This is a genomic window from Cupriavidus sp. 05T313, assembly GCF_056396665.1.
This window is the reverse complement of the sequence record NZ_JBFTLX010000116.1, coordinates 1-40,880: the sequence shown is the minus strand read 5'-3', so window position 1 is coordinate 40,880 and position 40,880 is coordinate 1. Positions and strand designations below refer to the sequence as shown.

General features: G+C 65.5%; 35 protein-coding genes and 1 pseudogene. 16 read left to right on the top strand and 20 right to left on the bottom strand.

What is annotated here, in order from left to right:
- Positions 1–220, bottom strand: a 220-nt coding sequence (locus AC1DKD_RS23370; protein ID WP_477143764.1) for an acyl-CoA thioesterase, incomplete at its 3' end; no start/stop codon positions are given.
- A gap of 191 nt (positions 221–411) precedes the next feature.
- The gene (locus AC1DKD_RS23365; protein WP_017226623.1) at positions 412–693 is read right to left on the bottom strand and encodes an HU family DNA-binding protein; all 282 of its coding nucleotides are present in this window, start codon (positions 691–693) and stop codon (positions 412–414) included.
- Between the two features lie 599 nt (positions 694–1,292).
- On the opposite strand from AC1DKD_RS23365, the gene AC1DKD_RS23360 reads away from it, so the two are divergent.
- Both AC1DKD_RS23360 and AC1DKD_RS23355 read left to right on the top strand, forming a co-directional pair.
- Positions 1,293–2,495, top strand: coding sequence for an ammonium transporter (locus AC1DKD_RS23360; RefSeq protein ID WP_477143763.1), 1,203 nt, complete (start codon positions 1,293–1,295; stop codon positions 2,493–2,495).
- A 232-nt stretch (positions 2,496–2,727) separates the two neighbouring features.
- A complete protein-coding gene (locus tag AC1DKD_RS23355) occupies positions 2,728–3,558 on the top strand; it encodes a mechanosensitive ion channel family protein (RefSeq protein ID WP_441627749.1) in 831 nt (276 codons plus the stop codon).
- A gap of 67 nt (positions 3,559–3,625) precedes the next feature.
- Here the strand turns inward: AC1DKD_RS23355 and AC1DKD_RS23350 are convergent, their stop codons facing one another.
- Entirely contained in the window at positions 3,626–4,846 is a 1,221-nt protein-coding gene (locus AC1DKD_RS23350) for a Bcr/CflA family multidrug efflux MFS transporter (RefSeq protein WP_441627751.1), read from the bottom strand.
- 179 nt (positions 4,847–5,025) lie between these two features.
- Between AC1DKD_RS23350 and AC1DKD_RS23345 the strand changes: the two genes are divergently transcribed.
- Complete coding sequence (locus AC1DKD_RS23345; protein ID WP_477143762.1) at positions 5,026–5,592, top strand: hypothetical protein; 567 nt, start codon at positions 5,026–5,028, stop codon at positions 5,590–5,592.
- 83 nt (positions 5,593–5,675) lie between these two features.
- Here AC1DKD_RS23345 and mdoH read toward each other — a convergent pair whose 3' ends face one another.
- From mdoH to AC1DKD_RS23315, 6 genes are all read right to left on the bottom strand, one after another.
- Complete coding sequence (gene mdoH, locus AC1DKD_RS23340) at positions 5,676–8,225, bottom strand: glucans biosynthesis glucosyltransferase MdoH (RefSeq protein WP_441627753.1); 2,550 nt, start codon at positions 8,223–8,225, stop codon at positions 5,676–5,678.
- Positions 8,198–9,781, bottom strand: a complete 1,584-nt coding sequence (locus tag AC1DKD_RS23335) for a glucan biosynthesis protein G (RefSeq protein ID WP_477143761.1) — start codon at positions 9,779–9,781, stop codon at positions 8,198–8,200. Before AC1DKD_RS23335 ends, mdoH begins: the two co-directional genes overlap by 28 nt.
- Positions 9,782–10,695: 914 nt before the next feature.
- Positions 10,696–10,881, bottom strand: coding sequence for a hypothetical protein (locus tag AC1DKD_RS23330; RefSeq protein WP_441627757.1), 186 nt, complete (start codon positions 10,879–10,881; stop codon positions 10,696–10,698).
- Between the two features lie 173 nt (positions 10,882–11,054).
- A complete protein-coding gene (locus AC1DKD_RS23325; protein ID WP_441627759.1) occupies positions 11,055–11,606 on the bottom strand; it encodes a surface-adhesin E family protein in 552 nt (183 codons plus the stop codon).
- Between the two features lie 308 nt (positions 11,607–11,914).
- Positions 11,915–12,826 (bottom strand): helix-turn-helix domain-containing protein, encoded by a 912-nt coding sequence (locus AC1DKD_RS23320; protein WP_035861378.1) that lies wholly within the window; start codon positions 12,824–12,826, stop codon positions 11,915–11,917.
- A 58-nt stretch (positions 12,827–12,884) separates the two neighbouring features.
- Positions 12,885–13,610, bottom strand: a complete 726-nt coding sequence (locus AC1DKD_RS23315; protein ID WP_441627761.1) for a GntR family transcriptional regulator — start codon at positions 13,608–13,610, stop codon at positions 12,885–12,887.
- A gap of 208 nt (positions 13,611–13,818) precedes the next feature.
- Here AC1DKD_RS23315 and AC1DKD_RS23310 point away from each other — a divergent pair, with 208 nt between their 5' ends.
- Together AC1DKD_RS23310 and AC1DKD_RS23305 are read left to right on the top strand one after the other, a co-directional pair.
- Entirely contained in the window at positions 13,819–15,513 is a 1,695-nt protein-coding gene (locus tag AC1DKD_RS23310) for a thiamine pyrophosphate-binding protein (RefSeq protein WP_441627763.1), read from the top strand.
- A gap of 97 nt (positions 15,514–15,610) precedes the next feature.
- Complete coding sequence (locus AC1DKD_RS23305; RefSeq protein WP_441627765.1) at positions 15,611–16,609, top strand: tripartite tricarboxylate transporter substrate binding protein; 999 nt, start codon at positions 15,611–15,613, stop codon at positions 16,607–16,609.
- A gap of 29 nt (positions 16,610–16,638) precedes the next feature.
- Here the strand turns inward: AC1DKD_RS23305 and AC1DKD_RS23300 are convergent, their stop codons facing one another.
- The 4 genes and pseudogenes from AC1DKD_RS23300 to AC1DKD_RS23285 all read right to left on the bottom strand — a co-directional run bounded on the left by AC1DKD_RS23300 (position 16,639) and on the right by AC1DKD_RS23285 (position 23,930).
- Entirely contained in the window at positions 16,639–18,660 is a 2,022-nt protein-coding gene (locus AC1DKD_RS23300; protein WP_441627767.1) for a sigma-54-dependent Fis family transcriptional regulator, read from the bottom strand.
- Positions 18,661–19,027: 367 nt separating this feature from the next.
- A complete protein-coding gene (locus AC1DKD_RS23295) occupies positions 19,028–19,534 on the bottom strand; it encodes an acetone carboxylase subunit gamma (RefSeq protein WP_441627769.1) in 507 nt (168 codons plus the stop codon).
- A 60-nt stretch (positions 19,535–19,594) separates the two neighbouring features.
- A pseudogene (locus tag AC1DKD_RS23290) lies at positions 19,595–21,774 on the bottom strand (hydantoinase B/oxoprolinase family protein).
- Positions 21,775–21,785: 11 nt separating this feature from the next.
- Positions 21,786–23,930 carry a hydantoinase/oxoprolinase family protein gene (locus tag AC1DKD_RS23285; RefSeq protein WP_477143760.1) on the bottom strand — a complete coding sequence of 715 codons (2,145 nt, stop codon included), beginning with the start codon at positions 23,928–23,930 and terminating at the stop codon, positions 21,786–21,788.
- 392 nt (positions 23,931–24,322) lie between these two features.
- Between AC1DKD_RS23285 and AC1DKD_RS23280 the strand changes: the two genes are divergently transcribed.
- The 3 genes from AC1DKD_RS23280 to AC1DKD_RS23270 all read left to right on the top strand — a co-directional run bounded on the left by AC1DKD_RS23280 (position 24,323) and on the right by AC1DKD_RS23270 (position 27,504).
- The gene (locus AC1DKD_RS23280; protein ID WP_441627775.1) at positions 24,323–25,636 is read left to right on the top strand and encodes a hemolysin family protein; all 1,314 of its coding nucleotides are present in this window, start codon (positions 24,323–24,325) and stop codon (positions 25,634–25,636) included.
- A gap of 250 nt (positions 25,637–25,886) precedes the next feature.
- On the top strand, positions 25,887–27,215 hold the full coding sequence (locus tag AC1DKD_RS23275; RefSeq protein WP_477143759.1) for an EAL domain-containing protein: 1,329 nt from the start codon (positions 25,887–25,889) through the stop codon (positions 27,213–27,215).
- 157 nt (positions 27,216–27,372) lie between these two features.
- Positions 27,373–27,504 (top strand): entericidin A/B family lipoprotein, encoded by a 132-nt coding sequence (locus AC1DKD_RS23270; protein WP_035861400.1) that lies wholly within the window; start codon positions 27,373–27,375, stop codon positions 27,502–27,504.
- A gap of 113 nt (positions 27,505–27,617) precedes the next feature.
- On the opposite strand, the gene AC1DKD_RS23265 is transcribed toward AC1DKD_RS23270, so the two are convergent.
- From AC1DKD_RS23265 to AC1DKD_RS23250, 4 genes are all read right to left on the bottom strand, one after another.
- Positions 27,618–29,276, bottom strand: coding sequence for a phospholipase D family protein (locus tag AC1DKD_RS23265; protein ID WP_441627779.1), 1,659 nt, complete (start codon positions 29,274–29,276; stop codon positions 27,618–27,620).
- 86 nt (positions 29,277–29,362) lie between these two features.
- Positions 29,363–30,007, bottom strand: coding sequence for a bifunctional 4-hydroxy-2-oxoglutarate aldolase/2-dehydro-3-deoxy-phosphogluconate aldolase (eda, locus tag AC1DKD_RS23260; RefSeq protein ID WP_441627781.1), 645 nt, complete (start codon positions 30,005–30,007; stop codon positions 29,363–29,365).
- Positions 30,008–30,109: 102 nt separating this feature from the next.
- The gene (locus tag AC1DKD_RS23255; protein WP_441627783.1) at positions 30,110–31,045 is read right to left on the bottom strand and encodes a sugar kinase; all 936 of its coding nucleotides are present in this window, start codon (positions 31,043–31,045) and stop codon (positions 30,110–30,112) included.
- A gap of 72 nt (positions 31,046–31,117) precedes the next feature.
- A complete protein-coding gene (locus AC1DKD_RS23250) occupies positions 31,118–32,386 on the bottom strand; it encodes an amino acid deaminase (RefSeq protein WP_441627785.1) in 1,269 nt (422 codons plus the stop codon).
- A 149-nt stretch (positions 32,387–32,535) separates the two neighbouring features.
- On the opposite strand from AC1DKD_RS23250, the gene AC1DKD_RS23245 reads away from it, so the two are divergent.
- From AC1DKD_RS23245 to AC1DKD_RS23210, 8 genes are all read left to right on the top strand, one after another.
- On the top strand, positions 32,536–33,441 hold the full coding sequence (locus AC1DKD_RS23245; protein WP_441627878.1) for a MurR/RpiR family transcriptional regulator: 906 nt from the start codon (positions 32,536–32,538) through the stop codon (positions 33,439–33,441).
- A gap of 2 nt (positions 33,442–33,443) precedes the next feature.
- Complete coding sequence (locus tag AC1DKD_RS23240) at positions 33,444–34,937, top strand: N-acyl-D-amino-acid deacylase family protein (RefSeq protein ID WP_441627787.1); 1,494 nt, start codon at positions 33,444–33,446, stop codon at positions 34,935–34,937.
- Positions 34,938–35,040: 103 nt separating this feature from the next.
- The gene (locus AC1DKD_RS23235) at positions 35,041–35,433 is read left to right on the top strand and encodes a RidA family protein (protein WP_035861414.1); all 393 of its coding nucleotides are present in this window, start codon (positions 35,041–35,043) and stop codon (positions 35,431–35,433) included.
- Positions 35,434–35,550: 117 nt separating this feature from the next.
- A complete protein-coding gene (locus AC1DKD_RS23230) occupies positions 35,551–36,912 on the top strand; it encodes a GntP family permease (RefSeq protein WP_035861417.1) in 1,362 nt (453 codons plus the stop codon).
- Between the two features lie 254 nt (positions 36,913–37,166).
- Positions 37,167–37,496, top strand: coding sequence for a hypothetical protein (locus tag AC1DKD_RS23225; RefSeq protein WP_035861420.1), 330 nt, complete (start codon positions 37,167–37,169; stop codon positions 37,494–37,496).
- A 414-nt stretch (positions 37,497–37,910) separates the two neighbouring features.
- Positions 37,911–38,081: a hypothetical protein gene (locus AC1DKD_RS23220; RefSeq protein WP_441627790.1), complete on the top strand. Its 171-nt coding sequence runs from the start codon at positions 37,911–37,913 to the stop codon at positions 38,079–38,081.
- 348 nt (positions 38,082–38,429) lie between these two features.
- The gene (locus tag AC1DKD_RS23215) at positions 38,430–38,879 is read left to right on the top strand and encodes an HU family DNA-binding protein (RefSeq protein WP_441627792.1); all 450 of its coding nucleotides are present in this window, start codon (positions 38,430–38,432) and stop codon (positions 38,877–38,879) included.
- A gap of 83 nt (positions 38,880–38,962) precedes the next feature.
- The gene (locus AC1DKD_RS23210; protein WP_477143758.1) at positions 38,963–39,460 is read left to right on the top strand and encodes an SRPBCC family protein; all 498 of its coding nucleotides are present in this window, start codon (positions 38,963–38,965) and stop codon (positions 39,458–39,460) included.
- A gap of 40 nt (positions 39,461–39,500) precedes the next feature.
- Here AC1DKD_RS23210 and AC1DKD_RS23205 read toward each other — a convergent pair whose 3' ends face one another.
- The 3 genes from AC1DKD_RS23205 to AC1DKD_RS23195 all read right to left on the bottom strand — a co-directional run.
- Positions 39,501–39,938 (bottom strand): universal stress protein, encoded by a 438-nt coding sequence (locus tag AC1DKD_RS23205; protein ID WP_441627796.1) that lies wholly within the window; start codon positions 39,936–39,938, stop codon positions 39,501–39,503.
- 511 nt (positions 39,939–40,449) lie between these two features.
- Complete coding sequence (locus tag AC1DKD_RS23200; protein ID WP_441627798.1) at positions 40,450–40,653, bottom strand: hypothetical protein; 204 nt, start codon at positions 40,651–40,653, stop codon at positions 40,450–40,452.
- Positions 40,654–40,655: 2 nt separating this feature from the next.
- Positions 40,656–40,880 (bottom strand): hypothetical protein (locus AC1DKD_RS23195; RefSeq protein ID WP_477143757.1); only part of this gene is annotated, 225 nt, incomplete at its 5' end.

The following is a 40,880-nucleotide window of genomic DNA, read 5'->3' as shown; positions in this document are numbered from 1 at the left end:
CCAGGAAGGTCACCAGTTCTCCCACGTGGATGGGCTGGCGAAATACGACCTGATCGACCGACAAGGTCACGACATAGCGCCCCGCGTAGCGGCTGGCACAGGCATAAGCCACCATGTCGAGATACTTGAGGATGGTGCCGCCRTGCACATTGCCGGAGAAATTGGCCATGTCCGGCGTCATCAGCACGGTCATGGAAAGCTGGTGGGACAGGTCGTTCATGATGAAATCCGGAATCTGGAAGCGGCCGGGCGGACCCGCGAAGCGGGTCGAAAGGCTGGTGCCGACGATCGGCAGTTTAACCCGGAACGGGCCCCTTGCCTTGTGGCGGAGCACGTCCCGGCGCACCCCGGCGCCAACAAAAAAGCGGCCTTTCGGGCCGCCTTCTTATCAGCGCTCAAGGCGCGGACTGCTTACTTCTTCTTGTTCACAGCGTCCTTGAACCCTTGGCCGGCAGAGAACTTGACCGTCTTTGCGGCCGGAATCTTGATGGTCTCGCCGGTACGCGGATTGCGGCCGGTACGCGCGGCGCGCTTGCCGGAGCTGAAGCTGCCGAAACCCACCAGCGTTACCGAATCACCCTTGGCAACCGCCTTCTTAATATTGTCCAGAGCCGCATTCAGTGCGCGCTCTGCCGCTGCATTGCTCAATTCGGCGTCCGCGGCGATGGCAGATACCAGTTCACCTTTATTCATGGCTGATTTCCCTTGTTGGTCGTCTTGATCGGAGTGTCTGCCACGCGGCAAATTACCGATCGGCGCAGTCTAATCCGCGCTTTACGCATTGGGCAATCCCCAGTGGCACCAATGCAACGAAAAAAGCCGCAAATCCTTGAGTCAAGCGCCTTTGCGGGGAATTTACCCCCCTTTTCCGCCCTTTCAAATGCGCCCGTTGAGGCTAGGCAGAATTCGAACGCGCGTACGGGCGACGCGCATCCCTTGTGGCGCGATGCGGCTTTGCTTCGTCCGCTCGCTACCACCGCCGGTGCGATGCGCGGATCACAGGCGGCGGCATGCCCCGATTCTGGGCAAGAGCGGTGCAATCTCCCATTATGGTGCATGGGTGTGAGAGGGCTACGCCCCAAATCAATGCGGTGCATCATTTTGGCGCAGGCTTTTGCCTGTCCCCACAGGGACTGCAAGGCGATCGCCCTCGCTGCTATCAACGGGGCAGCCCCCGCAGGCGCGACAATCCGGTGCAAAAGCACCCAACACGGTGCAGATTCCCCGCCAGGATGCCCCACACTGGAATGCTTTTTGCATACCAGTGCTCCCATTTTGAGCACGAGGAATGTATGGACAATTGGAAAAGCGGCACCGACGCCCTGTTCATCCTGCTGGGGGCGATCATGGTGCTCGCTATGCACGCGGGCTTTGCGTTTCTTGAGTTAGGCACGGTGCGCAAGAAGAACCAGGTCAACGCCCTGGTCAAGATATTGGTGGATTTCGCCATTTCCACCATCGCCTATTTCTTCATCGGCTACACCGTGGCGTATGGGGTCGAATTCTTTACCAGCGCCCATGAACTGGCGCAACGAAGCGGCTATGAACTGGTGAAGTTCTTTTTCCTGGCAACTTTTGCGGCCGCCATTCCCGCCATCATTTCCGGCGGGATTGCCGAGCGCTCGCGTTTCAATCCGCAACTGGTGGCAACCTTCGTCCTGGTTGGCCTGGTGTATCCCTTCTTCGAAGGCATCGCCTGGAACAACCGGTTCGGCGTGCAAGACTGGATCACCTCCGTCGCGGGCGTGCCCTTCCACGACTTCGCCGGCTCTGTCGTGGTTCACGCCATGGGCGGCTGGATCGCGCTGCCGGCAATCCTGCTGCTGGGCGCGCGCCGCGGACGCTACCAGAAGGACGGCCGCATCAGCGCCCACCCGCCCTCCAATATCCCCTTCCTGGCGTTGGGCGCCTGGGTGCTGGCGGTGGGGTGGTTCGGCTTCAATGTCATGAGCGCGCAGACCGTCGACAAGATCAGCGGGCTGGTCGCCATCAATTCGCTGATGGCCATGGCGGGCGGTACCCTGGCCGCCTGGGCGGCGGGCCGCAACGACCCCGGCTTTGCCTACAACGGCCCGCTTGCCGGCCTAGTGGCGGTCTGCGCGGGCTCGGACCTGATGCATCCGTTGGGTGCGCTGGTGACCGGGGCCATCGCCGSCGCGCTGTTTGTTTACCTGTTTACGCTGGCCCAGAACAAATGGCATATCGACGACGTGCTGGGCGTCTGGCCGTTGCATGGGCTGTGCGGTGCCTGGGGCGGCATTGCCGCCGGTATCTTTGGCAGCCAGGCGCTGGGCGGCATCGGCGGCGTCTCCCTGGGCGCGCAGACGATCGGCACGCTGCTTGGCATCGTCATCGCCCTGGTGGGCGGCACCGTGGTCTACGGCACATTGAAGAAGCTGGTCGGCATCCGGCTCGATGCCGAATCGGAATACAACGGCGCGGACCTGTCGTTGCATCGCATCTCCGCCACGCCGGAGCGCGAAACCAACTGGTAAGCCGCGGCGCGCAGGGGGCTTGCCCCCCCGCGCCATCCGCTGCCGCGGATCCCCGGCCGTTGGCGGCCAGTGGCGCGCTGCGCTCGTGGCGGCCATTTTGTGCTTGAACTTCCGCACGCGGCGTAGCAATAATGCGTTGCCCGCACTCGTGTCTTGCCCCCGATGCGCCCGGGAATCCGCTGCACGATGTTCGTTGCCCGTGTACCTGCCGAGCCAGCAAGGGAGAACCGCGATGGATGCTACAACGCTGCAGAAGCTTCAGGACGTAGTGATTGCCTATGCGACCGAATTCGGGATCAAGATACTTGCTGCCCTCGCCTTCTGGGTGATCGGCCGGTCGCTGATTCATTTCGTGGTGCGGCTGGTGCAGGGGGCGCTGGCCAAGCAGAAGGTCGATCCGACCTTGCTGCGTTACGTCGGGTCCATCGTCACGGTCACGCTCAATGTCGTGCTGGTGATCGGCATCCTGGGCTATTTCGGCATCCAGACCACCACCTTCGCCGCGCTGATCGCCGCGGCCGGCGTTGCCATCGGCATGGCCTGGTCGGGCTTGATGTCCAACTTTGCCGCGGGGGCTTTCCTCGTGGTGCTGAGGCCATTCAAGGTCGGCGATTTCGTCACGGTGGGTGGAATCACCGGCACGGTCAGGGAGATCGGCTTGTTCTGCACCACGCTGGATACGCCCGACAATGTCCTGACCGTGGTCGGCAACAACAAGATTTTCGCGGACACCATCCAGAACTTCAGCGCCAACGCCTACCGCCGCGTTGAACTCAAGGCGCAGCTGGCCGGCAGTACCGACCACATCGCCGCCGCCGCGCTGCTCAAGGAACGCATGGCCGCACTGCCCAACGTGCTGACTGAACCGCCGCCGGACGTGGAGATTCTCGAATTCAACCTGGTCGGCCCCGTCCTTGCCGTGCGTCCATACTGCCATACCGATCATTACTGGCAGGTGTATTTCGACACCAACCGCGTGATCCGCGAGAGCTTCGGCGAGGCCGGATTCTCCGCGCCGATGCCAGCCCAGCTGGTGGTGCTGCAAAACAGCGCGGCCACGTAACCGTGCCGAGAAAGGAGGCGCCGGAAGCGTGGAACCAGGCCGCCCCGCTACGCTACGGCGGCAGCAGTCAGCCGGCGCCGTGCGCCGGTTTGCCTGAACGGCCGAAGACGCGCATCAGTACCGCACCGGTACCGCAAATACCCATGACTACCGCCAGCGGCAATGCACTGCCGTCGCGCCAGAAGCTGACCCCGGCGCCGGCCAGGGTGCCCAGCCCGAATTGCAGCGTCCCCATCAACGCGGACGCTGTGCCGGCCCGCTGGCCCTGCTCGGCCATGGCCAGGGCCGACGCGTTCGGCAGGATGCATCCAAGGCTGGCGATAAACACAAAGAATCCGGCCAGCAACACCGGCAACGGCGCCAGTCCGGCCAGCACCGCGGCGGCCAATGCCAGGCCTGCCGCGCACGGCGCAACCAGGGCGCCCCCCAGCACGTGGTCAAGCGTGCGGTTGCGCACCAGGCGCGCGTTAAGTTGCGACATGCCAATCAAGCCCAACGCGTTGGCACCGAATACGAAGCCGTAATAAGAGGGATCGATGCCATGCAACTCGATCAGCACGAACGGCGACCCCGCAATATAGGCGAACATCCCGGCTTGCGCACAGCCGGCAGACAGCGAATAGCCGACGAAGCCCCGGTCTCGCAGCAGCTCGCCGTAGTTGGCGAGTACGCGGCCAAGGCGCAGTGGCATGGCATTGACGGTGTCGAGCGATTCTTCCATGTACCGGTGGACCACCCACAAGATCAACAGGCTGCTGGCGCAAAGCAGCCAGAAGATGGCGCGCCAGCCGAAGGCCGCGAGCACGGCCCCGCCAATGATGGGTGCCAGGATCGGCGCCAGGCCCATCACCAGCATCAGCGAGGAGAAGGCGCGCGCGGATTCGTGCGCCTCCAGCCGGTCGCGGATCACGGCACGGGCCATTACCATGCCCGCACAGCCGCCCAGGGCCTGCAAGAAGCGCCACAGCATCAGCGCCTCGACGTCGCGCGCGAGCGCGCATCCGGCCGCTGCGAGCGCATAGGACAGCAGGCCAATGTACAGCGGCGGCTTGCGGCCAAAGCGGTCGCTGATCGGGCCATAGAAGGCCTGCCCCACCGCCAGTCCCACCAGAAAGGTTCCCAGCGTGAGTTGCACACGCCCGATATCGACCCCAAGATCGCCGGCCAGCGCAGGGAAGCTCGGCAGGTACATATCAATCGAAAGGGGCGCCAGCGCAGTGAGCGAAGCGCATACCAGGAGCCAAAGCGGGAAACGCGCGGACTGTGGGGCGCGGGCGGAGCGAGTCATCGAAACATCCTGAGGAACAACGGGGCGGCCGGAATGGCCACCTGCGCCAATGCGTCAGCGACGCGAGCGGCGCGGGAGCGGTAAGAAGCGTAATTGTTGCATAGCGTAACAAGCCGCGCACCCGACACGCCGCGCGGCGATGATGCAGGCGCGCATCCGCCTGGACGCGCGCAACTGTGATGACAGGCCCGACGGTGCCGGTACTTACCCTGGCCGCCGGCGCGGCCGGTTTGCCGTGGGCGCAGCAAGCGCGCGCGGCAACGCCGCCAGTCAGGGCCGCCGCCTCCGCACCCGTCGTGGTGGACGAAGCCGATGCGCTGGCGCAAATGCTCAAGGGCGCGGCCACTGGCCAGAACACCGGCGCAGCGGGCGTACCGGAATTGCTGCGCAACACCGCGCGGCCGGACAACATACTGTCGCGGGCCTGCCGACAACTCAACGATGCGCTGCCCATCGAAATCGATGGCGAGACGCGCCTGCGCCRCTGCCAGTCGGTACCGGGCAAACACATCCTCTTCCAGCTTGAGCTGACCAAGTATCGAGGCCCCATGCTGGACCTCGCCAGCTTCGAGCTCAGCTATGCCGCGCCCCTGCAGCGCAATATCTGCGCCAACCGGGATGTGGAAATCCTGACCAAGCTGGGCATCAGCATGATGTTCCGCTATATGACGCGCAACGAGCGGGGCGAGYGCCGCGTGGGCGACGTCTACATCAACGCGCCCATCTGCTCTTCGGCGCTGCGTTAAACCGTTTGATTTCCTTGCCGCGACACCCTGGAGTGCCGGGGCCGGCGGGCGCCCGTTGCGGGCACCCGCTCCCCTCGCAAGACTCAGGCAAGCCGCGGCCGCAGCGGCACCACATTGGCAGCGCGCCGGGGCAACACACGGGTTTCCTTCCATCCCGAATGCGCCAGCGGCGAACCCCAGACCAGTTCATGCAGACTGGCCAGCGCAAAGGGATCGCCCAGCAGCACGTGCTTTTCGGCGGCGCTGAGGCCATCTGGCCCGGCGGTGAGAGCCTGGTGCACCAGCGCGGCATGTTCCTGTTGCGTGGCCTGCGGCTGTACCACGCGGGGCGAGCCGGTGGCGCACATCAATGCATTGGTCACGGGATCGACCACGGCATCGATAAATGCCGGCGGTTCGCCCGCGGCCTCGACGTGCTTCTGCATGGCGGCCATTTCGCGCGGCGGCGTGGCCTCCTCCGGCGTCACGAACAGCCTGGCGCGGCGCAGCGCACGGCCAAACGAAACCCGCGACAGCCACACCGAGAGCGGAATCGAGAAGGCCAGCGAGCCGACGATCGGCAGCAGCCACCAGACAAAATTTGGATCCAGCCACAGCACCAGTCCGCCCCATGCAAGCCCTAGCAAGGTATGCATGCCATGACGGCGAAATGCTTCGCCCCAGGTCGTCTCCGCATCCTCGCGCGGAGGCGATTTCCAGGTAATCCCCCAACCGCTGTATGCCGCCGCCACGAACTTGGTGTGGAACAGCATCCGGACGGGGGCCAGCAAGGCCGACATCACCACCTCGATCAGCATCGAAGCGACCAGGCGCAGCGGCCCGCCATAGTTGCGCGAGTCTTTCATCAGCAGCAGCACGCTGGCGACCTTGGGCAGGAACAGCAGCGTGGCGGTAGCCGAGAACAAGGCCAGCGCCTTTTCCGGATGCCACTCGGGCCAGGTCGGGAACAACTGGTAAGGCTGCGTGAAATACTCCGGCGGTACCAGTGCGTGCTTGGCCAGCATGATGGTGGACAGCACCAGGAACAGGAACCACAACGGCGCCGAAAGATAAGCCATCACGCCAGTGAGGAACACGGCGCGGTGCACCGCGTGGAAGCCCTGCTTCATCCACAGGCGGAAGTTCATCAGGTTGCCCTGGCACCAGCGGCGATCGCGCTTGACCTCGTCAAGCAGGTTCGGCGGCAGTTCCTCGTAGGAACCCTCGAGATCATAGGCAATCCACACGCCCCACCCGGCCCTGCGCATCAGGGCGGCCTCGACGAAATCGTGCGATAGGATTTCCCCCGCCAGGGGCCCCTTGCCGGGCAAGGGCGCCAGCGCGCAGTGCTCCATGAAGGGCAGGATGCGGATGATGGCGTTGTGGCCCCAGTAGTGCGATTCGCCAAGCTGCCAATAGTGCAGTCCTGCGGTGAACAGCGGACCGTACACGCGCGTGGAGAACTGCTGCACCCGCGCATACATGGTCTCGCGCCCCACTGCCAGCGGTGCGGTCTGGATGATGCCGGCGCCGGGGTTGCCTTCCATCAGCTTGACCAGCGTGGTCAGGCATTCGCCGCTCATCACGCTATCGGCGTCAAGCACCACCATATAGCGGTACGCACTGCCCCAGCGGCGGCAGAAGTCGGCCACGTTGCCGGTCTTGCGCTTGACGCGGTGACGGCGCCAGCGATAGAAGATTCGGCCAAAGCCATTGACCGCGCGGCAGGTTTCCATCCACGCATCGGTCTCGGCGGTACGCAGGTCCGGGTCGCCGCTGTCGGACAGCACGAAGAAATCGAAGCGCGCCAGTTCGCCGGTGCGCTCCATCGACTCATAGGTCGCGCGCAGCCCGGCGAAGACCCGGTTCACGTCCTCGTTGCAGATCGGCATGATGACTGCCGTGCGCGCCTCTTCCGCGATGGGTCCGTCCACCGCTGCCGAACGCGAAATCAGATGGCGGTCGCCGCCCTTGGCCAGCACAAGGAAACCCATCATCGCGGTCCAGAAACCCGCGGACACCCACGAGAACAGGATAGCGAAGAGCGCCAGCACGGCGATCTCGAGCGGGTCGGTGCCGTGATAAGGCAGCACCTTTGTCATGAAGTAGGTGGCCAGTGTGGTCTGCCCGGCCACTAGGCCAAGCAGCACCCAGCGGCGATGCGCGCCCGCGGGATGCCACTTGCCCTCGGCGTCGGGACCATCGTGCAAGGTGTCCCAGGTTTCAGGCACGGGTGGGCGGCCAAGCACGCGCCGGCCCAGGTTGCGAAGGAAACCGGTGACGATGTGCGGGGGCCATGCCCGCGGCACCATCGAGCCGCGCTCGGGGGCCGGGCCGGTGTCGATATGCACGGTGCCATCGGCGCGGCGTTGCACCAGGGGCTCGCCCGCCGCTTGCGGGGCGCCGTACGCGAGATTGAGGCGACGCCCTACCGAACCGTAGGTAGCGCCCGCCGGCGACTGGCCAGCGTCTTTAGCCGCGAGTTTTTGCTGCAGCGAATGAATGGCCGATTCGGGATCCGCGTCATCGCCGCAAGCGACATTGTTGAGAAGCTCGCGGCGCAGGTCTGGAGAGACCGGCACGCGATCGAGATAGCGCTCGCATGCCGCCGGGGCCGTGCGCTGCTTTAGCCTGGGGGTAAGATGTAGCTCCACGTCTCGGATAGGGTTGTATTGCCGTTGCGAAGATAGCCGCGCAATTCGACCGGTTTGTTTTCGTCCTTGCGGCGCACGACCATCGTCATGCGCCAGCCGCCGGTTGCTTCATTGCGCTGCGTCGAAGTGTTCAGCAGCTCCCCGTTGCTGTCGGCCGAGATCACCGGATCGATCCGGGTATCCGCAGCCAGTTTCTTGAAGACTGGGCCTTCAAAATCCACCACCAGCGAAAAACTGGTGTCGTCCTGCTTGCGGCTCAGCCCCTGGCCACGCCGCGTTTGTGTCACCCACGACAGCGGCGGCTGTTTTTCGCCGTCCTTCTGCCACAGCAGGCGATATTCGAAATCGAAAGCTTGTTTGGGCTTGGGTGGGTTATCGGGCACCCAGTACGCCACGATGTTGTCGTTGRTCTCGTCCGGAGTCGGGATCTGCACCAGCTCGACCCGGCCCGAACCCCAGTTGCCCTTGGGCTCCACCCAGGCGCTCGGGCGGCGCTCGTACCACGCGCCGATTTCCTGGTAATTGCCAAAATTGCGGTCGCGCTGCATCAGGCCGAAGCCCTGCGGATTGGTCGCCGCGAACGAGGTCACCAGCAGGCGCTTGGGGTTGCTCAACGGCCGCCACAGCCATTCGCCTGTGCCGAGTTGCACCGAAAGACCGTCGGAGTCATGCACCTCGGGCCGGTAGTCCTGCACCGCCGAAGGCTGGTTCTCGCCAAACAGGTACATGCTGGTCAGCGGCGCCAGGCCAAGCTTGGTGACGTTCTCGCGCATGAACAGGCGCGACTTCACCTCCATGGCGGTTTCCGCGCCCGGCCGGATCACGATGCGATAAGCCCCGCTCATGCGGCGCGAATCCATCAGGGCATAGATGGTCAGTTGCTTGTCCGCCGGTGAAGGCCGCTCGATCCAGTATTCGACGAAACGCGGGAACTCCTCGCCCGAATTGAGCGCGGTATCCACCGCCAGGCCACGCGCCGACAGGCCATACCATTGGTCCTTGCCGAGCGCACGGAAGTAACTGGCGCCCAGGAAGGAAACGACTTCGTCCTTGCTCTTGGCGTTGTTGAGGGGATAGAGCACCCGGAAGCCGGCGAAGCCCAGCGGCTTGAGCTTGGCGGCATCGACCTTGTGCGGGCCATAGTTGAAGGCGGCCGGATCGAAACGAATCTCGCGCGCGCTGCCGCTCACCACTTCGTTGATGCGCACGGGCTGGTCGAACACCATGCCCTCATGGAAGAACGAAAGCTCGAAGGGAAGCTTGGCATTACGCCACTGGAATCGCTCGGGCTTGTACTCGATCTCGCGATATCGCTCGTAGGACAGTTCGCGAAGTTCGCGAGGCAGGTTCTGCGCAGGCGCCTTGTAAGGCGTTCCGGCCAGCTGGCGCGCGCGCGCCGCCACGGTATCGAAGTCGAACGCGTGCGCGGCCATCGCGCACACCGCCAGCATGCCGCCGCACAACCACCTGCCCAGACGCATGGCGCCCGCATTGGCGCGTGCCGCTGTATGGGGTTGGRCAGATTGGATGGTTGGCAGGGTAACGGTTTCGGACATGGATGCCAGTGACAGGCAGAGTTGGAAAATCGGGGTCGATCAGTCACCGCAGCAAAAGGCGGGCCACCATGCGGCCGCGATGACAAAAGCAACGGCGGGATGCTGGCCGCGAAGATACCGGGAAGCACGGATAAGGATCTTGCGGCGCATTGTTTTCACTTGATCAAGCGTATATCGGGCTTGTTGCAATGCGCAAAAGAACCTTAACAATTCGAGCCTGGGAAGTCACGTTTCGATCACGCAACGTTTGCAACAAATTGAAACCCCGGTCGTCCGGACGCCGCTTTCGGTGCCGATCCCGTGCTGGGGCGTCACATGGACAACATCGCTGGATCAGCGCGCGGTGCCGCACAGGGCACGTTGTGTACGCAGCCATTTCTACAGCCCCTTCCCTGGCGCTGCCGCCAGGTCTGATAGCCGGGGCGAGCATCTCGCCGTCGTCTCGCATGCCGCTGCACCCCGCTTCGCTACTTGAGGCCGACGTCCGAATCTGCAACGCTAGGACATGGATTGGACGCCGTCAATGCGCGCGGCGTGGCCCCGTACGGCACTGGAACGGCGCATGGCGCACCTGCGAAATCGTGCACTGCACCCGGATCAGGCCTGCGAACGTTTGAAGCAGACGTTCGGGAAAGTCGGACCAGCTGTCAGCTGGCGTTGTGCGACGGGAAGCCGGTGTGAATACATCCGGGCAAAAAAAGAGAGGCCGCAGCCTCTCGATCAGGTTCCGCCTCGATGCCAGTCCCCCCGGAATGGCGCATGGCGCCGCTGGACATCGGTACCGGGCACGCCGCACCGCGTGATGCAACGCGCGGTGCGGCGGACGCGGGCGGCGTGGCGAACTAGCCCGGCCAGCGCATGCGCGCGGTGGCGCAATGACGCAAGGGCTGCCTGTCGCCTTTCGCTATCGGCGCTCAGGCGCCTTTATTCATCATCTTGTCGCTATCGGGAGGTGCGTGGTTCTTTTTCGTCTTGGCGGGCTTTGTCGCCTTGCTCGAGCTTGCCGCGGCAGGCTTATCGCCGGCGGCGGGAGCCGACGCCTGCGCATATGCACCCGCGCCAAACATGGCCAGCGACAACATCACGATCCACTTCTTCATATCAGCCTCCTGGTCAGCTGTGGAAAGAAGCCTGGCCGTGGCCCTTGGCGGCCACAGGCACCCCGCTTCATCACCATCAACAACGGCACAAGGTCGGGATGGGTTGACGCATCAGCACGCCCATCGACACTGCGGCGCAGCATTGGATGCATCCAGGTGCGCCGGCAAAGGCCTCAATGGCACAACCGGCCCAGCAGTTCGCCGGCAATGGTGCCGGCGTTGGCCGGCTGCGGCATGCCGGCTTGTGGCGCGCTGATGGTGTAGAGCGATTCGCCGCGCGCGTAGCGTTTGGCATAGAGCGTCTGCTCGACCACCGCGTACATGGACGTGGCGCAGTTGAAGACCATGCGCCTGAGCGAGGAGCGGATCGGTTCGCCACTGGCGGTGCGAATCACGCCGGCCGGCGCGTTACGCATGACGGCCACGCCGACCTCGGGCCCCCGGCGGCGCACCGAACTCTTGTCAAAGTAGGAGACCACCCCGTTTGCGCCCGTCAGGGGCAGCCAGCGCTGCGGGTCGGGCGCCGAAGGATCCGGCGCGGCCACCATCGCGCAACCCTCGCGCGGCGTGGAACGGAACACCGTGCCCCCATTGGGAGCCTGGCACTCATATAAACCCGCGGCGGCGGGGCGAACCGTTGCGGTAACCGGTTCGGCATACGCGGCAAGACAAATGCTACTGCCGATCAGCACGGCGGCAGCATGGAATAAGGCGCGCAAGGACATGGACGGACCCTCGTGTAGACCAAAAAACAGCCCGCATTGTCGCATACCGTGCCGCGGCCGCCTTCCGGCAGGCAGCTAGCCCCTCGCTTCAGCCCCCCCCCCCCATCGAAGGTGCGTTGCCGCATCATGGATGCAGCGCGATAGCGGCACGCACTCTGCCCGGAGAGTTGAATCAATAATCGCTCAATCCCGATTATTAGGAAAATCCTCAAATCGAAAAAGCCATGGGATTTTGGGGAATTTCTCAATGGCAATAGACCATAGCCACTGACTTTCACCCCTTTCATGACCCTATGCCACGCGCTACCTCATGCGCTGCCAACAGCCACGCCCCGGTGGGCACTGGAGGGCGGGCTTTCGGACGTCCGCTTCGACAGCGCCTCCAGCGCGGCGCGCGAGGCATCGTCGGCCGGGAAAAAGCACTCGATGCGCATTTCCTGCAGCGTGACATCCTGCGGGATGCCCAGCGTGGTCAGCGTCGAGAACAGCGAGGCGCGGAAACCTTCGGCCGCCAGCGCCACCGGCAACATCGGCGGTGGCGTGCGTTCCGCGGCTTCGTCATCGAACAGCGGGACGCCGGCCGGGCCGACCATGTCGGGATGCCATCCGGCAATCCGGTTGAAGATTTCGCGCGCGGTCTGGTCCTGCGCCTGCGTTTGCAATTCCTGCCAGACGCGCCGCAACAGGTAACGCCCCACCTGCCGCGCGTTTTCGATGACCGGCCACAGGCCATCCGGATTGAAGACGGTGAGCATCAGGTTGATGCGCCCGCTGTTCTCCTCCAGCACGGATGGCGCGCGATCGCCCAGCAGTACCCCGATCATGCGGCGGTATGCCTGGTTGGCATCGAGCATGTTCCAGAAGCGATCCAGCACCACCGCCGGATACGGCTCTTGCTTGGACAGGATCAGCGCGACCGCCTGTTGCACCATCTGCAGCGCGGGCGCGGCCAGCCCGTGCTCGCTGTAGGCCGGCGCAAACCCGCCGGCCAGCAGCAGGCGGTTGCGCTGCCGCAGCGGCACGCCGAGCCGGTCGGCCAGCGCCAGCACCATCTCGCGGCTGGGCCGGGCGCGGCCGGATTCAAGGAAACTGATATGCCGCTGGGAGACCCCTGCCGCCAGTGACAGCGCGAGCTGGCTGTAGCCGCGTTTGCCGCGCCAGTAGCGCAGCAGGCCGGGGAAGTCGAGTGCGGTTTCGGAGCTGGGGGTCAGGGTGTCCATGGCCGTATTACAGCATGGCGATGGCCACCTGGCGACTACCTCCGAGGTAATCGCAGGTTCAACGCCCCGTGTCGGGCGACTCCGGCGAGCGTGCGTCCTCGGCGGCATCCGGCAAGTAGATCCTCGCCAGCCCTTTGGTAATGGCTTCGACGATCTGTTCGCGCCGCAACGCGATATGCGCGCTGAGATAGCGCTCGCCCGCCTCCCAGTTCTGGTCCGCCAGGGCGCGCACGATCTCGGCATGTTCGCGCTGGGTGGAATCGCGGCCGATGTTCTCCATGTCGATCCACCGGATGAAGCGGATGCGCTCGTTGAGGCTGGCGAGCATGCGCCTGAGCTCGGCATTGCCGGCCATGGCGGCAATGCGCATGTGAAAACCCTCGTCGAGCTCGACCAGTTCGCGCACCGGCGTATCCGGCGGGACCGATTTGCTCCGATCGAGATAGGCGCCAACCTCCGCGATAGCGGACGGCGTGGCACGCGCGAACGCCAGGCGCAGGCATTCCCGCTCCACCGCGACACGGGCCTCGTACAGATCCAGCATTTCCTGGATTTCGAGCGGGCGGCGCATATAGCCGCGGCTCGATTCCACCAGGAAACCATCCGTGGCCAGCCGGGTAAGCGCTTCGCGCACCGGTGTACGGCTCACGCCCAGCCGCTCGGCCAGTTCAATCTCGTTGAGGCGCTCGCCAGGCCTGAGTTCATACGAAATCGCCATCTCCCGAAGCGTGGTGAACACGTCGGAACCGCGTCTTCGCCTGACGGTGGAAATAGGCGTCTTCATGCTGTTGTCTGCTTCGCTTCGAAAGGATGGGCGCTGGATCATACCGCGTGCCCGTGGCACGTCCGGCCCGGCGCTGCAATTTTAAGTATACTTAACTGTATTCTAATGTGTATCCTTTGCGCATGCCTGCTCAACTGCAACGAAGACAGGCATGCGCCCGGCCCGCAACCAGGGCGGCGCGCGGCCCCTGGATTTGGAGATTCCCCGGATGACTAAGATGAATGGCGCCGAAGCCATGGTGCGGATGCTTCAACTCAACGGCGTGAAGCACGTCTTCGGCCTGTGCGGCGACACCAGCCTGCCCTTTTACGATGCCCTGGCGCGCCTGGACCACGGCATTGACCACATCCTGACCCGGGACGAGCGCAGTGCCGCCTATATGGCCGACGCCTATGCGCGCGTCACTGGCAAGGTGGGCGTCTGCGAAGGCCCGAGCGGCGGCGGGGCTACCTACCTGTTACCAGGGCTGGTCGAGGCCAATGAATCTTCCGTGGCCGTGTTGGGCATCACGTCGGACGTTTCGGTGGGTTCGCGCGGCAAATACCCGCTGACCGAGCTGGACCAGGAGGCACTCTACCGGCCATTGACCAAGTGGAATACCACCGTCGACCGTGCCGACCAGATTCCCGATGCGGTACGCGGCGCGTTCCGCGCCATGACCACGGGCAAGCCGGGTTCAGCCCATATCTGCCTGCCGTACGATGTGCAGAAGCACGAGGTCGATGCCGCCGACGTCTGGGCCCAGCAGGGGCACGACCGTTTCCCCGCCATGCGCTACGCCCCGGATCCCGCGGAAATCGAACGCGCGGCGCAAAAGCTGGTGGCAGCGCGCGCGCCGGTCATCATTTGCGGCGGCGGCGTGGTGATTTCCGGCGCCTGCGGCGAACTCGACGCGCTGGCCGTCATGCTGTCCGCGCCGGTCTGCACCACGGTCAGCGGCCAGGGCAGCCTGGCCGACACCCACCCGCTCAATGCCGGCGTGGTGGGCGCCAACGGCGGCATCATGGCGACCCGCGAGATTGTCGCCCAGGCCGATCTGGTKCTGTTCATCGGGTGCCGGGCCGGTTCGACCACCACCGAGCACTGGCGCTTTCCCGCCCGCAGCGTGCCGATCCTGCATATCGATGCCGACCCGATGGTGATCGCGGCCAATTACCGGACCGAGGTCGGCATGGTGGGCGACGCGCTGCTGGCCTTGCGCGCGCTGAACCCCGCCGTGCGGGACCGCCTTGCGCATCGCCCGGCGGACGCCGCCGACGGCGTGGCGCTGGCTGGCGCGGCGCGTGCCGCCAAGCTGGCCGCGTTCGCCCCCCTGGCTGCATCGCACGATACGCCGATCAAGCCCGAGCGCGTGGTCGATGCACTCAACCGCCTCCTGCCCGACGATGCCATCGTGGTCGCCGACCCCGGTACGCCTTGCCCGTACTTCTCGGCCTACTACAATGCCAGCCGGCCCGGCCGCCACTTCATCACAAACCGGGCGCATGGCGCGCTGGGCTTCTCCATGTCGGCGGGCATCGGCGCCATCGTCGGCCGCCCCGGCGCCACGGTCGTCTCGGTGATGGGCGATGGCAGCTTCGGCTTCACCTGCGGCGAGATGGAAACCCTGGTGCGGCGCAAGATCCCGCTGAAGATGATCGTGTTCTCGAACTCGGTCTACGGCTGGATCAAGGCCAGCCAGAAAGCCGGCTACGACAAACGCTATTTCTCGGTGGACTTCAACCGCACCGACCACGCCCGGGTGGCTGAAGCCTTTGGCGTGAAGGCCTGGCGGGTGGAAGATCCCGCGCTGCTGGATGCTGCCGTCCGGGCTGCGCTGGAGCATGATGGTCCGGCGCTGATCGATGTGATTTCACAGGAGTTGCAGGACTCCGCCGCGCCGGTGAGCCAGTGGATGGGCTGAGGCACAGGGCCGGCAAGCGCGGCCGCCGGCCAGGAAGGACCGCGCACGGGAAGTCACGGACGCCATCAGACGCCAACAGACCAAGGGAGAGGTATTCATGCATTGCCTACGTGTAGCATCCGTCAACCGACGTGCGCTGGTGGCCGGCGTCGCGCTCCTGGCCTGCCTGCTGCCGCTGGCCATCCGGCCCGCGCTGGCGGACAGCGCAACGCCACTGAAGCTGGTCGTGACCTTCCCGCCCGGCGGCAGCACCGACATCGCCGCGCGGATCATCCAGCCCAAGCTGGCCGAGGCGGCCGGCAGGCCGGTGGTGATCGAGAACCGCCCTGGCGCCGCCAGCCAGCTCGCCACCCAGTACGTGGCCCGCTCCGCCCCGGACGGCAACACCGTGCTGGTGAGCTTCGACACCCACGCCATCAATCCGATCGCCAAGTCCAAGCTGCCCTATGACACCTTCAAGGACTTCGTCGGCGTGACCCTGGCGGTACGGTTCCCGCTGGTCATCGGCGCCTCGCCCACCGTGCCCGGCAAAGACCTGCGGACCTTCCTGGACGCCGCCCGACAGGCGCCGAACAAATACAGCTACGCCTCCACCGGGCTTGGCTCGATGAATCACCTGGTCGCCGAGGACCTGAAGCGCCAGGCCAGCGTCGAGTTGCTGCATGTCCCCTATGCCGGCGGCGGGCCCGCCGTGCAGGCCGTGCTCGGCAATGTGTCAAGCCTGACGCTGCTGAGCTACGCGGCGCTCAAGGGCCAGATTGCCGCAGGCAAGATCAAGCCGCTGGCCGTCACCGGCAACCAGCGGCTGCCGGACCTGCCCGATGTTCCGACCGTGGCGGAATCCGGCTTTCCCGGCTTCGAGGCCTATTCCTGGATCGGCATCTTCGCCCCGGCCGGCACCCCGCCGGCGACGGTGCGCAAGCTCACCGAAGCGTTCCAGGCCGCGCTGGCGGACCCTGAAACACACCGCAAGCTGACCCAGGCGGGTTTCGAGGTCGTGGCCAGCGATGGCCCGGCGCTGGACCGCTACGCCCGCGACCAATACGAACGCTGGAATGCATTCGTCAAGAAAGCCAGCCTGAAACTGGAAGACTGAAGGTGCGGAAAGCGGTGAGTATCGCCGCCCTATGTCACCCTGCCGCGCGTTTCGCTCAGGGCCGCGCTCAACCCGTATTTGCGGATCTTCTGGTACAGCGTGCTCTTCGCGATGCCAAGGCGCGACGCGGTCCTGGTCAGGTTGCCGCCGCTGTACGCCAGGGCCTTGCGGATGGATTCCGATTCGGCCATTTCCAGCGAGTACACCGTCTCGGGCGCGCTGCTGGCAAGGCCCTTGGGCAAGCCGGTGGCGCCCGGCATGCCCACCGCGCTGATTTCGAGCGGCAGCTTGTCCATGGTGATCACGCCGCCTTCGGCCATCAGCAAGGAGCCCTCCAGCGCGTTGCGCAATTCGCGGATATTGCCCGGCCAGTCGTAGGCCAGCAGGCACCGGTAAGCGTCGTCATCGAACGAGGCCACCGGCAGGCCGTAGCGCTCGCATAGCTGCCCCAGCCAGTGCGTGACCAGGGCCGGAATATCGTCCTTGCGCTCGCGCAACGGCGGTATCGCGATATTGGTCACGGCGATGCGGTAGAACAGGTCCATGCGGAATTTTCCCGCGGCCACATCGTCGCGCAGGTTCCGGTGGGTGGCGGCGACCAGGCGAAAGCTGACCTTGCGCGGCGTGTTTTCGCCCAGCCGGTAAATTTCCCCCTCTTCCAGCACGCGCAACAGGTGCGGCTGGATATCGAGCGGCATTTCCCCGATTTCGTCCAGAAACAGCGTTCCCCGGTTGGCGGCCTCGATCTTGCCGGGCGCGCCCGATTTGCGTGCCCCGGTGAACGCCCCCTCGGCATAGCCGAAGAGCTCGCTGGCGAGCAGGTCCCGCGACAGCCCCCCGCAATTGAGCGCCACGAACGGGCCATCCGCGCAAGCGCTGGCCTGGTGAATCCCCTGCGCAAACAGTTCCTTGCCGACACCGGTCTCGCCCAGCAGCAGTACCGGCACCCTGGACGGCGCGAGGTGCTGCGCCTTCTCCACGGCGGAGCGCAAGGCAGCACTGCTGCCTACGATCCGTGAAAACGCCGGGGCCAGGCCCGGCCGGGCGGCCGGCACGCCGACAGCACCTGTTGCAAGACGATGCGGCGCGGCAGGGATCACCACGACGAAACCCAGCATCTCACCGTTGTCGCGGATCGCTTCGAAGCGGGTCAGGCGCAGCCATTCGGGGAGTGGTCCGGAGCCCGCGCCCGCCGCGCGGGCGTCCAGGCCGGGGACGGAAAACGCACTGTTCAGCGCCGTGCGCACACCCAGCCGTGCCAGTGCGGCCGGTGCCTGCGGATTGGCCTTGATCAGGCGCCCGCCCGCATCGAGGACGAGCACGCCATCGCTGCGCACCGAGGCAAAATGGCTCATGCAGCGATCCAGCAGGCGCAGGCGGCGCTCCATGGCCAGCTTGGCCAGCCGGCTTTCGATACGGCCGGCCAGCGACACCGTCAACGCCAGGCTATGCCGGCTGTAGGTCTGCGCCAGGCCGGACACATCGATGACCCCAAGCACGCCGCCGTCCAGCGGATCGCGGATGACCGTGGCCGAGCAGGTCCAGCGCTTGATGCCGGCGCAAAAATGCTCGGCGCCGTGAATTTGCACGGGCTGTTGCAAGGCCAGCGCGGTACCGATGGCATTGGTCCCGCAGTTGAGCTCGGTCCAGTCGCAGCCGGGAATCAGGCCCACTTCCCCGGCCGGCTCGACGATGCGCATATCGCCCTCCTGCTGGAGGATCATCCCGTCGGGATCGGCCAGCAGCATGATGGTGCCGGTCTGGGAGAGAAACTCGCGGGTCTGCTGTATCAACGGAAGGCTGGCGCTGAGCAGGCGATCGTTCTTCTCCCGCCGGGCGCGCAGGGCCCCTTCGTCAAGCGGTGGCGGCGCGGCACCGGCACCGGGATCGACCTGGCCCACCAGACAGCGGCGCCAGGAATCGTCGACCACGCAGCGCAATTCTCCGGCACTCGCCTCACCACCGTCGATCAAGTGTTCCCAGGCGGACATGATGCTGGCGTCGTGGTCGGGATGAGAAAACCAGTCCATCGGTGTGCCGGCTTCTTGCATTCCGTGTCTCCTTGCGGGGGCCCGCTCGATGCGGGCTCGGATGGCCGGTTCGCCGGCTCGTTCTCTTGTCTTGTCTTGTCTTGTCTTGTCTGCTTTGCGGGACCAGGGCCCGCTTCCTGCATGCTACTCCCGACGCTGCCGCCAAAGCCAGCCGGGACTTGCCTATGTGCAAGTTCCAGGCCACGCGCCAGCCATCGGCCGCGCGCCCTGCCGGGCCGCACGCGCGCCGGATCGTCCGCCAGCGACCGGCCGAAAACGAAACGGCCGTCCGAAAATCGAACGGCCGCCAGGCCTTCCGCCCGGGGATGGCCGCTCCATCCCCGGGCCAGAAAGTGGACAAACAATTACTTCCGTGCCGATGCGCGCATCAATCCACGCGCTCCGGCAGCGGCAACTTCACCCAGTCCGTGTAGAACGCATCGATATCCGGCTCGAAGTCGTGGATCACCGGATACCACGGCGTAGGCGCTTCCACGTCGTGCATGGTCCCGCATTTCGGGCAGTAGTACTCGCGGTACACCTGCCATTGGGTATCCGGCGCCATCAGTTGCGGATAGACCTCGGCCATGGCTTCGTCCGTATCGCGCACATAGACGTTGGCGTGCAGCTTCCAGTTCTCCCGATAGTCGCAGAAGACATGGCCGCAGTCGCATTGGGTCACCCAATTCCTGGTCTTGGCTTGCTGCACGATAAACATGTGCGGGCTCAGCGGCAGCACGATGCGATCGTCCCAATCGAGCTTCTTCTGCAGTGCTTCCACGTAAAGCTGGAAGCGCGCGGCATCCTTGGGCATCGACAGCATGCGCAAGGTGGTGTCCCAGTCGAGCTTGCCGTCGACCAGGTTCTTGACCTGTTCACTGGTGTAGGTGGACATATTGAATCCTCTCTGGTGGCGTATTGCCTGATGTCTGTGTTCGCTGGCGTGGGCCGGGCTTCATTCCTCGACCAGCACCACGGTGTTGACGTCGGGCATCTTGGACAGGTCCATGCGGTACTTGGAGCCATAGGTCGGCACGTCCAGTTCGTCCTCGGTCAGGGTCCACGAGTCCGGCAGATCCCAGAACGTACGGAACTGCTGCTCGAACTTCTTCGACAGACCGAAACTGGTGGCGAACATGTGCTGCACCTGGGTCGAAGCGTGCTTGACCAGGATCCGCTCGCGCTCGCCCTTCATCCATTCCTGGACGGGCTGCGAGCGCGCCAGGCGCTGGTTACGGATCTCGACGCGCAGCAGCGCCGTTTCCCTGGCATCCACCTTCCAGATGCCGTTGCCATCCCTGGTCGCCACGGCGCCGTAGACCTTCTGCGCGTACTCCGGCAACAGCAAGGCGTTGTTCAGGTCCCGCTCGATGGCTTCCGCCTCGCGGTCGAGCGGGTCGCCAAAGCCCGGGCCGCCGCGCAGGTAGTTCAGGTACAGGTCGTAGTTGTCGTAGCAGTCCTCGGTGGTCATGCACTGCTGGTCGCGCTTGACTACCGCGCCGGCGTTGAGGTGGTTCTCGTAATCCGGCAGGTCCGGATTGGCATCGCCGCCCAGCGGCAGGCTGTCGCCGGCGGCAATGCGCTCCTTCAGGCCGGTCTTGTGGGCCTCGAAGCGGTAGCCGGTGGCGGCCGGATAGCCGCCCATCAAGCCCCAGTCGCTGTTCATATAGCCATTGCCCATGAAGAACATGGTCCAGTCCTGCGCTTTCCACACCATGCGCAGCGTCTCGAAACCACAGCCGCCCCGGTACTTGCCGTAGCCGCCGGAATTGGCCTTGGCATTGCGCCCCAGGTAGAGCAGTGGCTCGGCCATTTCCCAGATCTCGATGTCGCCCATGTCGCCTTCCGGGTTCCAGATCGCCGCGGCATGATTCAGCCCATCCTTGATGGCGCTGGCGCCGGTGCCGCACGAGGACGCCTCGAAACTGTTGACCGCGTGGATCTCGCCGTCCTGGTTGATGCCGCCGCCCTGCAGCCAGTTGGAGGTGTTGGCGTTGCCGGCATTGACCTCCTCCAGGTAGCCACGGCTGAAGTAGGCCTGCGAGAGGCCGCGCCACATCGCACTCCAGCCTGAGACCAGGAAATGCCAGGCATAGGCATGGCCGGTGCGGCGGTCGTCCGGGTTCATCCAGGTACCCTTGGGCAGATGGAATTCCGTACCGAAGTAAGCGCCGTCGTTGATGCGCTGCGTGGGCACCAGGGTCTGCGTCATCATCACCCAGATGCCGCTGGTAAAGGCCACCTGATGTTGTATGGCACGTCGACGAAGGCGACCTTGCGGTACTTGCCGGGCAACGTCATCGCCTTGATGCGTGTCTGCAGGCCGCGCCGCCCCTCCTCGATCACCTCGTAGGAGAACTCTTCGTAGGCTTCCAGTCCTTCGTCCTCGATCACTTCTTCGATCAGGTCGCGGATCATGTGGCAGCCCGCAATGCGGGTACGCTCGTCCAGGATCCAGTATTTCGGCGTGCGTACCGAGCGCTGGCTCTCATGCAGCCAGTCGCRCAACGGGGTGTCGTTCACCCCGGTCTTGCGGCAAGTGATCATGTAGCCGTCGCCGAAGCGCTGCACCTGCCCGGTCGACATCGATCCAGGCGTCACCGCGCCGGTGTCGATCACGTGGGTCACGCCGCCCACCCAGCCGACCAGCTTGCCGTGCGCGAAGATCGGCACGATGGTGGCGATGTCGCAAGGATGGACATTGCCGATCGAGCAATCGTTGTTGGTGAACATGTCGCCGGGATGGATGCCGGGATTGGCCTCCCAGTTGTTCTCGATCATGTATTTGATCGCCGCGCCCATCGTGCCGACGTGGATGATGATCCCGGTCGAGGTCAGCACGCAATCGCCCGCGGCGTTGTAGAGCGTGAAGCACAGTTCGCCCTCCTGCTCGACGATCGGGCTGGCGGCGATCTTCTTGGCGGTTTCGCGCGCATGCACCAGGCCGCCGCGCAGCTTGGAGAAGAGCTTTTCGTAGCGGATCGGGTCCCGCTCGCGGAATTCAAGGCGCGTGAGCCCGTTGTAGTGGCCGGTTCTGGCTGTGCGCTCCAGGATGGCGTCGCGGAACTGCTTGAGCGTTTCGCCGGTCTTGAGCAGGTCGGCGAGGCCGACTTCCTTGCTGGACATCATGTTCATGGCGTGTCTCCTTACTTCACTTCTTTGAGGTGGAAGAGGCGATGCTTGTCGAGCGTGGTGGCAAAGCCCTCGGGCACCACGAAGGTGGTCGCGTCCGACTCGATGATGGCCGGTCCGGTAATGATGTTGCCGGGCTGCAGCGCCTCCATCTTCCACAGCACCGCGTCGCGCCACTGCTTCTGGCGGTACAGCGGGCGCGTTCCCAGGCGGGCTTGCGCAGGCGGCTTCGGCCCGCCTTCCGGGTCTTCCGGCAGCACCGGTTTCTGGGTAATCACCATGCCGCGCATGATCGCGCCGGTGACGGAGAAGCCCAGTTCCGGCGAACGCGCCGAGCTGGCGTACACCCTGCCGTAGGTTTCCTCGAAGGCGTCGACGATCTGCTCCCAGTCCCCGGCCGTGGCGGCACTGACGATAGGCGAGCTGATTTCCAGGTCGTTGAGCTGGCCCATGTACTGCATGCGGTAGCCGGGGCGCAGGATCACGTCTTCGGGCTTGAAGCCGTTGATCTTGAACTCCTCGATCACCTTGGCGGCCAGGTCCGACCACGCCTTCTGGATGGTCTGGGCCGCCTGGGCCTTGTCCGCCTCGGCGGCGTCCTGCGGCAGCGCCAGGTCGACGCTCTTGTCATAGCGGTATTCGAAGTCCGCGCAGGCGCAGCCGAATGCCGAGAAGCCCGCCGCCCACGCCGGCACGATCACGTCCTTGAACCCCAGGCMTTCGGTGTAGCCATAGGTATGGACCGGCCCTGCCCCGCCATAGGAGAAGCAGACGAACTCGGTCGGGTTGTAGCCCTTGGCGCTTACATTGGAGCGCAGGTACTCGCGCAGTTGCAGGTCGAGCAGTTCGATCACGCCCGCTGCCGCATCCTCCACCGACAAACCCAGCGGATCGGCGATCTGCGCCTTGATATGCTGGCGCGCCCGCTCGACGTCCAGCTTGATGGCGCCGCCAAGGAAGTTGTCGGGATTGAGGTAGCCCAGCACCACATGGCAGTCGGAAACCGACACCGTGTCCAGCCCGCTCTCCGGCCAGCACGTACCGACGCGGTATCCCGCGCTGTCCGGACCGAGCTTGATGGCGCCGCTATAGGGATCGAGCCGCACGAAGCTGCCCGCGCCGGCGCCCACCGAGTCCATCGTCACCAGCGGCAGCGACAGCACCAGGCGCGCCATGTCGGGATCGGCGGCAATGGCAAAGTTGCCCTTGGTGATGAGCGCCATGTCGAACGAGGTGCCGCCGATGTCGGAACAGGCGATATTGTCGTAGCCCAGGGTCTCGCCCAACAGCTTGGAGCCGATCACGCCGCCGATCGGGCCGGAGACGATGGTGCGTGCCAGTTCCTTGGCCTTCCAGCTGATGGTGCCGCCGTGGGTGGCCATCACCCGCAGGTCGAACTTGGCGCCGTGCTTCCTGAAACGGTCGCTGACCTTCTTGAGCGTTTGCCGCGAGGGCTCGGCCGCGTAGGCTTCGAGCACCGTGGTGTTCATCCGGTGGCTTTCCTTGCGCTGCGGGTAATAGTCCACCGAGGCGAACACGGGGAGATCGGCGCCCAGCTTCTTGAGTTCCTCGCGCACGATGTCGCGAGCTTGCTGCTCGCTGGTGCCGTTCTTGTGCGATTGCAGGAAGCAGATCACGATGGCCCTTGACCCGGCCGCCACCAGTTCGCGCGTTGCCTGGCGCACTTCGTTTTCGCGCAGCGGTATGACGATCGCACCCTGCACGTCGGTGCGTTCGGTCACGCCGCGGGTACGCGACAGCGGCACCAGCGGTTCGTCGTAGCGGTGCGTGTTGAGATGGATACGCTCCTCCAGCGCGTAGCCCAGGTAGCTCTGGATGGCCCGCCCCATCGAATGGACGTGCTCGAAGCCTTTGTTGACCATCAGGCCCACGTCCAGTCCCTTGCGCTGCACGACGCGGTTGAGCATCGCGGTACCCGAGTACACGCAGGTCAACAGTTCGGGATACACGTCGTCGACGCCGCGCTGCCAGTGCGCAAGCGCGTCCTCCGAGGAGTTGAAGATGGCCAGGGATTCGTCTTCCGGGTTGCTTTGGGCCTTGCCGACGACGAACCGCCCGTCGGCGCGCACAAAGAAGGTGTCGGTCATCGTGCCGCCGGCGTCGATGCCCATCACCTGGACTTGTGATTGCACTTCCATATCCTTGTCTCCTTGCTTTGACAGCGTTCACGGCGGCTGCCAGGCAGCGCCGTTGCCAGACTCACCGCGTGGCACGGTGGTCCGGTGTCTGTATCGCAACCGCTGTGCCAGCCCGCGGAGACAAGCGTTTTTTCTTTTTATATCAATGGGATATCGAATATTCCCGGGCTACGGAAAGTGGGAACAAGCGACTTGCACCGTCTCGAACGTCGTGAATTCGAACGGCGCATCGTTCGGTTTTCGCGCTGCGCGGGGGGCGGCGGCCCGTTCGGCCGCAGATACCGCCGGGCGATGGATAAGCCACTCTGTGCAAGGCCGGAAGCGGTCCTGACACACAGCGATGTTATGCTTTGGGCCTCGATAACTCCTGCGCGCACAGGGCGCGCACCCTGATGGAAATTGCCATATTACTGGCGCTGATTCTGATCAACGGCCTGTTCGCGATGTCCGAAATCGCCCTGATGACGGCTCGCAAGGCCCGCCTGCAACGGCGCATCGAAGAAGGCGACCGCGGCGCCATCGAGGCGATCAAGCTGGGCGAAGACCCCACCCGCTTCCTCTCGACCGTGCAGATCGGCATCACTTCGATCGGCGTGCTTAACGGCGTGGTTGGCGAGTCCACCCTGGCCCAGCCGCTCGGTGTGTGGCTGCAAGGCCTTGGCTTGCAGGCGTCGACCGCCGGTTACGTGGCAACCATCATCGTTGTGGCGGGCCTGACGTACTTTTCCATCGTGCTTGGCGAACTGGTACCGAAGCGTCTCGGCCAGATGGCGCCGGAAACCATCGCCCGCCTGGTGTCACGCCCGATTTCCTTCCTGGCGCTGGCCTCCACGCCCTTTGTCAAGCTGCTCTCCAGCTCGACCCGGCTGGTGCTGCGCATGCTTGGCGTCAAGAGCGGCCGTGGCCCGGCCGTCACCGAAGAAGAGATCCATGCGCTGCTGGTGGAAGGCTCGGAGGCAGGCGTCATCGAGCAGCACGAGCACACCATGGTGCGCAATGTGTTCCGCCTCGACGACCGCCAGCTCACCTCGCTGATGGTGCCGCGCGGCGACGTGGTCTGCCTGGACGTGGAAGTCCCGCTGGAAGAAAACCTGCGCCGCATCGAGGAGTCCGATCACTCGCGCTTCCCGGTGGTGCGCGGCGGCATGCACGACATGCTCGGCGTGGTCAGCGCGCGCCAGTTGCTTGCGCGCCGCCTGCGCGGCGAGCCCACCGACCTGGCCGCCGTGGTGCAACCTCCGGTTTTCGTACCGGAGAGTGTGACCGGCATGGAATTGCTGGAGAATTTCCGCATCTCGGGTGGCCAGATCGCTTTCGTCATCGACGAATACGGCGAGGTGCTGGGCCTGGTCACGCTGCAGGACCTGATCGAAGCCATCACCGGCGAATTCAAGCAGGACGGCGTCGGCGAGGAATGGGCGGTGCAGCGCGAGGATGGCTCCTGGCTGCTCGATGGCCTGATCCCCATCCCCGAGCTGAAAGACCGCATTGGCCTGCGCCACGTGCCGGAAGAGGACAAAGAGCGCTACCACACGCTCTCCGGCATGTTGTTGCTGTTGCTGGGCCGGCTCCCGCAAACCGGCGACACGGTGCGCTGGGCCGACTGGAAGTTCGAGATCGTCGACATGGATGGCAAGCGCATCGACAAGGTATTGGCCTCGCGCGTGCCGCCCGAGGACGGCGCCGACGCCGAAACCACCGGCTGATCACCCTGCCCGCCAGGCCTGGTTACGCCAGGCGCCGGATTTTGAGCTCCGTCAAGCCCCCGCGAATCCGCACTATCCCTGTATCCGCAGCTCTTCGGGCGGCGCCTGCCGTGCCRTATGATCTGGCTGTGCCGTGCCACTCCTGACTGCGGCTTGAGGACAAGATCCCCAGGCCGGGGCACGGATGGCATGGCGGTTGGTGCGGTCACGGCATGGCCGGATCGTGCCCGGATCACGACAGGGACCCCCCATGCATCCTGACGCAGACGACGATGTCCGCTCGGCGGAGGTGGACCCACGGGAAACAAGCGATTTCGCTTGCGCTCTGGCAGCGCGCCGGCAACTATCGCCCGCCACGCAACGATTCGCGGTCCTTGTTATCCACCTGGACCGCTTTACCCACGCCAGCGAAATGCTCGGCGCGCATCTGGCCGGACGGTTGCGCGCGCAGGCAGTGGCGCGTGTAGCCGCGCTGGCGCCCCCGGCGGAGATGACGTGGCTGGGGCAAGCCGACATCGGCGCGGCTGTGCCGCTACCCCTGGCGGCGACCGATTACATGGAAGCCGCGCTGCGCCTGGCACGCGGCGTGGCCGCCGGCCTCGCACGCCCCTTCCTGCAGGATGGGTTCGAATTGTTCCTGGCCAGCAGCGTCGGCGTGGCGCTTGACGAACCCGACAAGCCGGCCGAGCGCAGCCTGYGCGAAGCGTATGACGCGATGCTGCGTGTGCGCAAGCGCGGCGGTGACGGCGTTGCCGCCAACGCTGCCACAACGTCCCGGCCGCTTTCCACGCCGCTGCTGGCTGCCCTCCCGCACGCGCTGGCGCGAAGCCAGCTTGCTCTGAACCTGCAGGCACGGGCATCGTTGTCCACGGGCTGCGTGACAGGCTATACAGCCAGGCTGCGGTGGCAGAGCCCCGAGTTCGGGCGTGTTGCGCCACAGGACTTCCTGCCTGCGCTGGAATCGCTCGGCATGATGGGCGACGTCGCGCGGTGGCTGATGGAAAACGCCCTGCCCCTGCTGAACTGCCCGGGCATCGGCGAACCGGTGGAACTCTCCTTGCTGGTGTCCAGCGCGCAGATGCACGGTACCCCCATGATCGATACCCTGCTGCGCACGCTGGAACGCCGGCATCTGGACCCGGCCAGGATTTGCCTGGAGATCCCCCCCGGTGCGTTGCTCGCCACCGACCGCGTGGCTGCCGCGAAGCTGGCCACGCTGCGGCGCGCCGGCGTGCGCTTTGCCTTGAGCGACTTTGCCGACGCACCTGGCGGCAGCGCGACCCTGGAGCGCCTGCGCCCGGATCTGCTGACCTTCGATGCGCGCTGCATCGGCACGACCGCGCAGCCAAACCAGGAGAGCGCCGGCGCCGCCCGGCTGCAATCCGCCTGCGAGCAGGCACAGCGCCTTGCGTTGCCAGTCTGCGCCAAGGGCATCGAAACGCGGCACCAACTGGCCGAGGTGCGCAACTGGGGCTGCAGTGCCGTGCAAGGCTACCTGCTGGCCCAGCCCTTCCCGGCCCAGTGGCTGGCCCAGACACATGCGGCCATTTGCGCCCGTGCGCGCGAGCTGCTGGCGTAGCCAGGCCGCCCCTGCTGCCGCCTCGTCCCCGGAATGCGGCGTCCTGTTGCACGTTTCGCCGGGCACGAACGGTTACAAAATGGCGGGAGTCGCGCTTCATAGTGCCCCGCGACAACGGTAGAATTGCGGCGAATTCAATGATCGAAAGGAGTCTGGCGTGAAAAAAGGATGGATCTTCTGCATTCTGTTTGCCACCCTGCTGGCTGGCTGCAACACCATGGCCGGGCTCGGCCAGGATATTCAGAAGGGCGGCCAGAAGCTCGAAGGCGCGGCGGATCGCAGCAAATAGGATGTGTCGCCGGCACCGGCTCCGGTGCCTGGCGGCGTGGGCCTGGCATGGCGCGACCCGCCCGCCTCCACCCGCCGCCTCGCTCGTCATCCCCGGCCAGCGCGCCGGGGGTGTTACAGCAGCTCCTCCGGCGTGAATGGCGCGAGCACGTCGATCCAGGTGCGCTTCGACCAGCTGGTATCCGGCTCGGTATCCAACACCACTGCCTTGTCTCCCTTGCCATCCACCCATTGCACCGCGCCCTGTCCGGACAAGCGCAGCAGGTAGCTGTTGTCATCGATCGCCCCGGCAAATAGCTGTGCGACTTGCTGCGCCAGCTTCGGGCTGTGGATGATCAGGCCAGTCTCGGTGTTCTGGCTGGCCGAGCGGGGATCGAAGTTCATCGAACCCACGAACAGGTTGGTACGGTCCGCGACCGCGGCCTTCACATGCAGGCTGGCCTGCGACGACGTGTAATCCCCGATGATTTTCTGCGGCCGGCCGGGTCGCGACTTCAGCTCATGCAGTTCCACGCCCGCGCGCAGCAGGTCGGGCCGGTAGCGCCGGTAGCCGACGTGGACGATGGGCGCATCGGTGGCGGCCAGAGAGTTGGTCAGCACGCGCACTTTCACGCCGCGCTTGACCAGATCCGCCATCCACGCCACCCCGCGGTCGCCAGGGATGAAGTATGGCGAGATCAGGATGATCTCCCGGTTCGCCCCGCTGAGCATGCGGCCCAGTTCTTCACCCATGGTCTCGCGGGCGGCGGGCGCCTGGTCCGGCGACACCTTGCTCGGCGCATCCACCATCACGCTGGCGGATGCCCATTCGAGCGCCAGCTTGCCACCACCCGCGAACTGGCGCCCAAGGAAGCTGGCGCGTGCGTCGATTGTGCCGGGCGGCGTCATACCCTGTGCCTCGATGCGCTTGCGCTCGGTTTCCGCGTCGACCAGGGTCCGCTCGGGCCGTGCCGCGCTGGCGCCACCGGCGCTGGCGGCCGCGTCCGCCGTCTCGGCCGGGGTCGCGAGTGTTTCCACCGATACCGCCAGCGGGTTGTTCCAGTATTGGTCAAAGGCAGCGGAGAGCCGGCGCACGGCGGGCCCGGCCGCGATCACGTCGAGATCGACGAAATTGGTATCCGGCGCCCTCACGAAATAGGCGTTGCCTATGTTGCGCCCGCCGGTCATGGCCAGTGCGTTGTCGGCGATAAACGCCTTGTTGTGCATGCGCCGGTTCAGGCGCCGGACGTCGGTGGCGGAAGAGAGCATCCGCGTGAACTTGGAAAAGCGCCCCGCCGGGAACGGGTTGAACATGCGCACTTCGATATTGCGATGTCCCGCGAAGCGCAGAAAGGCCCGGTCCTCGCCATCGCTGTGCAGGTCATCGACCAGAACACGCACACGCACGCCCCGCTCGGCGGCGGCCCGCACCTGGTGCAGGATTTCGCGGGAGGATTCGTCGGCCTCGATGATGTAGTACTGGAGATCCAGCGTGCGCGTGGCATGTTGCGCCAGCGAAATCAGGGTGCCGTAGGCTTCCTCGCCGGAAGCGATCACGTGGAAGCCGGACAGGGCCGGGTCGGGCGAGCTTTCCGCGACCAACCGCCCCAGGGCGGTGGTGGCAGGGTCGGACAGGGCGGCGGTTTGCTCGCGTGGAACTGACGGTGGCAGGCTGGCGCAGGACTCGGCGAACAGGACCAGCGCGCAAACCAGCGCGCGGCGCAGCCGGCGGGCCCCGCTTCCCGCGGAGCTTGCCGCGCTACCCGCCGCCTTTCCCGCCAATCGCGCAAACATGCTGCCTCCAGCAGTCCGGATAAGGCAAGCTTAGAACCTGGCGAGGCGGCGTGCTATCCGCCTTTGTCCGACGCCCCAGGCAGGCGTCAGGCGCTCTTGCGCAGCGCGGCAGCCTCCTGCGCCAGCGTACGCACCCGCGCCCAGTCGCCCTTGGCCACGGCGTCCTTGGGTACCACCCAAGAGCCGCCCACGCACACCACATTGGGCAGAGCGAGATAGCTTGGCGCACGCGCGAGATCGATGCCGCCGGTGGGGCAGAAGCGCAACTGCGCGAAAGGTCCGTAGAGCGACTTGAGCATCGGCACCCCGCCCGACGCTTCCGCCGGGAAGAACTTCAGGAACTTGAAGCCGGCCTCCATGGCCGCCATCGCTTCGCTGGCGGTGGCCACGCCAGGCAGCAGCGCCACGCCGGCGCCCTGCGCAGCCACGGCCAGTGCCGGCGTGAGCCCGGGCGAGACCGCGAATTGCGCGCCGGCATCGCCTACGGCCTTGAGGTCCGCCGCTGTCAGCACCGTCCCCGCGCCCACGCAGGCCTGCGGAAACGCAGCCGCCACGGCCTTGATGGCGTCCAGCGCCACGGGCGTGCGCAGCGTGATCTCCAGCACCGGCAGGCCGCCGCCGACCAGGGCTTCGGACACATGCAGGGCTTCGTCGACGGAGGAAAACTCGAGCACCGGGATCACCGGCACGTTAACAAGGCGTTCGATCAGCGAGGGAGATTGAGTTTGCATGGCAGTGGGTGTTCGGTAAGGTCGGACGATGGGACTTGGCGCTTGGGGTTGCAAGCCGGCCTGCCCGGCCGCCCGTTGGGCGGCGCCGGGCGCCAGGCGGTATCAGGCAATCACGGAAACCGACTGGGCCATTCGCGCCAGCACGGTTTCGATAAACGGGATCGGCGCCACGGCGCCGTAGCCGGTGGTGGACAGCGCGGCCGCGACGTTGGCATAGCGCGCGGCCTCGAAGGGATCGTCGCCAGCGGCCAGGCGAGCGACGAAACTGCCGCCGAAGCAGTCGCCGGCGCCGGTGGCATCGAGCGGGCGCACCGGGTACGGCGGCACCAGCGAGCGGGCGTCGGGGGTCGCCACATAGGCACCCTCCTCGCCCAGCTTCAGCGCCACCAGCCCGATGCCGCAGCCCAGCAGGTAGTCTACGATGGCGTCGCGGTCGTTGAGACCAGTCAGCACCGTGATGTCGTCCCAGCTTGGCAGGCATACGTCGGTCAGCGCAAAGGCCTCGCGCATGATGCCGCGTGCGCGTGCGAGCGTCCAGAGCCGCAGGCGCAGGTTGGTGTCGAGCGTGACCTTGCAACCCGCCTTGCGCGCGTGCTCCATTGCCGCCAGGCCGGCGTCGCAGGCGTTGGTGCTGATCGCCAGGCTGATGCCGGAAACATGCAGGTAGCGCGCCTCGGCGATGGCGTGGTGCGGCAGGTTCTCGTGGCTGTAGTGGCTGGCCGCGGAGCCGCTGCGCAGGTAGTCGAAGCGGTGACCGTGCGCGTCGTGCGTGACGAAGTACACGCCGGTCGGCGCACCGGCATCGACGCGCACGTGGCGCGTATCGACCCGCTCCTGCGTCCATAGCGCCAGCAGCCGTTCGCCGAAGGTGTCCTCGCCCACCGCGCTGATATAGCCGGCATGCGCGCCCTGCCGCGCGGCCGCGATGCAGAAGTTGGAAGTGTCGCCGCCAAACCCTTGCAGGTAGCGCGTGGGATCGTCGGGCTGCTGGTTGAATTCAACCAGTGCTTCGCCGAAAGCGAGAATGTCGATGCTCATGGTGCAAGCGTCCCCTGTCGTTGCTGTCGTTGCTGTTCGTTGCTGCTCGTCACTGCTGCCTGCGATGCCGTTTCAGAAAAACGTCTGCACGAGGTCGATCACGCGCAGGTCGCCGTCGAGCACCGGGATATGGCGCCATTTGTCGAAGGTAAGGCATGGATGCGAAATATCAAAGGCAACCATGTCGCCGACCTTGAGATCGTCGCCCGGCCGGATCTGCAGGTATGCGTGCTGGTCCATCATGCCGGTGACTTCCCAGTGCACGGGCACCGGCACCGGGGCCTCCGTGCCGGGGCGGTACACCTGGGCGGGCAGCGGCATGCCGGCGTCGAAGGCGGCGTCGCGCTTGCCCATGCCGATGATGGCGCGGTCAGGCTCGGGAATCGACTGCACATAGGCCCACAGTTGCAACGCCGGGAGCAGGCCTTCGCGCATCTTCTGCGCGACCGGGTTGCTGGCCAGGATGCGTTGCTGCGCGGCGCGGTAGATGCCGACGTCGTGCGTGAGGTAACAGCCGGGGCGCAGCACGATGTCGATCGGCGTGCCGATGTCGGTGCGGGCGAACTCCTCCGCCACTACGTCGTACCAGGCCGAGCCCGCGCCGGACATCACCACCGGGTTGCGGCCGAAGCGCCTCGCCGCGGCCAGTTCGCGCGTCACCGCGACGGTGCGTTGCAGGAACGCGCGGATGTCGGCCTCTTCCTTCAGCACCCCTTCGTAGATTTCCACGCCGGCCAGCGACAGCACGCCGGGCCAGCGCGCCAGCGCCGCCAGCACCGCCTCCTGCTGCCGCGCGTCGCGCACGCCGGTACGGCCGCCTGTCACGCCCAGCTCCAGCAAGACCTGTAGCTGCTGCCCGCGGCCACTGAAATAGGCGCCGAGTTGGTCCACCAGTTCAGGCGAATCCACCAGCGTGAAGAACTCGAAATCCGGATCGCGCAGCAGGTCGGCCACGATTTCCATATTGCGGCGGCCAACCAGCTGGTTGGCCATCATCACGCGCCGCACGCCGTGCGCATACGCGGCGGCGGTCTGGTGCGCGGTGGCCAGGGTGATGCCCCAGGCGCCGGCGGCAAGCTGGCGCGCGAACAGCTTGGGCGCCATGGTGGTCTTGCCATGCGGCGCCAGCTGCACACCGTACTCGCCCATGAAGCGGCGCATCCACTCCAGGTTATGCACCAGGCGCTCTTCATACAGCACCGCCGCCGGCAGGCTCAGGTCTTCGGCCAGCAATTTCCAGCCTACCTGGCCAGCGTCATCGGGCGCCAGCGGCGCCTCGAGCTTGCCCAGCGCCTTGTTGAGCGGATCGATCGTGCCGGCTTGGTACTTTATTTCACGCATGTTGCCATCATCCTGAAAAATTCCGATTGACGTAATGATAGCCTTGAAATTACGATATTTCACCCTTGTTATAAAGTAACATTCAAAGCTGGCTCCGGGGCAACATCGGCCCGATGGACCCGCTTGCCTCCACCACCGACCTGCCAACCATGTCCGCGCCCTTCGACATCCTGACCCGCATTGCCGAGCGTGGCCCCACGCTGCGCCTGGCCGAGCAGAAGGTCGCGCAAGTGATCCTGCAGGACCTGGCTGGCGCGGCGGCCACCAGCATCAACGAACTGGCGCGCCAGGCCGGGGTGAGCGAGGCCAGCGTGACCCGTTTCGCCAAGGCCATCGGCTGCCGCGACGTGCGCGACCTGAAGCTGCGCCTGGCGCAAGCCACCGCGGTGGGCCAGCGTTTCCTGCAGGCGGAAGTCGCCCGCGCGGCGGAGCCGTCCCCGGCCACGCTGGCCGACAGCATTCATGCGGATATCCTGGACTCACTTGAGGTCAACCGCAAGCTGATCGACCCCGACCATATGGAGCGTGCGGCGCGCCTGTTGCTGGAGGCACGCATGGTCTACGCTTTTGGCATGGGTGGCGGCTCGTCCTTCATGGCCGACGAGGCGCGTTACCGCCTGGCCCGCCTGGGCCGTCCCGTGGCCAGCTACCAGGACGCGCTGCTGCAGAAGATGGTGGCGGCCACCTTGCAAAAGGACGATGTCGTGCTTGCCTTCTCCGCCACGGGCAATGTGCCCGAGATGCTGGCCAGTTGCGATATTGCCCGCGAATACGGCGCGAAGCTGGTCGCGGTGACCGCGCTGGGCTCGCCGCTGGCGGCACGCGCCGACGTGCTGTTGCCGGTGCGCACGCTGGAAACCGATTTTATTTTCAAGCCCTCGGCCTCGCGCTACGCGATGCTGCTGGTGATGGACGTGCTGGCTACCCAGCTCGCCCTGCTCCAGCAGGACCAGAGCCAGGAGCAATTGCGGCGGCTCAAGTACGTGCTCGACGCGCACCGCGGCAACACTGCCGGACCGGATGCCCCGGAAAGCCGCCAGCCGCTCGGAGACTGACCATGCCTGAACTGTTTGACACCCTGATCCGCGGCGCGACCCTGCTCGACGGCTCCGGCGCCGAAGCGCGCCTGGCCGACGTGGCGCTGCGCGCCGGGCGCATCGCCCGCATCGCCATGCTCGAGGACGGTGCCGACGGCATCGATCCCGGCAGCGCCGCGCATGTGGTGCAAGGCGAAGGGCTGGTGCTGGCCCCTGGCTTTATCGACGTGCACACGCACGACGACACCAATGTGATACGCCAGCCCGAGATGACGCCCAAGCTGTCGCAGGGCGTCACCACCGTGATCGTCGGCAATTGCGGCATCAGCGCGGCGCCCGTCGCGCTGCGCGGCGAACCGCCCGATCCGATGAACCTGCTGGGCACCGCCGATGCCTTCCGCTATCCCGATTTCGCCGCCTACGCGCAAGCCGTGCAGGCGGCGCAGCCGGCCGTCAACGTGGCGGCCCTGGTCGGCCATACCGCGCTGCGCAGCAACCATATGGACCGGCTGGACCGCACCGCCACCGCGGCCGAGATCGCCGCCATGCGCGCGCAGCTTGAGGAAGCGCTCGACCATGGCGCGCTTGGCCTGTCCACCGGGCTGGCCTACGCCAATGCGTTCTCCGCCACCACCGACGAAGTGCTGGCGCTGGCCGAACCGCTGGCCCGCGCCGGCGCGCTCTATGCCACCCACCTGCGCAGCGAGTTCGCCGAGATCCTGGAAGCGATGGACGAAGCCTTCCGCATCGGCCGGCACGCGCGCGTGCCCGTGGTGATCTCGCACCTGAAATGCGCCGGCGTCGACAACTGGGGCCGCAGCGCCGAGGTGCTGGACACGCTGGAGCGGGCCCAGCGCTGGCAGCCGGTGGGATGCGATTGCTATCCCTACACCGCCAGTTCCTCCACGCTCGACCTCAAGCAGGTCACCAGCGATTTCGACATCATGGTGACCTGGTCCGAACCGCACCCGGACATGGGCGGCCGGCTGCTGGCCGACATCGCCGCCGAGTGGGAGCTCGGCCTGGAAGACGCCGCGCGCCGCCTGCAGCCGGCCGGCGCGGTCTATCACTGCATGGAAGACGCGGACGTGGACCGCATCCTGAGCCACCCCGCCACCGTGGTGGGTTCCGATGGCTTGCCCAACGACCCCCTGCCCCACCCGCGCCTGTGGGGCGCTTTTCCGCGTGTGCTTGGCCATTACGCGCGCGATCGCGAGCTGTTCCCGCTGACGGTAGCGATCCACAAGATGACGGGGCTGTCGGCCGAACGCTTCGGCCTGACTGAACGCGGCTTCGTGCGCGAAGGCTACTGGGCGGACCTGGTCCTGTTCGACGCCGCCACGATTCGCGATGCGGCCAGCTTCACCGACCCCATGCAACCGGCCGAGGGCATCGCCGCGGTGTGGGTCAACGGCGAGTTGTCGTGGCAACAGCGCCGGCCCACCGGCACGCGCGCGGGCCGCTTCCTTGCACGCGGCAAGCCCGCAGGGGCGAACGCCGCAACGCCACAGTAACGAGGCCGCGCGGCCGGCAATCCGCGTGGTGAATCCCGGCCGCGCGCCCCGTGCCGCGCGGCCAGCAATAAACCCAATCTGCAATTTGCTTCAGGAGTTCCCCATGGATATCAAGCGATTTGGCGTCGAAGGCGGCGCCGGCACCGGTGGCCAGCACATGCCCTTTGCCCGTGCCGTGCAAGCCGACGGCTGGCTCTACGTGTCCGGCCAGGTGCCGATGGTGGCCGGCGAGGTGATCGACGGCGGCATCGTGCCCCAGACCCACCAGGCCATCAAGAACGTACTGGCCATCCTGGCCGAAGCCGGCTACGGCACCGAGCACATCGTGCGTTGCGGCGTCTGGCTGGACGACGCGCGCGACTTCGCCTCCTTCAACAAGATCTTCAAGGAATACTTCGGCGCCAACCCGCCGGCGCGCGCCTGCGTGCAGTCGAGCATGGTGGTCGACTGCAAGGTGGAAGTGGACTGCATCGCCTACAAGAAGCCGGCGGCCTGAACCCAGGCCAGCCTGCCACGAACAACCTGAACCGGCCGCCGCCAGCGCGGCCCTTTTCATAGCGGACGCGGGGGAGCCCCGCCGGGCCACCGGCGGACCCCGCACAAAGGAGACAATATGGGCGCCGTAACCGGAACCACACTCTTGCTTTACGCGCTGATCGCCGTGATCGCACTGGTCGTGCTGATCGCGAAGTTCAAGCTCAACCCCTTCATCACACTGGTTGTCGTGTCGGTGCTGCTCGGCTTTGCCGTGGGCATGCCGATGGGCGACATCGTCAAATCGTTCGAGGCCGGCGTGGGCGGCACCCTGGGCCACATCGCGCTGGTCGTGGGCCTGGGCACCATGCTCGGCAAGATGATGGCCGAATCCGGCGGCGCCGAACGCATCGCGCGCACGCTGATCGATGCCTTCGGCGAGAAGAACGTGCACTGGGCCATGGTCACCATCGCCTTTATCGTCGGCTTGCCGGTGTTCTTCGAGGTGGGCTTCGTGCTGCTGGTGCCGATCGCCTTCAACGTGGCCAAGCGCACCGGGACCTCCATGGTGCTGGTGGGCATCCCGATGGTGGCAGGCCTGTCGGTGGTGCACGGGCTGATCCCGCCGCACCCTGCCGCGCTGCTGGCGGTGACCGCCTACAAGGCGGACATCGGCAAGACCATCATGTACGCGCTGATCGTCGGCATCCCCACCGCCGCCATCGCCGGCCCGCTGTTCGCCAAGCTGATGGACCGCTACGTCAAGCTGCCGGATATCAATCCGCTGGCCGAACAGTTCACCGAGGAAGACGAGAGCGTCAAGGCATCGCACCAGTTGCCCGGCTTCGGCATCACGCTGTTTACCATCCTGCTGCCCGTGTTCCTGATGCTGATCGGCAGCTGGGCGGATGTCATCAGCACGCCCAAGACCTTTTTCAATGATTTCCTCAAGCTGATCGGCAATTCGGTGATCGCCCTGCTGATCGCCGCGCTGGTGAGCTTCTACACCTTCGGCAAGGCCCGCGGCTTCAACCGGGAAAACATCCTGAAGTTCACCAACGAGTGCGTGGCGCCCACCGCCATCATCACGCTGGTGGTCGGCGCCGGCGGCGGCTTTGGCCGCGTGCTGCGCGATTCGGGCATCTCCAACGCCATCGTCGACGTGGCCACCGGCGCGCATGTGTCGGTGCTGCTGCTCGGCTGGCTGGTCGCGGTGCTGATCCGAATCGCCACCGGATCCGCCACGGTAGCCATGACCACCGCAGCCGGCATCGTCGCGCCGATCGCCGCCAGCGTGCCGGGCACCCGGCCCGAACTGCTGGTGCTGACCACGGGCGCCGGATCGCTGATCCTCTCGCACGTGAACGACGGCGGCTTCTGGCTGGTCAAGGAGTATTTCAACATGACCGTGGCCCAGACCTTCAAGACCTGGTCGGTCTGCGAAACCCTGATCTCGGTGATCGCGCTGCTGCTGACCCTGGCGCTGGCCACGGTGGTCTGACCATCCGCGGGGCGGCAGCCACAGAAAAGGGGAGGCGCACGCAGTGCCCCTCCCCTTTTTTCATGCCCCGTGCCCCGGTGCCAGTGGTGCCGGCCCGGGGATTCCGTGCCGCGATGTGCTATGGTGTGCACCGCAGCAAATCGCTGGGTGGCGAGGCTGCCCTGCTCGCGGCTGTCATGAATCTTTCATATTTGGAAGCAGGCCCCGCTTCTGCCCCAGCGATAGAATCGAGCCCCAACCGGAGGAAAAGAACTATGCCCAAAAAGCTCAGGAAGACCGAGGAAGCCGTGCCGGCCACCACTACGGCGCCAGGCCTGATCGCCCTGCTCGACCATATCGCCAACGCCACCGCCCAGGGCCAGCTCGACCCCGAGTTCGCCCGCAAGCTGGGCAAGCGCGCCCGCAAGGAGGCCGACGCCCTGATTGAAGACCAGGCCTTCTCCGCCGCCCACGGCGCGCAGATCAAGGCAGCGCTGGCAACGCTGGAAGCCGCGGTATCCGATAGCGAAGGCGGCCTGCTGGGCAAAGCCGTCAAGCGGCTGCGCGACGCCGACAAGCGCGCGGCGGAAGCGCCCGCCAAGTAAGGCGTCTTTCCTGCCGCGCCAATGGCGTGCACATGGCGCGCCGCCGCGCGTGGTTGCCAGGCGCGTAACCGGATCGCGCATTGCCCGGCATGCGCGCCTTCGCTCCCTTCCGATGCGAAGCGTGCCGCCGGCTCATCGCAGTGTCGATGCAGGACAGCAAAGCCCCAGGTCTCGCGCACGCCGTAATCCAGGATGGCGAAATCGTCCTCCTCAAGGGCTACGGGGTGCGCGACACCAAGACGCACGCGCCCCGAAACCATTGCCTTGCACCAGGCGCCACTGGACTTGCCACACTGGACAAGTCAGAACCGGCCTACGTCAATCTCCGCGATCCTCCGATAGCCGACAGCGGACCCGCCGACTAAATTGCTCCTATGCCGCGACGGTTCGCGGCGCTTTGCAAGGAGCTGCCTCATGTCGTTCGCGCTCTACCTGGTAGGACTGCTGCTGCTCGTCGGCGGCATAGCGTGGGGTCTCGTTACCGCTGGTGTGGCACAGGTCTATGTGGGCATCGTGTGTATCATCGCCCTCGGCCTGGGCATCATGGGAGCCGTTTCGCGTACGCGTACCAAAGATCCGTCGTAGGCTCGGCAGTGCTTGCGCAGAATCGCGGTCGCCGCTTCGGCCTCGGCGCCAAAGCGGACCAGCAACTGCCAACGGTTGCATGACCTGCCGCCGTGGTTGGCATGCGGAGCCGCTCCGCCTGACCACCGCGATCCGCGTCGGATCGTTCGCATTTTAATAGCCTTATTCACCACATCCGCGGACCGGAGCGCCTGCAAGCCATGATCCGCGCGGCCATCGACGGCCGTGTCAGCCTGAATCGCGCCGATGGCGCGCGTTTGGCATGCGCCGCGCGGAGTGCTATGCTCGCCGCGCGCCTGCTGCCGTCGGCAGCAGGCGGCAATTCAACGAACACAAGATTCAAGACCCATGGCTACCAAAGCAAATGCTGTCGTAAAGACCACCGCCAAGCCTGCCGCCAAGAAGGCAGCGCCGGCAAAGAAAGCAGCACCGGCAAAGAAGGCCGCGCCGGCCAGGAAGGTCGCAGCAGCCGCACCGGCGGTGAAACCCCTGAAGGACACCTTCAACAAATCCAGCCTTGTCGCCCACCTCGTCGCCCAGACCGAACTGGATGCCAAGACAGTCAAGACCGTGCTGGCCCATCTCGAAAACACGGTGCTCAGCGCTGTCCACAAGAAGGGCGCCGGCGAGTTCACCCTGCCGGGCCTGCTCAAGGTCGTCGCCACCCAGGTTCCCGCCACCAAGAAGCGCTTCGGCAAGAACCCCTTCACCGGCGAAGACCAGTGGTTCGCCGCCAAGCCGGCAACCGTCAAGGTCAAGGTACGCCCGATGAAGAAGCTGAAAGACGCCGCACTGTAAGCCGTGCCGGCCTGTTGAACGAGGGGAGCCCGCGCGGCTCCCTTTTGTTTCCTCCAACCACTATCCGCAATCGGGCACAGGTTATGGAGATCAAATCCGAGTGGATTTTCGAATGCGAGCCGCGGCATGTCTGGCCGCACTTCCTGCATGCGCGCATGGATACGTCGCGCCCGTTGCTGTTCTGGTTCGGAATTCCCAAGCCAGTGAGCTGCCGGGTCCTGGAAGGCACCGCCGCGGTCGGGAATACGCGCCAATGCACCACGGACCGCGGCACGATCAACCAGCGCATCCTGCAACTGGAGCCGGACCGGCTGCTGCAGTACCAGATGCTGGAAAGTACCRTCTGGTGCCGCGCCTGGGTTGGCAGGCTGATCGACACCTTCACCCTTGAATCGCTCGGGGATGGCAGGACACGGGTCCGGCGCACGACGGAATTCGAAGCCAGAGGCTTGCTGAAGAGACTCAGGCTGGTCGGTCTGTGGGCAGCATTAAGGCAAGCCCATGCCTATGCAGCGAAGAACTGGAGGCGGCTCGCGCAGGGCAGCGTGAGCGAAGGAATCGGTACCCGCCAAGCCGCCTGAAGGCGGTGCGCTTCAGGCGCTGTCAACCGGGCACGATCCCTCAACGATACACAAGAACCGGGATCGTGCCATGCGTCAGGACTTTCTGGGTTTCACTGCCGATCAGCAGCCCCTGAATGCCAGATCGGCCGTGCGAGGCCATGACGACAAGGTCGCAGCCCCGCTCCTCCACCGCCAGGAGGATCGCCTCATAAGGATGGTCGCCGGTTACACAGACCGTTTCGCACTCCACCCCTGCTTCCTTCGCGGCTTGCGCGATCACGCCCAGGTATTGCGCCGCATGGTGTTCAGCCCTTTGGGCAAAGCGCTCCTGCGCATCCTCGAGCATGTCGACGCGATGGGTAAAGACGCGAAACTCGGGAATGACGTGAATGCCTGTTACCTTCGCCTGGAAGTCCCTGGCGACCAGCATCGCCATTCTGACTGCGGTTTCGGAGAGCGGGGATCCGTCCGTGGGTACCAGAAGATGCTTGAACATGGCTGCCTCCTCGCGACTAGGAAAAGCGGCGTTGCGTAGCGCGGACCTGCCTATGCCTGCGAGTGTGGCAGGACCCCATAAACATGCCCGCACTCATTACAGTGAACGACAACGAAGAGGGGAACATTGCTGTGCGAGAGCTGATGACGGTGGGCAATCTTATCCATCCCTTGCGCGCCGCATGACGGGCACTTGGGCATAACCTGGGGTGTAACAGGCGCGGTCATGATTCCCTCCGGTTGGTCAGGTGAGCGTCTACTTTATCCAGCATACTCAGCATACGCGCGGCCGCTCATCTCTTGCGTACAAAAAGCGGATGGCTTCGCGCAGTGAAGCCGAGCTCACGAGGCGATATGGCCGGATATGGCAGGAAGACCGTCCTGATGCGCCATGCTTGCGACACCGGTCGCCGCGCCGTGCCAGGAACAGGCGGAGGTAATTTGGACCGCACCTCCATCGCACCCCGATAGCGAATGAAGCAACCCGACGGCGGCGTTGTTGCGGCACGGAATCAGTCCAGCAACTGGTCGGCAGGCATGTACTCGTAGGCCAGCGCCGTGGCCACTGCCTTGTACGTCACGCGGCCCTCGCAATCGTTCGAGCCTGCCTTCAGGTGCCTGTCCCGCGCCAGCGCGCTTCCACCCCTTGTCCGCCAGTGCGTCCGGATGTCATTGAGATCCGGCCAGACGCCGCCGAGGTACCGGCCCCGCCTCATGCTCAAGAATTGCTGTCTATCCACTGCCTCGCCCATCCGTAAGCCGCCGCCTTCGCATCCGCGGCAGTGGCGGAGTTCCGGCCAATCGATCTGGCATCGTGCACGACAGCCGCGTCTTCCCAGATTTCGCACGATGCCGTGTACGAGCCATCCTTGATCATCTCGCAGAAGACATGGATGACGAACCCCTTGTACTCCATGGTGTCGCGATCCATTGGCTGCCTCCG

What these genes read in the sequence shown, in the direction of transcription:
- AC1DKD_RS23365 (WP_017226623.1), bottom strand. Translation starts at nt 693, where the DNA reads ATGAATAAAGGTGAACTGGTATCTGCCATCGCCGCGGACGCCGAATTG.
- AC1DKD_RS23355 (WP_441627749.1), top strand. Translation starts at nt 2,728, where the DNA reads ATGGATGCTACAACGCTGCAGAAGCTTCAGGACGTAGTGATTGCCTAT.
- AC1DKD_RS23350 (WP_441627751.1), bottom strand. Translation starts at nt 4,846, where the DNA reads ATGACTCGCTCCGCCCGCGCCCCACAGTCCGCGCGTTTCCCGCTTTGG.
- AC1DKD_RS23330 (WP_441627757.1), bottom strand. Translation starts at nt 10,881, where the DNA reads ATGAAGAAGTGGATCGTGATGTTGTCGCTGGCCATGTTTGGCGCGGGT.
- AC1DKD_RS23325 (WP_441627759.1), bottom strand. Translation starts at nt 11,606, where the DNA reads ATGTCCTTGCGCGCCTTATTCCATGCTGCCGCCGTGCTGATCGGCAGT.
- AC1DKD_RS23320 (WP_035861378.1), bottom strand. Translation starts at nt 12,826, where the DNA reads ATGGACACCCTGACCCCCAGCTCCGAAACCGCACTCGACTTCCCCGGC.
- AC1DKD_RS23315 (WP_441627761.1), bottom strand. Translation starts at nt 13,610, where the DNA reads ATGAAGACGCCTATTTCCACCGTCAGGCGAAGACGCGGTTCCGACGTG.
- AC1DKD_RS23305 (WP_441627765.1), top strand. Translation starts at nt 15,611, where the DNA reads ATGCATTGCCTACGTGTAGCATCCGTCAACCGACGTGCGCTGGTGGCC.
- AC1DKD_RS23300 (WP_441627767.1), bottom strand. Translation starts at nt 18,660, where the DNA reads ATGCAAGAAGCCGGCACACCGATGGACTGGTTTTCTCATCCCGACCAC.
- AC1DKD_RS23295 (WP_441627769.1), bottom strand. Translation starts at nt 19,534, where the DNA reads ATGTCCACCTACACCAGTGAACAGGTCAAGAACCTGGTCGACGGCAAG.
- AC1DKD_RS23280 (WP_441627775.1), top strand. Translation starts at nt 24,323, where the DNA reads ATGGAAATTGCCATATTACTGGCGCTGATTCTGATCAACGGCCTGTTC.
- AC1DKD_RS23265 (WP_441627779.1), bottom strand. Translation starts at nt 29,276, where the DNA reads ATGTTTGCGCGATTGGCGGGAAAGGCGGCGGGTAGCGCGGCAAGCTCC.
- eda (WP_441627781.1), bottom strand. Translation starts at nt 30,007, where the DNA reads ATGCAAACTCAATCTCCCTCGCTGATCGAACGCCTTGTTAACGTGCCG.
- AC1DKD_RS23255 (WP_441627783.1), bottom strand. Translation starts at nt 31,045, where the DNA reads ATGAGCATCGACATTCTCGCTTTCGGCGAAGCACTGGTTGAATTCAAC.
- AC1DKD_RS23250 (WP_441627785.1), bottom strand. Translation starts at nt 32,386, where the DNA reads ATGCGTGAAATAAAGTACCAAGCCGGCACGATCGATCCGCTCAACAAG.
- AC1DKD_RS23245 (WP_441627878.1), top strand. Translation starts at nt 32,536, where the DNA reads ATGTCCGCGCCCTTCGACATCCTGACCCGCATTGCCGAGCGTGGCCCC.
- AC1DKD_RS23240 (WP_441627787.1), top strand. Translation starts at nt 33,444, where the DNA reads ATGCCTGAACTGTTTGACACCCTGATCCGCGGCGCGACCCTGCTCGAC.
- AC1DKD_RS23235 (WP_035861414.1), top strand. Translation starts at nt 35,041, where the DNA reads ATGGATATCAAGCGATTTGGCGTCGAAGGCGGCGCCGGCACCGGTGGC.
- AC1DKD_RS23230 (WP_035861417.1), top strand. Translation starts at nt 35,551, where the DNA reads ATGGGCGCCGTAACCGGAACCACACTCTTGCTTTACGCGCTGATCGCC.
- AC1DKD_RS23225 (WP_035861420.1), top strand. Translation starts at nt 37,167, where the DNA reads ATGCCCAAAAAGCTCAGGAAGACCGAGGAAGCCGTGCCGGCCACCACT.
- AC1DKD_RS23220 (WP_441627790.1), top strand. Translation starts at nt 37,911, where the DNA reads ATGTCGTTCGCGCTCTACCTGGTAGGACTGCTGCTGCTCGTCGGCGGC.
- AC1DKD_RS23215 (WP_441627792.1), top strand. Translation starts at nt 38,430, where the DNA reads ATGGCTACCAAAGCAAATGCTGTCGTAAAGACCACCGCCAAGCCTGCC.
- AC1DKD_RS23205 (WP_441627796.1), bottom strand. Translation starts at nt 39,938, where the DNA reads ATGTTCAAGCATCTTCTGGTACCCACGGACGGATCCCCGCTCTCCGAA.
- AC1DKD_RS23200 (WP_441627798.1), bottom strand. Translation starts at nt 40,653, where the DNA reads ATGAGGCGGGGCCGGTACCTCGGCGGCGTCTGGCCGGATCTCAATGAC.